At 43.0% G+C, this 57,671-nt stretch carries 47 protein-coding genes and 1 tRNA gene (1 of these 48 running past the window's edge); 21 read left to right on the top strand and 27 right to left on the bottom strand.

The features are described 5' to 3' along the window. From QL886_RS07200 to QL886_RS07165, 8 genes are all read left to right on the top strand, one after another. Nucleotides 1–1,369, top strand: partial view of a transcription antitermination factor NusB gene (locus QL886_RS07200; protein WP_290178168.1) — the 3' portion only. Its footprint begins 203 nt before the window's first position; only the last 1,369 of its 1,572 coding nucleotides appear in the window; its start codon lies off the left edge, out of view; it ends in the stop codon at nt 1,367–1,369. Nucleotides 1,370–1,373: 4 nt separating this feature from the next. Beyond that, complete coding sequence (locus tag QL886_RS07195) at nt 1,374–1,859, top strand: hypothetical protein (RefSeq protein ID WP_290178166.1); 486 nt, start codon at nt 1,374–1,376, stop codon at nt 1,857–1,859. A gap of 41 nt (nt 1,860–1,900) precedes the next feature. Further along, nucleotides 1,901–3,322, top strand: coding sequence for a threonine synthase (gene thrC / locus QL886_RS07190; RefSeq protein ID WP_290178165.1), 1,422 nt, complete (start codon nt 1,901–1,903; stop codon nt 3,320–3,322). 325 nt (nt 3,323–3,647) lie between these two features. After that, on the top strand, nt 3,648–4,745 hold the full coding sequence (locus tag QL886_RS07185) for a LysM peptidoglycan-binding domain-containing protein (protein ID WP_290178164.1): 1,098 nt from the start codon (nt 3,648–3,650) through the stop codon (nt 4,743–4,745). Between the two features lie 75 nt (nt 4,746–4,820). Further along, nucleotides 4,821–6,086: a DNA-processing protein DprA gene (dprA, locus tag QL886_RS07180; RefSeq protein WP_290178163.1), complete on the top strand. Its 1,266-nt coding sequence runs from the start codon at nt 4,821–4,823 to the stop codon at nt 6,084–6,086. A gap of 117 nt (nt 6,087–6,203) precedes the next feature. Then, nucleotides 6,204–6,833: an L-threonylcarbamoyladenylate synthase gene (locus QL886_RS07175; protein WP_290178162.1), complete on the top strand. Its 630-nt coding sequence runs from the start codon at nt 6,204–6,206 to the stop codon at nt 6,831–6,833. A 290-nt stretch (nt 6,834–7,123) separates the two neighbouring features. After that, on the top strand, nt 7,124–8,134 hold the full coding sequence (locus tag QL886_RS07170) for a TIGR01777 family oxidoreductase (RefSeq protein ID WP_290178161.1): 1,011 nt from the start codon (nt 7,124–7,126) through the stop codon (nt 8,132–8,134). An 86-nt stretch (nt 8,135–8,220) separates the two neighbouring features. Further along, nucleotides 8,221–9,354, top strand: a complete 1,134-nt coding sequence (locus QL886_RS07165) for a metallophosphoesterase (protein ID WP_290178160.1) — start codon at nt 8,221–8,223, stop codon at nt 9,352–9,354. 44 nt (nt 9,355–9,398) lie between these two features. Here the strand turns inward: QL886_RS07165 and QL886_RS07160 are convergent, their stop codons facing one another. After that, nucleotides 9,399–10,811 carry an alpha/beta hydrolase gene (locus QL886_RS07160; RefSeq protein ID WP_290178159.1) on the bottom strand — a complete coding sequence of 471 codons (1,413 nt, stop codon included), beginning with the start codon at nt 10,809–10,811 and terminating at the stop codon, nt 9,399–9,401. 433 nt (nt 10,812–11,244) lie between these two features. On the opposite strand from QL886_RS07160, the gene grpE reads away from it, so the two are divergent. Both grpE and dnaK read left to right on the top strand, forming a co-directional pair. Further along, entirely contained in the window at nt 11,245–11,844 is a 600-nt protein-coding gene (gene grpE / locus QL886_RS07155; protein ID WP_057762215.1) for a nucleotide exchange factor GrpE, read from the top strand. 183 nt (nt 11,845–12,027) lie between these two features. Then, nucleotides 12,028–13,968 (top strand): molecular chaperone DnaK, encoded by a 1,941-nt coding sequence (gene dnaK, locus QL886_RS07150; RefSeq protein ID WP_290178157.1) that lies wholly within the window; start codon nt 12,028–12,030, stop codon nt 13,966–13,968. 118 nt (nt 13,969–14,086) lie between these two features. Here dnaK and QL886_RS07145 read toward each other — a convergent pair whose 3' ends face one another. Next, the gene (locus QL886_RS07145) at nt 14,087–14,896 is read right to left on the bottom strand and encodes a methyltransferase domain-containing protein (RefSeq protein ID WP_290178156.1); all 810 of its coding nucleotides are present in this window, start codon (nt 14,894–14,896) and stop codon (nt 14,087–14,089) included. 71 nt (nt 14,897–14,967) lie between these two features. Beyond that, complete coding sequence (locus QL886_RS07140) at nt 14,968–16,200, bottom strand: 8-amino-7-oxononanoate synthase (protein ID WP_290178155.1); 1,233 nt, start codon at nt 16,198–16,200, stop codon at nt 14,968–14,970. A gap of 304 nt (nt 16,201–16,504) precedes the next feature. On the opposite strand from QL886_RS07140, the gene QL886_RS07135 reads away from it, so the two are divergent. The 3 genes from QL886_RS07135 to QL886_RS07125 all read left to right on the top strand — a co-directional run bounded on the left by QL886_RS07135 (nt 16,505) and on the right by QL886_RS07125 (nt 18,631). Then, a complete protein-coding gene (locus QL886_RS07135) occupies nt 16,505–17,044 on the top strand; it encodes a porin family protein (RefSeq protein WP_201547565.1) in 540 nt (179 codons plus the stop codon). A 215-nt stretch (nt 17,045–17,259) separates the two neighbouring features. Then, a complete protein-coding gene (locus QL886_RS07130) occupies nt 17,260–17,754 on the top strand; it encodes an NfeD family protein (protein WP_227511172.1) in 495 nt (164 codons plus the stop codon). Between the two features lie 16 nt (nt 17,755–17,770). Next, a complete protein-coding gene (locus tag QL886_RS07125; protein WP_057762202.1) occupies nt 17,771–18,631 on the top strand; it encodes an SPFH domain-containing protein in 861 nt (286 codons plus the stop codon). A 78-nt stretch (nt 18,632–18,709) separates the two neighbouring features. On the opposite strand, the gene hemN is transcribed toward QL886_RS07125, so the two are convergent. After that, nucleotides 18,710–20,266 (bottom strand): oxygen-independent coproporphyrinogen III oxidase, encoded by a 1,557-nt coding sequence (gene hemN, locus QL886_RS07120; protein WP_290178153.1) that lies wholly within the window; start codon nt 20,264–20,266, stop codon nt 18,710–18,712. A 353-nt stretch (nt 20,267–20,619) separates the two neighbouring features. Here hemN and QL886_RS07115 point away from each other — a divergent pair, with 353 nt between their 5' ends. Further along, a complete protein-coding gene (locus QL886_RS07115) occupies nt 20,620–22,200 on the top strand; it encodes a YifB family Mg chelatase-like AAA ATPase (protein ID WP_290178152.1) in 1,581 nt (526 codons plus the stop codon). 49 nt (nt 22,201–22,249) lie between these two features. Here QL886_RS07115 and QL886_RS07110 read toward each other — a convergent pair whose 3' ends face one another. Both QL886_RS07110 and QL886_RS07105 read right to left on the bottom strand, forming a co-directional pair. Further along, complete coding sequence (locus tag QL886_RS07110) at nt 22,250–22,933, bottom strand: phosphoglycolate phosphatase (RefSeq protein ID WP_290178151.1); 684 nt, start codon at nt 22,931–22,933, stop codon at nt 22,250–22,252. Between the two features lie 117 nt (nt 22,934–23,050). Next, entirely contained in the window at nt 23,051–23,551 is a 501-nt protein-coding gene (locus QL886_RS07105; RefSeq protein ID WP_165597783.1) for a DUF4385 domain-containing protein, read from the bottom strand. Between the two features lie 79 nt (nt 23,552–23,630). Between QL886_RS07105 and QL886_RS07100 the strand changes: the two genes are divergently transcribed. Then, on the top strand, nt 23,631–24,113 hold the full coding sequence (locus QL886_RS07100; protein WP_290178150.1) for a hypothetical protein: 483 nt from the start codon (nt 23,631–23,633) through the stop codon (nt 24,111–24,113). Nucleotides 24,114–24,237: 124 nt separating this feature from the next. Here the strand turns inward: QL886_RS07100 and QL886_RS07095 are convergent. After that, nucleotides 24,238–24,313 (bottom strand) — tRNA-Phe (locus QL886_RS07095). Between the two features lie 122 nt (nt 24,314–24,435). After that, on the bottom strand, nt 24,436–24,858 hold the full coding sequence (locus QL886_RS07090; protein WP_102091078.1) for a hypothetical protein: 423 nt from the start codon (nt 24,856–24,858) through the stop codon (nt 24,436–24,438). A gap of 374 nt (nt 24,859–25,232) precedes the next feature. Between QL886_RS07090 and hisB the strand changes: the two genes are divergently transcribed. The 3 genes from hisB to QL886_RS07075 all read left to right on the top strand — a co-directional run bounded on the left by hisB (nt 25,233) and on the right by QL886_RS07075 (nt 27,295). Further along, on the top strand, nt 25,233–25,898 hold the full coding sequence (gene hisB / locus QL886_RS07085) for an imidazoleglycerol-phosphate dehydratase HisB (RefSeq protein ID WP_220455963.1): 666 nt from the start codon (nt 25,233–25,235) through the stop codon (nt 25,896–25,898). A 188-nt stretch (nt 25,899–26,086) separates the two neighbouring features. Further along, nucleotides 26,087–26,722, top strand: a complete 636-nt coding sequence (hisH, locus tag QL886_RS07080) for an imidazole glycerol phosphate synthase subunit HisH (RefSeq protein WP_057762687.1) — start codon at nt 26,087–26,089, stop codon at nt 26,720–26,722. Between the two features lie 204 nt (nt 26,723–26,926). Beyond that, nucleotides 26,927–27,295 (top strand): hypothetical protein, encoded by a 369-nt coding sequence (locus tag QL886_RS07075; protein ID WP_290178149.1) that lies wholly within the window; start codon nt 26,927–26,929, stop codon nt 27,293–27,295. A gap of 51 nt (nt 27,296–27,346) precedes the next feature. Here the strand turns inward: QL886_RS07075 and QL886_RS07070 are convergent, their stop codons facing one another. The 15 genes from QL886_RS07070 to QL886_RS07000 form a co-directional block, all read right to left on the bottom strand. Then, nucleotides 27,347–28,669 carry a valine--pyruvate transaminase gene (locus tag QL886_RS07070; protein WP_290178148.1) on the bottom strand — a complete coding sequence of 441 codons (1,323 nt, stop codon included), beginning with the start codon at nt 28,667–28,669 and terminating at the stop codon, nt 27,347–27,349. Nucleotides 28,670–29,131: 462 nt separating this feature from the next. Continuing rightward, nucleotides 29,132–30,871: a hypothetical protein gene (locus QL886_RS07065; protein WP_290178147.1), complete on the bottom strand. Its 1,740-nt coding sequence runs from the start codon at nt 30,869–30,871 to the stop codon at nt 29,132–29,134. Nucleotides 30,872–31,303: 432 nt separating this feature from the next. Next, nucleotides 31,304–33,946, bottom strand: a complete 2,643-nt coding sequence (locus tag QL886_RS07060) for an FtsX-like permease family protein (protein ID WP_290178146.1) — start codon at nt 33,944–33,946, stop codon at nt 31,304–31,306. Nucleotides 33,947–33,965: 19 nt separating this feature from the next. Further along, nucleotides 33,966–34,685 carry an ABC transporter ATP-binding protein gene (locus tag QL886_RS07055; protein ID WP_290178145.1) on the bottom strand — a complete coding sequence of 240 codons (720 nt, stop codon included), beginning with the start codon at nt 34,683–34,685 and terminating at the stop codon, nt 33,966–33,968. Nucleotides 34,686–34,697: 12 nt separating this feature from the next. After that, on the bottom strand, nt 34,698–35,552 hold the full coding sequence (locus QL886_RS07050; protein ID WP_290178144.1) for an arylesterase: 855 nt from the start codon (nt 35,550–35,552) through the stop codon (nt 34,698–34,700). Between the two features lie 311 nt (nt 35,553–35,863). After that, nucleotides 35,864–37,096 (bottom strand): MFS transporter, encoded by a 1,233-nt coding sequence (locus QL886_RS07045; RefSeq protein ID WP_290178143.1) that lies wholly within the window; start codon nt 37,094–37,096, stop codon nt 35,864–35,866. 395 nt (nt 37,097–37,491) lie between these two features. Then, nucleotides 37,492–37,737, bottom strand: coding sequence for a (Na+)-NQR maturation NqrM (gene nqrM, locus QL886_RS07040; RefSeq protein WP_057762175.1), 246 nt, complete (start codon nt 37,735–37,737; stop codon nt 37,492–37,494). Between the two features lie 200 nt (nt 37,738–37,937). After that, entirely contained in the window at nt 37,938–39,113 is a 1,176-nt protein-coding gene (locus QL886_RS07035; RefSeq protein ID WP_290178142.1) for an FAD:protein FMN transferase, read from the bottom strand. A 123-nt stretch (nt 39,114–39,236) separates the two neighbouring features. Then, on the bottom strand, nt 39,237–40,037 hold the full coding sequence (locus QL886_RS07030; RefSeq protein ID WP_290178141.1) for an SDR family NAD(P)-dependent oxidoreductase: 801 nt from the start codon (nt 40,035–40,037) through the stop codon (nt 39,237–39,239). A 175-nt stretch (nt 40,038–40,212) separates the two neighbouring features. Continuing rightward, the gene (nqrF, locus tag QL886_RS07025; protein ID WP_102078341.1) at nt 40,213–41,448 is read right to left on the bottom strand and encodes an NADH:ubiquinone reductase (Na(+)-transporting) subunit F; all 1,236 of its coding nucleotides are present in this window, start codon (nt 41,446–41,448) and stop codon (nt 40,213–40,215) included. A 121-nt stretch (nt 41,449–41,569) separates the two neighbouring features. Continuing rightward, nucleotides 41,570–42,178 carry an NADH:ubiquinone reductase (Na(+)-transporting) subunit E gene (nqrE, locus tag QL886_RS07020; RefSeq protein ID WP_011281361.1) on the bottom strand — a complete coding sequence of 203 codons (609 nt, stop codon included), beginning with the start codon at nt 42,176–42,178 and terminating at the stop codon, nt 41,570–41,572. Beyond that, nucleotides 42,178–42,849 carry an NADH:ubiquinone reductase (Na(+)-transporting) subunit D gene (locus tag QL886_RS07015; protein WP_057762168.1) on the bottom strand — a complete coding sequence of 224 codons (672 nt, stop codon included), beginning with the start codon at nt 42,847–42,849 and terminating at the stop codon, nt 42,178–42,180. The genes nqrE and QL886_RS07015 overlap by 1 nt, the downstream gene beginning before the upstream one ends. A gap of 1 nt (nt 42,850) precedes the next feature. Beyond that, complete coding sequence (locus QL886_RS07010; protein WP_057762167.1) at nt 42,851–43,753, bottom strand: Na(+)-translocating NADH-quinone reductase subunit C; 903 nt, start codon at nt 43,751–43,753, stop codon at nt 42,851–42,853. Continuing rightward, nucleotides 43,734–44,969: an NADH:ubiquinone reductase (Na(+)-transporting) subunit B gene (locus tag QL886_RS07005; RefSeq protein ID WP_057762164.1), complete on the bottom strand. Its 1,236-nt coding sequence runs from the start codon at nt 44,967–44,969 to the stop codon at nt 43,734–43,736. The genes QL886_RS07010 and QL886_RS07005 overlap by 20 nt, the downstream gene beginning before the upstream one ends. Before the next feature lie 5 nt (nt 44,970–44,974). Continuing rightward, nucleotides 44,975–46,327 carry a Na(+)-translocating NADH-quinone reductase subunit A gene (locus QL886_RS07000; protein ID WP_238069994.1) on the bottom strand — a complete coding sequence of 451 codons (1,353 nt, stop codon included), beginning with the start codon at nt 46,325–46,327 and terminating at the stop codon, nt 44,975–44,977. A 1,095-nt stretch (nt 46,328–47,422) separates the two neighbouring features. Here QL886_RS07000 and hisA point away from each other — a divergent pair. The 3 genes from hisA (at nt 47,423) to QL886_RS06985 (ending at nt 50,282) form a co-directional block, all read left to right on the top strand. Next, nucleotides 47,423–48,160 carry a 1-(5-phosphoribosyl)-5-[(5-phosphoribosylamino)methylideneamino]imidazole-4-carboxamide isomerase gene (gene hisA / locus QL886_RS06995; RefSeq protein WP_201568059.1) on the top strand — a complete coding sequence of 246 codons (738 nt, stop codon included), beginning with the start codon at nt 47,423–47,425 and terminating at the stop codon, nt 48,158–48,160. Between the two features lie 85 nt (nt 48,161–48,245). Next, nucleotides 48,246–49,919 (top strand): mechanosensitive ion channel family protein, encoded by a 1,674-nt coding sequence (locus QL886_RS06990; protein ID WP_290178140.1) that lies wholly within the window; start codon nt 48,246–48,248, stop codon nt 49,917–49,919. A gap of 81 nt (nt 49,920–50,000) precedes the next feature. Continuing rightward, nucleotides 50,001–50,282: a hypothetical protein gene (locus QL886_RS06985; protein WP_191114411.1), complete on the top strand. Its 282-nt coding sequence runs from the start codon at nt 50,001–50,003 to the stop codon at nt 50,280–50,282. A 117-nt stretch (nt 50,283–50,399) separates the two neighbouring features. On the opposite strand, the gene rnr is transcribed toward QL886_RS06985, so the two are convergent. The 4 genes from rnr to thrS form a co-directional block, all read right to left on the bottom strand. Next, nucleotides 50,400–52,676, bottom strand: a complete 2,277-nt coding sequence (rnr, locus tag QL886_RS06980; RefSeq protein WP_238069996.1) for a ribonuclease R — start codon at nt 52,674–52,676, stop codon at nt 50,400–50,402. A gap of 139 nt (nt 52,677–52,815) precedes the next feature. Beyond that, nucleotides 52,816–54,060 (bottom strand): toxic anion resistance protein, encoded by a 1,245-nt coding sequence (locus tag QL886_RS06975; RefSeq protein ID WP_290178139.1) that lies wholly within the window; start codon nt 54,058–54,060, stop codon nt 52,816–52,818. Nucleotides 54,061–54,466: 406 nt separating this feature from the next. After that, on the bottom strand, nt 54,467–54,970 hold the full coding sequence (gene infC, locus QL886_RS06970) for a translation initiation factor IF-3 (protein ID WP_057762155.1): 504 nt from the start codon (nt 54,968–54,970) through the stop codon (nt 54,467–54,469). Between the two features lie 23 nt (nt 54,971–54,993). Next, on the bottom strand, nt 54,994–56,928 hold the full coding sequence (gene thrS, locus QL886_RS06965; RefSeq protein WP_102091060.1) for a threonine--tRNA ligase: 1,935 nt from the start codon (nt 56,926–56,928) through the stop codon (nt 54,994–54,996). Between the last annotated feature and the right edge of the window lie 743 nt (nt 56,929–57,671).

Below are 57,671 nucleotides of genomic sequence, written 5' to 3'. Positions count from 1 at the left end.
ATTGCGCCAGTGGCATGCGCTGGCACGTTTGCTCGATAGCTTAGCAGACAACCCTATCGACGAAGTTGAAGTGCGTACCACTATTCAAGTCGGCTTAGTACAGTTGCTATATTTAGAAGTGGCTGACCATGCTGCAATTCATGAAACCGTTGAAGCTGCCAAAGAAATTGAGTTCGCTCATTCGACTGGTTTAGTAAATGCTATTTTGCGTAAAGTCGCCAAGAATCCAAGCAAATTCCGTAAGAAATGCGATAAAAAGCATAGTCTACCGAATTGGCTCGCTTATCAGCTTAAACAAGATTGGAGCGAACAGTATGATGAGCTGACACAAGGTTTGCGTCAGCCAGCACCGATGTTTTTACGAGTGAACTCTTCGGTTACTTCGGTAGAGGGTTATCAGCATGCATTGGATGGCGCAGAAATTGATGCAGATATCGTTGAGCTAACGACTGGTTTTAAGGTAGCAAACTCATCAGGGTCTGCCACTTCTACCACGCTATCAACCAAAGGTCTTAGACTACATCAAAGCACTGCCGTTAACGCTTTGCCTGATTTCGCTTTAGGAACGGCTAGCGTTCAAGATATGCATGCCCAGCTCGCTGCACCGATTATTAATCAAGCGTTGATGGCTAAGCTTAGTAATGAAAAATCTGATACGAATAATAAGATACATATTCTAGATGCTTGTGCGGCACCTGGTGGCAAGCTTGCTCATTGGTTAGAGCTCATAAGCGCTAACGACGAATCATCGTTGTTTCACGTGAAACAAGACAATAATGAGATGTCATCTGAAACGTCACCTGCGATTACTGATATCAAGGTAACAGCTATTGATAATGAAGCACCCCGTATAGAGCGTATTCGTGAGAATTTACAGCGTTTAAACCTAAGTCAGCATGATTTGCAGCAAGCAAATAACAGCATCGCACTGAATATCGTCTGTGCAGATGCGACCAGATGGCAGCATGGCAAGAATAAAAAAGCAGCGACAAATGAGCCGGTATTTGATGCGATATTATTGGACTCTCCTTGTACCGCGACAGGTGTGATTCGTCGTCATCCTGATATCAGTATCTTGCGTACCGAAGAAGACATCGAGCAAACGGCGCTGCTACAAGCAGACATCTTGCATAATCTATGGCCACAACTCAAAGCTGGTGGTTATCTGCTGTACGTGACATGTTCTATCTTAAAGCAAGAGAACGTCGAGCAAATGCAGGACTTCATCACTCATCATAATGATGCGGTAGCGATTGAGTTTACCGAAGATTGTAGTTGGGGTATCGAACAAGCGATTGGTCGTCAGTGCTTACCGATTGATAGCGTGAATGGTGATGGCTTCTATTATGCGCTGTTGATGAAGAGTTAAAGTAATGACTACTCAAGCTAAAAAAGTATTGGGTGATTTGCGGCAGTCATACTTAATGTTAGAAAATGAAACGAATTATGAGAGTTTTAGAGTACTATGGGTTGCTGCTATTACTCTAGCGAGAGCAATTGGACATATATTAGATAAAGTTGACTCTCTACAATCTGAACTAATGAAAATAACTGTCAGTAATAAATGGAAAAGTCTTAAAGAAAACAAAGAAGCAGCAGCTAATAAAATATTCTTTGAGTTCATTGAAGATGAAAGGAATAAAATTCTAAAAGAATATGAGTTTGGACTACTGTCTTCCCCTATTGATTTATTTGTTGTAGATACTGACTCTATTCCTAGTAAATTTACGTTGGGTGATGGGATTTATATACCTTTACAAAATGGATTTTATGTTGGGACTGATTGTAGAGACGTTCTAGCTGAAGCTATTCAGTGGTGGGAAGAGTACATAAACGAGATAGATGTAGAAATAAAATAAATTTACTATTCAGTAGCTAGAAAAATTGACAGGACAATCTAATGAAATATATCAGTACCCGTGGTCAGACAGCGCCGATGGATTTTAGTGATGTGCTTTTGATGGGTCTTGCCCCAGACGGTGGTTTGATGTTGCCTGAGCATTATCCAAATATCGATAGTGCAACCCTTGATGAATGGCGTACGCTCAGCTATCCGCAGCTTGCGATGGCGATTATGCAGTGTTTTGCCACTGATATTCCTACGGCTGATTTGCAAGATCTTATCGAGCGCACTTATACCGCTGAGGTGTTTGGTTCTGAAGAGATTGTTCCTGTCCGCAAGCTCGAAGACAATTTATATATTCTAGGATTATCAAACGGTCCGACATTGGCATTTAAAGACGTTGCCATGCAGTTTTTGGGCAATGCCTTTGAGTATGTGCTTAAGAAAAAAGACGCGCGTATTACGATCATTGGTGCAACCAGTGGTGACACGGGTAGTGCAGCAGAGTATGCATTGCGCGGCAAAGAAAATATCGAAGTCTTTATGCTGTCACCTCATGGCAAAATGAGTGAATTCCAGCGTGCGCAGATGTATAGCTTGACCGATGATAATATTCATAATATTGCTATCGATGGTATGTTTGATGATTGCCAAGACATCGTTAAAGCGCTACAGCAAGATGCTGAGTTTAAAGCCGCTTATAATCTAGGCACGGTAAACTCTATCAACTGGGGTCGTATCCTAGCGCAGATTGTTTATTACTTTAAAGCTTACTTTGCGGTCACGACGAGCAACGATGAAAAAGTCAGCTTTAGCGTACCATCAGGTAATTTCGGTAATATTTGTGCCGGTCATATCGCTCGTGAAATGGGACTGCCAATTGACCGTCTGATTGTTGCAACCAATGAAAACGACGTTTTAAATGACTTCTTCAATCAAGGCGCTTATCAGCCACGTCCGACTGAAAAAACTTATGTCACTTCAAGCCCGTCAATGGATATTTCAAAAGCGTCTAACTTTGAGCGTTTTGTTTATCTGCTATTAGAGAAAGACAGCGCACGCGTTCATGAACTATTCGATGGCGTAAAATCAGGTCGAGGCTTTGACTTGTCTGACTTGATGGAAGCAGTTAATACGCGTTACGGTTTTGCTGCTGGTAAATCTACTCATAGCGACCGCTTGCAGACTATCAAAGCGCTTTATGAACAGCATAGTGAATTGGTTGATCCACATACCGCTGACGGCATTAAAGTCGCCAAAGAGCTACAGCTAGATGGCGAAATCATCGTTTGTGCAGAGACGGCATTACCCGTTAAATTTGCGGATACTATTGTGGAAGCAGTAGGTCAAATAGATATCGCTCGTCCAGCGCATACCAAAGGGTTAGAAGATTTACCACAGCACATAGTGGTACTGGAAAACAAGGCTGAACTGGTTGCTGAACAAATCCGCCAACATGTCGCACCGAATCCTGCTTAGGTAATTACGGTCTTTAGTCTTATCCTTAATTAGGAAAAGTATCCGCGTAAAAGTTACACCATTGTAATAAAGTGTTTATGATTGTGTTATGGTAGATATAATTGTAATATTAGAAACAGCGTCAGCAAGTCATCATCGTGCTAGGCGCTTTTTTAGGAATTATTCTAGCCAATTACACTGAACAGTTACCCTATAATTACCATGAGAATTTTACTTATAAGTTTCTGATATTATTAAACTTTTGTTAATTTAAGAGATTTTTACAGTAATGAATTAAGTACAGTTCTTTGCGTCGAACATAGTGGTACATATTGTGGATATAACGATGAAGATGAGCTTAAAAAAGATAGCAAAAGCACTGTTAATGACGACGTTTAGTAGTGCCATGTTGATGAGCACGGCTCAAGCTAACAATCCGCCGCCAACTATCAAAGCTGATGCGCCCAATCGTTATATCGTTAAAAAAGGCGATACCTTATGGGATATCTCAGGTCGCTATCTAGACAGTCCTTGGCGCTGGAAAGAAATTTGGGCCACCAATAAGCAAATCAAAAATCCAAACCTTATCTATCCCAATGACGTTCTCATTCTTTGTGTAATTCAAGGAAAAACACTGATTGGCGTTGATACTGGTGAAGGCTGTGCTGGCGTTGAAAAGCAGCTTACTGGAAGTGTCAGTACGAGTACGGTCGCGATTACCTCGACGGCCAATAGCATTCCTCCTATTCCGTGGTCAGCTATTCAGCATTGGCTTGATAAAACGCTTATCGTGAATCCTCAAGACTTTAATACCACACCTTATATTTTAGCTTCTAAAAACCGTAACTTAATTACTGCGCGCGGTGATAAAGTCTATGCTAAAGGCGTACCGCTTATCGTAGGCCAGCGTTACGGTGTATACCGTGAAGGTGAGCTATATGTAGATCCCAAAACTCAAGAAGTGATCGGTTTAGAAGTTACGCAGGTAGCGACTGGTCTTGTTACTTCTACAGAAAGTAATGGTGTGACTAGCTTGCAGCTTATCGATAGCTATGGCAAAGAAGTGCGTGAAGGGGATCGCGTCTTTGTAGAGTTAGACAACGCTATTCCTCCTGTCTTTTATCCAACGCCTGCAAGTGTCAGTCGCGGTGGTATGATCGTACGTGTGATGGACTCTATCAGCTCGGCTGCGAAGGGTAGTGTGGTCGCCATCAATTTAGGTAGCTTACAAGGTGCTAAGCCGGGTGATGTGCTGACGGTTTATCAAAAAGGGCCTTTGGTACGTGATACTAAAGATAATGATACACCAGTCCGTCTACCAAACGAGCCTAGCGGTATGGTGATGGTTTTTAGTACCTTTGATCACATCAGTTATGCTTATGTACTAGACTCTGAGCTACCACTTAATATTGGCGATCAGTTGTTACCACCCCCTTATTTATAAATAGCTATAAGGCTTTATTAAGCAATATATTAAACTAAATACTAATCTAAGCTTGCCTATACGAGACAGATGACAATGACGGCAGTCACCTCTTCTTTATCCGACGATCAGCGCGCTATCCTAGCGCTGTGGTACGAGGTGAATGCGTCGTTATCTGCTTATCACAAATTGATCACTTCTTTCGGTTATCCGCAGCTTGCTTGGCAAGCCAAAGTAGAGGCATGGAAGCAGCTCGGTATTCACCACACCCATCTCAAACGTCATGAACAGCCAGAGCAAACACTCGCCAATATCGATAAGATTCAGCAAGCATTGATAGATGGGCGTTATGGTTTACTATTCGCTGATGACGCCGATTATCCTGCCCAACTCTCACAAATCTACGACCCGCCGCCATTATTATTTTATCGTGGGAATAGCGCACGCCTGCATCAAGCACAAATCGCTATAGTAGGTAGCCGAAAACCCACCGCGCATGCGCAAAAAATCACGTTTGATATGGCGCAGTATTTAGCGCAAGCAGGGTATATCGTTACTAGCGGCCTAGCTATAGGCGTAGATAAACGCGCACATTTAGGCGCGCTAGCACAGACAGACTCCGACTACCAGGGACGGACGGTTGGTGTAATGGGTACGGGGATCGATGTGAACTATCCCAATCATCGAGATCAGTTATTTACTCAAATTATTGAGCAAGGTGGCTGCATTATTAGTGAGCTATTACCACACACTCAGCCGCATAAACATACTTTTCCGCGTCGCAATCGTTTGGTAGCTGGGCTGAGTCTCGCGACCATCGTAACGGAAGCGACAATCAAAAGCGGCTCGCTTATCACAGCACGTCTCACGTCTGAACAAGGTAAACAGGTCTTTGCTATTCCTAGTCATATTGATAATAGTAACGCAGAGGGTTGCCATCATTTGATACGTGAAGGAGCGACCTTGATTTATCATCCTCAGCAAGTACTAGAAGACGTCAACGGTCAGCTTGATTATGATAAAGACGCTTATAGAACAGCGAACGCTACCAATTCTAATAGCAATCGCTCTAATAGCAATCACTCGAATATCACTCAGACTTCTGACGCGTTTGAGATAAAGAAAAACTCAATCAAATCTACTAGCCAGCAACCATCCTCTGAGATAAAGCCTGCGCGCAGCACAGTCGTTGTGCCTGAGCATTTAGCTGCAATTTATGAGCAGCTTGACTGGCATGGGCAGGATTTAGATGCGCTTATTAGTGCAACCAAGCTTGCACCGCCGCAGTTGATTGGTCAGCTAATGGAGCTTGAACTAATGGGTCTTATCAGCGAACAAGGTGGACGATATTTACGCGTTTAAAGTATCGTAAATATCCCTTATTGGACACTGGTATAGATAGCCCTTAGTTATAGACTCTCCTAGACAATATCCCTCTTGTGGTATTATTAGAATTTACTTCTACGAACCATTTAAGTCATGAGCCAACCTATACCTCTTATTACTAATTCTGCTATCCAAGCTGCTAAGTGGCTAAAAGAAGGGCAACTGCTCGCGTATCCTACAGAAAGCGTTTGGGGTATTGGTTGCGACCCTTATGACCAAGCAGCTGTTCAGCGTATTTTGGATATCAAACAACGTCCACAAGCCAAAGGCATGATAGTCGTTACTGATAGTGTGTCTCGCTTAGCTCCTTTGCTAGCCTCTTTAGATGATGTTCAGCGCAAGCAGGTTATTGATAGTTGGCAGACAGACGATAGCGGAGACGAACAGCATAATCGTCAAGCACACACTTGGTTATTACCGATTCCTCAGCCGCTTGCGAACACTGTACCTACTTGGATTACCGGTCAGCATCAGACTATTGCAGTTCGAGTTATCTCGCATCCTACAGTTCGTCAGCTTTGCCAGCAGATGGTCAGTGAAGAGAACCCATTTGGGCTATTGGTTTCTACAAGCTGCAACCCATCAGGTCAAATACCTGCTAGCACTTTTGAGGCCGCCTATGCTTATTTTGATGAGCAAATTGGTTATTTGCAGGGCGATACGTTGGGTTATACCTTACCTAGCAAGATTCGTGATGCAACGACAGGTTTCGTCGTTCGATAGCGCTCTCTATAAAAACTCTTAAATTTCTCAGATGCGATTGCTTGCAATGCAAAGTGATAGGTGTCGCTATGCCTTGTTTATGTGAGCGTTTATAAATTAACCATCTGCTAGCTTGCCTATTTTTCTACCTTCCTTTACCAAAAGCATGTAAAAGTCGTTTTGATAAAAACCACAAAAAAGTAGACGATGGTTATGACAGTCTAGTTTTTATTGAACGATAAGTACTTCAGCAATAAGTAACTCAACGATAAGTCATAGTGATGATATTTGAGGCATATAGGGAGTAGGGTATGAATGTTTTGATTAGTGGCGGTTCAGGGTTTTTGGGAAGTGCTTTTAGTCGAGAGCTAGTGGCACGGTCTCGCGCGCAAAATAACGACGTAACGATTACTTGGCTAACTCGTAATAGTGGTCAACCACATCCCGATGATATCAATATGATGACTTATGACGAGCTTGCGATGTCTGATATGAGCTTTGATGTCATACTGAATTTAGCAGGTGCTGGGATTGCTGACTCTCGTTGGAGCGATGAGCGCAAAGAAGAGTTGATGGCGAGCCGTATCAAACCTACTCAGTCGATACTGGATTTTATCGCACGAGTTAGCACAAAACCCAAGTTACTGGTGAGCGGCTCAGCAATCGGCTGGTATGGTACACAAGGCGATAAGCCACTGACTGAAAACAGCGATTATGAGACGGATTTTGCTCATACATTATGTGATGAATGGGAACAACTAGCGCTTAAAGCGACCGATCATGATGTTCCTGTAGCTATTGTCAGAACAGGTGTGGTCATTCACCCTGAGGGCGGTATGGTGGCTAAATTGTTGCTACCATTTAAATTTGGTGTCGGAGGGCAATTGGGTGATGGACAGCAAGTCATGAGCTGGATCAGCCGTGAAGATTGGGTCAATGCGGTCATCTTTATTATCGAGCAGCAGCTTAAATTTACTAACGAATCAGATGTCAATTACCCCAATAGCTTAGCCCAAGATAATACACCTATTAGTGACAGCACTATCAAATCTGCAAGCGGTACCGAAAATAATAGAAATGCAGTCGTATATAACCTTACCGCTCCGAATCCTGTGACCAATCATACTTTTACCAAAGCACTTGGCTCATGGCTGCATCGCCCTACGTTTTTTACTTTACCAGAGTTTTTGCTTAAGCTGATGTTTGGAGAAATGTCGACCTTACTTATTGATGGTCAAAAGGTGCTGCCACAAGCGCTATTGGATGCAGGTTATTCGTTCAAACACTCGACACTCCAGCAAGCATTAGAAAATCAGAAATAGTTATATAGCAGTTGTTTCATGTGAAACATCACAAACTATCTTCTGATAATCAATTACTGAACCGTAGTTATGTCTAAGGGTAGTCCATGCGTTACGCATTTTTCTTCACCATCTTTCTGTTATTGCAGTTATTTAGCTTAGGTACAGTATTGAGCATACAGTGGTGGCTCCAGCCTTGGATAATGCCAACATTACAGACAATGATATGGGCCAGTGTATTCATTATTACTAATGGCCTATTAGTATTGAGCGTAAAAAGAGCATTTGCTAACAGTTATCGTTGGATTAGTGGGTGGATGCTAGTCATGCATTTTATGATACTGACGGCGTTGGCAATTAGTCTACTCTATGGAGGGTATCTGCTGGTCATTGCTTTGTCAGGCAGTACGTTGCACCAATCGAATGAGATGACTATAGGGCTAAGAATACTAGCGCTATTCCTATTTATAGGACTATTTATTTATTCGTTATATAGTGCCTATGCGCCTGTCATACGCAAGTTGTCTATTAAGATAGATAAGCCTTTAACCAAGCCGCTACGCATTGCAGTCGCTAGTGACTTGCATATAGGGCGATTATTTGGTGTAAAAGCCATAGATAGATTGCATGAACTTATGATTCGCTCTGGCGCAGATATGCTGCTGGTGCCAGGGGATATTATGGATGACAATACAGATGCCTTTAATGAATATCATATGGAGCAAAACCTAGCAGAATTGTGCCGTAGTCTGCCACGTGGTGTCTATGCGACATTGGGTAATCATGACTTATATGGTCATGAGCGACCTATTAGCGAAGCGCTGCAAAATGCAGGTATACAATTGTTAAACGATGAGGTGCTCTGTATCGAGCACGAGGGTCAACCAGTATGGTTAGTTGGACGTTTTGATAATCATAAACGTCAGCGTGTAGCAACTACCGATCTGCTTGCGCAAGTAGATACGTCGCAACCAGTGATATTGTTAGACCATAGACCAAGTGATATAGATAATCACAGTCAATTACCTATAGATTTACAAGTCTCAGGACATACTCATAACGGTCAAGTATTTCCCGCTAATTTCATCGTCAATGCTATTAATAGATTAGGCTATGGCTATGAGCAGATTGGTAAAGGACACTTCTTCGTGTCCTCTGGTTATGGTTTTTGGGGCATTCCCTTTCGATTGGGATCGCGCTCAGAGATTTGGTTGATTACGCTATCTGGCGATACAAATTAGTTAGTTATACAAATCAATAATTGGCTAACTAAATAACTAACGGTCTATGCAGCTAACTGGGATTGTGTACTGATGATTTCACGTACAAAGCTGCTAAACCCACGAATGATATTGTTTGTCTCTTGTCCAAGACCTTGATGAACACTCATAAAATGAATAAAGCCATGCGGTGCACCAAGCACAGTATAGGTCTCTACAGCAACGCCGTAACCTTTCAACTGCTTTGCATAAGCAAATGCCTCGTCACGTAATACATCGAGCTCAGAAGCTACAATATAAGTTGGGCAAACTTTACTATTATCACCCAGCATAGGCGAGTTCAGTATATGTAGGCGAGGCAGTGGACTATTCTCCAAACAAGCAGCATCAAATACTGCTACATCAGCATGATCTAATAGTAGACCCTCACCATATAACTCCCAACTAGGATAATCTGTTTCAATATCAGTGACTGGATACAAAGGCATTTGCGCTAGAGGTTCGGGTAGTTTTTCTAATAGATTAAACATTTTATGACCATCTATCCCTAGGTCTGCCCATGCGCTTTTGCTCGGTGCGGTCAGCTGCTGCGCAATCAAAGTTGATAGACCACCACCTGCGCTATCACCTGCCAAGACGATACGAGAAGGTAACGCGCCCAATGTGTGACAATGTTCAACTAACCAAGCATACGCGGCGATACAGTCTTTCAATGCTGCTGGAGCAGGGCATTCAGGTGCTAAGCGATAATCTACACTAACCACAGACCAGCCAGTCTGCTCACATACCGCATGACAGAACTCATGATGTGTATCGACATCACCAATGCAGAACCCGCCACCATGAAAGAACAGCATGACTGTTTCATCAGGATTATGGATACGTTTTCTTCTAAAACCAGATTTTTTGCCGCCTGCTTTATAACAACGGACAGTCATGTCGCCATCATCTGCATTGGCAATCGTTTCATCTTTCCAACTAACGGGTGAATCATTTTTTTTAGTGAAAGGTTTAATGGTACTTAGCATAGTAGTACTGGCTTGTTGCCATACTCTAGGTGATTGCATGGCTACCGCATCAGCAGTAAACCTCTCACGCAATTCCGACATTGGAGTTAGTTCTAACGGTGTTTTGAGGTAGCTATTTACTGCAAGGATAAGGCGCAGGTGAGCGTTTGCATGCAGGTATTGTTTTGAATTAGGGCCTTTAAGGTAACCAATCACCCCTTCTAAAATAGGGTCTGGTAAGTAGCCCAGACTTTTCATTGCGTAATGCAAAGTGTGCGGCTGGTAGTTTGCCACAGGATTATAAGCGAGTAGTTTCTCTTTAACGCTCAGACGTTTTTCTAATGAGGCATACGTTTGTGCATCTTGGTTCGATGGCTCTTTTGACGCTAGGTGTTCTTTTGACGCTAAGTGCAATGTCATCAATGCTTTATTAAGCAAAGTATTGATAGATAAATTTTTTGAATTAGACATAACAGCTCTCATAAATGATTTTTAGCGTGCATTTGAGTGTAGGCGATAATATTTATAGTAATGATAAAATAGCTAGCAGAGTAATAGGGTATCGTTTGGTAATAGCTTGATTAATAAGCGTAAAGCAATTGGAATAAATAGCGGTTTTTTGTTCTTTTTGTGAGTAAATATTGAGATTTATTGACATGGAACAAAAACGTTCAACGTATCTCTTTAATCAGACTTCATGAATATTTGTCATAAATGGTAAAAATTCCTTTGCTCTAGGCTTGAAATTTGTCCTCATCACCTTTATCAAGCAGCTATTGAAGCGTATTAAAAAAACAATGAGTTAGAAACATCGAGCATTTAATAATGGCATAGTAGGACCAACAATTATTTGGTCTACTGTGCCGTCTCTTAATCTTCATTATTGAAATTCCAAGGAGCTATCATGAGCGAGCAAAACCCGAACCACGAAAATCTTGACCAAAATGTGGCACATGAGAATATTGATCACAATGACAGTATTTTAGAAGAAACCATGAAAGAGTTTGATCCACAGAATAATTCAGGTGAAGAAACGACTATCGAAAACGAAATCAATCTTGATACTTTCAAAGCGCGTATTGCTGAGCTAGAAGGCGAAGTAAAGCAAGCCAAAGAAGGTACTGCACGCGCTAATGCTGAAGCTTACAATGCGCAAAAACGCATGGAGCAAGAAGCGGATAAAAGCAAAAAATTCGCACTACAGAAATTTGCTAAAGAATTGTTAGACATCGTTGACAACTTAGAGCGAGCTATCGAAAATGCCGATGCCAATGATCCAGTCGCTGAAGGTGTGCAATTAACGCACAAAGCATTGGTTGCGGTATTGACCAAAAATGGCGTAGAAGTGGTCGATCCACAAGGCGAAAAATTCAACGCTGACTTTCATGAAGCAGTGGGTATTGACCCAGAAGCAGCGGCAGATACAGTTGGTACGGTCTTACAAAAAGGCTATAGCCTAAACGGTCGTCTATTGCGTCCGGCCATGGTTCGTGTTGGTCAGTAATATTTTTAGGGCTAAACCCTACTAATATGAAGGTTTTTCACAAAAAATGACATGAAACACAGTTTTTGCGTGATTATCACCTTGAAAAATACGACGGGTAAACCGATATATAGCAACAAGTGACCGACTACGGTCTGGATAAATAAGTATTTATAGTTAAAAACAAATTAGGAGCAATTGATTATGGGTAAAGTAATTGGTATTGATTTAGGTACTACTAACTCGTGTGTAGCAGTAATGGAAGGTGACAAAGTTAAAGTCATCGAAAATGCTGAAGGTACTCGTACAACACCATCGATCGTCGCTTATAAAGATGACGAAACGCTTGTTGGTCAGTCAGCTAAGCGTCAAGCAGTAACCAACCCAAGCAACACTTTGTTTGCGATTAAGCGTTTGATCGGTCGTCGTTTTGATGACAAAGTCGTGCAAAAAGATATCGGCATGGTTCCTTACAAAATCGCTAAAGCAGATAACGGCGATGCATGGGTAGAAATCAACGGTAAAAAGCTTGCGCCGCCACAGGTTTCTGCTGAAATCTTGAAAAAAATGAAAAAAACAGCAGAAGACTATCTTGGTGAGAGTGTGACTGAAGCGGTTGTAACTGTACCTGCTTACTTCAATGACTCACAGCGTCAAGCAACTAAAGATGCGGGTAAAATCGCTGGTCTTGATGTAAAACGTATCATCAATGAGCCAACTGCTGCGGCACTTGCTTATGGTATGGACAAGAAGCAAGGCGATAGCACTGTTGCTGTATATGACTTAGGTGGTGGTACTTTCGATATCTCAATCATCGAAATCGCAGACGTAGACGGCGAGCAACAGTTCGAAGTACTAGCGACCAACGGTGATACTTTCCTAGGTGGTGAAGACTTTGACTCAGCATTGATTGATTTCTTAGTTGCTGAATTCAAAAAAGAGCAAGATGTTAACCTAAAAGGTGACTCTCTTGCGATGCAGCGTCTAAAAGAAGCAGCTGAAAAAGCGAAGATTGAGCTATCAAGTGCACAAAGTACTGAAGTAAACTTGCCATATATTACTGCTGATAGCAGTGGTCCTAAGCATTTGGTTGTAACTATCAGCCGCTCGAAACTAGAGAGCCTAACTGAAGAATTAGTACAACGTACAATGGGTCCTTGTAAGACTGCACTTGAAGATGCTGGCCTAAAAATTGGCGATATTGATGACGTTATCCTAGTTGGTGGTCAGACTCGTATGCCACTAGTACAGCAAAAAGTACAAGACTTCTTCGGTCAAGAGCCACGTAAAGATGTGAACCCTGATGAAGCAGTTGCAGCTGGTGCAGCGATTCAAGGTGCCGTATTGTCTGGTGACAAAACTGACGTATTGCTACTTGATGTAACGCCATTGACCCTAGGTATCGAAACGATGGGCGGTGTCATGACACCGGTTATCGAGAAAAACACCATGATTCCTACTAAGAAATCACAGGTATTCTCAACGGCTGAAGACAACCAGCCAGCTGTAACGATTCAGGTATATCAAGGTGAGCGTAAAATAGCTAACCAAAACAAAATGCTTGGTCGTTTTGACTTGACGGATATTCCACCAGCACCACGTGGCCTACCGCAAATCGAAGTGTCTTTTGACATCAATGCTGATGGCATCATGAACATCTCTGCAACCGATAAAGGTACTGGTAAAGCACAAAGTATCCAAATCAAGGCGGATTCTGGTTTGTCGGACGAAGAAGTCGAACAAATGGTTCGCGATGCAGAAGCCAATGCTGCTGAAGATGAGAAGTTCGCTAACCTAGCGCAAGTTCGTAACGAAGCAGATGGTCGTATTCATGCCGTACAAAAAGCGCTAAAAGAAGCAGAAGATAAAGTCACTGATGAAGAAAAATCAACAGTAGAATCTGCTATCACTGAGCTTGAGGCAGCAGCGAAAGAAGATGACCATGAGGAAATCAAAGCTAAGCTTGAAGCTTTAGACAATGCATTCTTGCCAATCAGCCAAAAAATCTACGCTGATAGCGGCGCTGGTGCAGAAGGTATGGATCCAAGCCAGTTCCAACAAGGTGCTGACGATGCTGGTAGCAACAAAGCTGATGACGACGTCGTTGATGCTGAGTTCACTGAAGTAGACGAAGACAAAAAATAATACGGCTACTAACTAGTTAAATTAAAAAAACGCATCCTTTGGGGTGCGTTTTTTTATGGCTGTTTTTCTATCAGCTACTATTCCTGCTAGCTATTATTTTTCTTAATAAGATGCGTGCTTATGGTTTAAACGCGCTCACTATAAGAACTTCATAGGTTAAATTAACCACGAGCTGTCCTATGCCATTCTTTTCTGAGAATTGCTGCCAATAGTCTGACTCAAATTGCTGTAGACGCGATTTTGTCCATACAAAGGTTTGGCTATCTTCTGATTGTATTTGCGTTTGATTGGTCGATACGCCGGTGAGTTTCATATGCTTCAAGATAGCGTAGGGAGTAGGAAATGGTAAATCGAAGCGCTGAATTGATAGTTCGATATTCTCAAAGCCAGCACTATCTAATGCCAATTGCCATTCATTAATATCTGGGTAGTAAAGTCCTTGGCCAGTGAGAGTCTTAATTTGCAAAAAGTTATTTGGCGTAAAAGTACTAAAGACCAGTTGTCCTCCAGATTGTAGACGCTGCGCTGATTTCGTGACAAAACTCAACGGATTATCAAACCATTGCACGGCATTGGCACTGATTATCAAGCTATGATTTTTTGCTAAATCTATCGTTTCAGCATCACCAATCATTACGTCAGCAGTTGGCAGTATTGATTGCAATGTAGCAGTCTGCTCACTACATAACTCATTGATAAGCCAGTGCTGGCTTTGAATATGCTCAGCGAGTAGGCGCGTCATTTGACCTGTACCTGCCCCCACTTCTAGCACACTACTTTGATTGGTATGAGCAATACTGTCTAATAAATACTGACAAACGATCTGCTGAATACTGGCATGCTGGTCATAGTCGCTTGCATTAGCAAAGTGGCGAGCGATGGTTTGTTTTCTAACACTGAGGTCGTCAGCTGTGTCGAATGTTGTCATAGGCTTCATTATATCCAAGTGCGCCAGTTATCTATCAATATTAGGAGTAAATTCTGTGTCAAACGATAAGGTTACAACTGCTGTATCAATCGCTCGCAGTCTTCGTTAGTCAGTTTGGCATTCATAACTAAGCGAATGCGAGCAGTGTTTGCAGGCACAGTAGGTGGCCTGATAGGCAGCGCGTAAAATCCAGCGGTTTGTAGCTGTTGTGCTTTGGCAAGGGTGCTTGCGTTATCGCCTAATATATAAGGAACGATAGGAGATTGATAATCCATATCTTCTACAGTTGGCGATACACGGTGCCGTGGGTCAATGGCTTGGCTAAGCGTGGTAGACAACTGTGCTAGATGCGCACGTTGGTCAGTTAAAGCCGGCATCTTTGCTAAAATAAATCGTGTCCATGCGTGATTGATAGGAGGGAGTGCAGTGCTAAAAATCAGTGGACGCATGACATTGATCAGCCATTGTTTGACGACCTCATCACACATGATATAAGCACCCATTGAAGCAAATGCTTTACCAAAGGTACCCACCAAGTAGTCAATATCCGCTAAGGTATGCGTTTCTTCCGCCAATCCTAGACCTGTATCGCCAAGCACTCCAACAGCATGTGCTTCATCGATATATAGTTCAATGCGAGCATCTTTGGATTTTATTTGTACTAGTTGAGCCAAGTCAGCACGGTCACCATCCATACTAAATATACTCTCGGTGACAATAATGATGCGTTCAACCGTCTCGTCTGCTTGTTCAATAAACTTGGCCAAATGTTCGTAATCGTTATGACGGTAACGACGATAGGTGACAAGTTTACTTTGGCTCAAGCGCATCCCATCGATAATGCTGGCATGTACTAGCTTGTCAGCCAAAACGAGCGTCTTGACTGGCAAAGCTGTCAATGCTGGCAAGATACCTAGATTAGCATGATAGCCACTGTTTAAGACCAGCACCGACTTTGAATCGGCTAAACTCTGTTTTTCTATGGCGCTTCGATACCAATTTTGCAGTTCTTCTTCTAGAGCTTCTAACTGTATATCGTTACCTGTCAGTAGGCGTGAGGAGGTTGCACTCATTTTAGGAGTGTGCGGAGTAGATAGCTGTCCCACTTGAGAAAGAAACTCAGCTTGCAGCTCAGTATCACCGCCTAAACCCAGATAATCATTACTCGCAATATTGAGTAAAGCCTTACTTGTACTAACAACGTATCGTCCATCATGCTTTAGGTTTGGTAATTGACGATACTGCTGCTTTGCTTTTAAGTCTGCAAGTGCGCTTTGCAAACGCTCAGTGATAGAATTTTGCATTTTTTCTCTCTAATTATTGTTATATCAGCCATGTTTAGCCGATTTGTCTAGCAAGAAAACTATGAAATGAGTACGGATTATTGCATAAACCGGGTAGATGTAACAAAAGGTTTCATATCTAAGCCTTTGTAACCCACACACTGATAAACGCTTTCAAATCTTAACTCTCATACCATTAAACACTGACAGAGTGTCTGAAATAGTTTGTTACTATGTACTCATCGTTAGCAGACAAGGCGATAGGGCCACAAGGCCAATATAAACAAATAACTTGTTTGTCCAAATTTCTTTTAAGGAGCTAATAATGAAAACTCTACAAAAAACAATACTTGCACTAGCAACTGGTTCTTTACTTTCTGTAGGTGCACAAGCTGCTGTTAACTATGGCAACGGCTACACAGGTCAGCCATATGTTGCTGCTAAAGTTGGTCAGTTCGATCTAGATGTTGATGGTGCTGATGACCCAACTGCATATGGTGTAACTGCTGGTTATAACTTTGATCCTAACTTCGGTATCGAAGCAGAATACGTAGGTTCAGATGATGCCGATTATAGAGGTGGCGACATCGATGCTAAGACATACGGCGCTTATGGTACTTACCGTTATGCATTCCCAAACAGCGGCTTATACGCAAAAGGTAAGCTAGGTGTTGCGAAAACTGAAGTAGAAGCTAACAACACTAACTTTGCTGGTGCTTCTGACTTCTCAGACGACGACACTAACATCGCTGGTGGTGTAGGTCTTGGTTACGCAGTAAACTCTGACTTCAGTGTCGAAGCTGAATACGACATGCTAGGTAGCGATGCAGACCTTATGACTGTTGGTGCACAGCTAAAGTTCTAATTATTTAGAAAATAAGCTTTGAGCTAAACAGCTATAATAAAGAAACGATCACTTTAAGTGGTCGTTTTTTTTTGCTTAAAATTTACGTATAAGTTTTTAGGACAGTAATTTATAAGCATCCAATAAGTAATATATCATTATCGTTAAAGCGTTGTTATCCGTAAAAATGTGCTACATTAAAAACTGGAATGATAAAGATAGGAATGGTGGCAAGGATGGAGATACTTTGGATGATTGAACCTTGGCATTGGTTAGTACTGGGCTTCTTATTACTAATTGTTGAGATGTTTGTACCGACGTTTGCCAGTCTGTGGTTTGGTGCCGCTGCCATCATCGTAGCAGCGCTATCATGGCTGTTGCCTATTTCTGTCTCTGTTCAGATTATTGTCTGGTTAGTGCTCTCAGCTGTGTTTTTGCTGGCTTGGTTCAAGTTTATCAAACCGTTGTCAGTAGATCGTACCAAAGCTGGGCTAGGCGGTAGTGTCATAGTCGGTGAGGTGGGGATGATTATCGTGTCACCGCAGCTAGATAAAGCTGGCACAGTTAGATTTAGTGTTCCTATCGTTGGTGCGGCTGAATGGATGTGCCGTACGAGAGGGGAGCAGGTGGCAATCGGTGATAGAGTGGTCGTGACGGATATCGTTGGCAATGAGCTAATTGTGAGCAGTACAAAAGCGCAGGCAGCGATGCATAAAAGTATGCAGGTATAATAATAAGGGATGAGTTATGGAAAGCTTTAGTATTGTCATGGTGGTATTGATTGCACTGGTGGTATTCACCGTGTTCAAAGGCGTACGTATTGTACCGCAAGGTTATAAATGGGTAGTGCAGAGACTGGGCAAATATAGCCAAACGCTAGAGCCTGGACTCAACCTCATCATCCCTTATGTAGATGATGTGGCTTATAAAGTAACGACCAAAGACATCGTACTCGATATCCCGTCACAAGAAGTCATTACTCGTGACAACGTCGTTATCATTGCAAACGCTGTCGCTTATATTAATATCGTGCGTCCTGACAAGGCGGTCTACGGTATCGAAGATTATGAGTACGGTATCCGTAATCTGGTACAGACGTCATTGCGTTCGATTATTGGTGAGATGGATCTTGATAGTGCATTGTCCAGTCGTGATGAGATCAAAACCAAGCTAAAACATGCAATTTCAGAAGACATCGCAGATTGGGGTATTACGCTTAAGACAGTAGAGATTCAAGATATTAATCCTTCGCAGACCATGCAAGCGTCTATGGAAGAGCAAGCAGCGGCAGAGCGTTTACGCCGTGCAACCGTGACCCGTGCTGATGGTCAAAAGCAAGCTGCTATCTTAGAAGCGGATGGTCGCTTGGAAGCCTCACGCCGTGATGCTGAAGCGCAGGTGGTACTAGCCAGAGGTTCTGAAGAGTCAATTCGTTTGATTACTAGCGCGATGGGTGAGGAAGAGATGCCGATTGTATACTTGCTGGGTGAGCAATACATCAAAGCGATACGAGAGTTGGCTGAATCTGACAACTCTAAAATGGTGGTACTACCAGCAGATATTTTAAGTACTGTAAAAGGTATGGTCGGTGATAAATTAAAAGTGTAAAAAGCCACAGCAATAATAAAAAAAGACCTCGTTTGAGGTCTTTTTTATATTTAATAATTGGATGAATGGCTCGCTAACTTAGATAACTTTCGAAAAGCGGTTTTGGTGTTTCTTTTCTAAGTATTCATCAAATACCATGGCGACGTTACGACCAAGCAAGCGACCTCTAGGTAAGACGCGAATACCTGCTGCGTCCATATCAATGAGTCTGTCGTCTTGCATAGTGCCCAACTGCTGAATCTCATTAATAAAGTAGGTGATGGCATCGATACCAAACTTTTGATTCACATCTTTAAAATCGAGATAGTCATGACACAGTAGGTTCATGATGACATATTCACGCAAGCGGTCTTTGATAGAGGTTTTAATGTACTTTACTGCAGGCATGACTGTCGGATTGATTTTCGCCATATCAATCTTGGCTTGATAGCTCTGTAGATCAGTATCGTTTTGCAAAATATAGCGCGTATTGGCATTAGAAATCTGACTGATTGATGAGACACCAAAACCTAATAAGTCACAATCACCCATGATAGTGTAACCCTGAAAATTACGATGTAATTTACCTTCGCGCTGGGCGATAGCCAACTCGTCATCAGGTTTAGCAAAATGATCGATACCGATATATTGATAGCCAGCTTCGGTCAATGTGTTAACAGTACTGCCGAGCATCGTCAGTTTGGCAGCTGGGCTAGGCAAGTCTTCATCTTTTATCTGACGTTGGGCTTTAAATCGCTCAGGCAAATGCGCATAGTTAAAGACTGACAGGCGATCTGGCGACATCTCGATGATACGATTTACAGTTTTGTCCAAAGTATCAGGCGTTTGGTGCGGCAAACCATAAATCAAATCAATATTGATAGAGCGAAAACCAAGCTCACGTGCTTCTATTAGTACACTTTCAATAAGCTCTGCTGAGTGCACACGATTAACGGCGATTTGCACTGTTTCATCCAAGTCCTGCACGCCTAAGCTAATACGGTTGAAACCGAGATTACGCAGTATCTTTAGAGTGTTTTCACTCAGCTCACGAGGGTCAATCTCAATAGAGTAGTCACCTTCATCTTCTGGCAAAAACTTAAACTGAGTCTGTAAAAACTCCCATAATTGCACCATCTCTTCGTCACGCAAAAAAGTTGGTGTACCACCGCCCAAATGTAGCTGTTTGACCAATGGTTTGTCGCTGCCTTCTGGCGCAGATAACAAGCGGCGTTTATGAGTAATTTCAGCGATTAAATACTGCAAGTAATCGCCAGAGTCGCTATTTTTTTTGGTAATAATCTTATTGCAAGCACAGTAGTAGCAAAGGTGGCGACAGAATGGAATATGAAAATATAGCGATAAGGGAGCACGCGCTTCACGATTTTGCAGGATTTTTGTCTCAAGACCGATAGCCTCAAAGCTATCTGGTATGGGCGCGAACTCTAGAGCTGTCGGATAAGAGGTATAACGTGGCCCTGAGCGATTGTATTTATTGATGATTGCTTCATCAAATGCTGGTAGCTGCTTGCTAGTAATGCTGCCGCGTGTACTGGCATAAGGGTTGTCAGGTTGCATAACAGGGCGCACAGTCGTGGGCGGCTCGTCCGCACGGTTGTAGGGTTGCTGAGTGTTCTGTTCTGAATAGTCCGTCATGCGATATTCCTCGTTTTTACTCTAGATACTGCTAGTTTCTGGATTAAAAATGATTTCGGATGTGGTGTTTATTTTTTTGCTCTTAAGATTGGTTGATAACACGGCTTGAATACATCATTGGCAGCAGTATGTATCGCTAAATGTATAATAGATAGTATAACAAATCCTTGTTAGCAGTGGGGTGGTCGGAGAGTATTCTTAAATATTAAAATAGAGCTATCATTTACACATAAAAACCTCAGAACGACGCTGAGGTTGTGGTGATTCTCTCTACACCAGCAATAAAACACGACGTTTGCGCGTTGATAAATAATACTTTATTATCAATGACACTCTGTATTAGGAAGATGCTGATGTCGTTTGCCCAAGTCTATACCCGTTCGGTGGTTGGTCTGCATGCTCCCAAGGTCATCATTGAAGTGCATCTATCGCAAGGATTACCTGCATTGACCATCGTTGGCCTACCTGAGGCCGCCGTGCGTGAGAGTAAAGACAGGGTGCGCTCTGCCATTCTCAATTCAGGTTTCCAGTTTCCTAACCGCCGCCTAACGATTAATTTAGCCCCTGCTGATCTACCTAAAGATGGCGCGCGTTTAGACTTACCAATTGCTATCGGTATACTGGCAGCAAGCGGACAGCTTGAGCCAGAGGTGCTATCAGGATTTGAATTTATTGGAGAGTTAGCGCTCAATGGTCAATTGCGACAAGTAACTGGTAGTTTGGCAGTCGCAAGAGCAATCAAAGCTGAGAAGTTGGCATTAGCATTGTCGCAGTTAGCAGCGAGTGACCAAGGACAAAATAATTCAGATACCCCGTTACAGAGAACTCCGCAATTGATCGTACCGATTGATAATGATCGTGAGGCCAGCCGCGTTGATGGCGTAACGATACTAGCTGCACAGAGTCTAAAAGCGGTTTGCGACCATCTACAGTCGCTCGTTGACCCAACTGCAAGCTATGAGAGTTTGTCAGTGGTGCAGCCAAGTCCTGCACAGCAGCATGTCGGCTATCAAGTAGATTTAGCTGATGTCAAAGGACAGCAACATGCTCGGCGCGCGTTAGAGATTGCCGCCGCTGGTGGTCATTCATTGTTATTTACAGGGCCACCAGGTTCTGGCAAGACGCTCATGGCATCACGATTGCCAACGATATTGCCAGACTTAAGCGATGAGGATGCACTAGAGGTTGCCAGTACCTATTCGGTGGCAGACAGCGACTACGATTATGGGACGCGGCCATTTAGACAAGTACATCATACGATATCAGCTGTGGCACTAGTCGGTGGTGGCTCACGGCCAAAACCAGGTGAGATTACGCTAGCTAATAAAGGCGTTTTATTCCTAGATGAGTTACCAGAGTTTGATCGGAGTGTGCTGGAAGTATTGCGTCAGCCGCTAGAAGCCAAACAAATTACCATTAGTCGCGCTAACTCTCAAATGACTTTTCCGGCGAATTTTCAACTGGTCGCTGCGATGAACCCTTGCCCATGTGGCTATGATGGCGATACATCAGGACGTTGTCGCTGTCGACCTGAGCAGATCAAACGCTATCAAGACAAACTATCTGGGCCTCTCTTAGATCGTATTGATTTGCATATCACCGTGCCTGCGTTACCGATTGCTGATTTGCAAAATAGTCAGGTAGGTGAAACCTCTAAGCAAGTACGGGCTCGTGTAGTGGTCGCGCATCAGCATCAAATGCAGCGCCAGCAAAAGGTTAATAATGAGCTTAGCCCTAGCGAAATCGATGAATATATCCAGCTAGGCGACAATGAAAAGCAGTTATTGCAACTTGCTCAGCAGCGTCTGAATTTATCAGCACGTGGCTACCACCGAGTATTACGAGTAGCACGTACAATCGCCGATTTGGCTAACAGTACAGATATCAACAGCGCCCACGTATCTGAAGCGCTGAGCTATCGCAGCAAAGCGTAATCTATGTTTGAGAAAGTTACACCGTGATGATTGATAGACTTTATATAGACTAAGCCCTACCTTTCATAATCCAAGCAACCAAGTCAGCAAAGTGATCAAATGCTTCGGTCGGATTTAGTTCGCGAATATCTTGCCCATAGTTATAACCATAAGACAGGCCGAGCGTGTCCATATTGGCATTCTGTCCAGCCAACATATCGTTTCTAGAGTCCCCAATCATCACTGACTGATCGACACTAAAATTGAGAGTCTCACAGACGTGTAGTAGGGGCATTGGGTCTGGTTTTTTGACCGGCAAACTGTCACCGCCCATCACCTCACTAAACAAATCTTGCCAGCCAAACGACTGCAATATCTTCGGTACAAATCGAATGGGTTTATTAGTGACTAAAGCAAGCGTATAGCCAGCAGCGTGCAGTTTTTTGAGTCCGTCATCGACATCTGGATAGGCAACGGTTTTGCTACCACTAAGATTCTTATAAGCCTCAAAAAATATTTGCTCTGCATGATCGGCTTCCTCAACCGTTAGCTCACCATCTGCTACTTCTACCTTGCCAACCAAAGCGCGCTCTACGAGCAGGCGTGAGCCATTTCCTATCCAGTTACGTATTGTCTCGATAGGGTAGGTATCTTTACCCAATGTGGTTAGCATGGCGTTGGTGGCGTCGGCCAAATCGGGCACGCTATCAATGAGTGTTCCATCAAAATCAAAAATTAAAAGCTGCTTATTCATTTTTCCTCACTATTGAAAATCGTTATATTTATTATATTGGCTATACCTTAGCACAGTAGTATTTCGAGACCAGTCAATTTAGTTACCTGTTGTGCTTAATGTCTTGAGCATTAGCAACTATTCGACATCTTTATAGCGTTCACGATGCTCTTTTTTCATTCTTAAATAATCTTCGTTCTCACGGCATTCATCCCATTTAACTTTAAAGATCCGTGCGGACTCCGCCTTGACTGGGTCTTCCTCTTGTCGTGGCAATTCTTCGCGACCATGAGCGCCGCTTTGACCTTTTTTATCATCAGGTACTGCGCCTTTATATTTTTTGCCGCCTTTATGATTGGCATAGCGACGAGCTCGGGTATAGCCCATTTGTATAAACTTGCGTGCCATATCTGCGCCGACGAAGTCATCGTCAGCCAAGTAATCTAAAAACATCTGATAGATAGCTTCACTACTCTCGCGGGCGATGTCAGGAGTCGCAAAACGCCAATGGGGTAAAATCTCAGACTTATAAGGTTCTACCAGTAACACGCCTTGCTCACCGCGACCGACACGGTACAACTCAGGCTGAGCGCGCAAATCCAAACTCTTATAATCCAAGTCGTAATCAAACTCTCTCATATGTATGACCTGTTATTTTTATCTAGCGTATATGTTTATTGAGTATACTTAGCCAAGCTGTTTAGAAAAAAGCACAAAAATGTTATGCAACCGTGACAGTAGGTATTTAGCATCAAAAGCGTTAAGTAGAAATGGTTATGGTAAAGTCAGCTGTGAGACGTATGAGGGCTATGAGTATGATGAATGCAATACTACGAGAGATGTGATGTTGAGAAATGAGATAAGTGTAAATGATCTGAGCCGTTTGCGATTACCCAAAAATATACTGGTAGCGTGGCTATTGCTAACAACAAGCATACTAGCTACTACGGCTGCCCGCAGCGCGTGGTTTGAACGTTTGATTCCGCAAGGTGAAACGTATACGGTACGCGAGATAGATCGCGATTTGGCATTTGTGATAGATGGCTTTATCTATGATGCGCGTACGTCTTGTTTTTTGGCAGTAGGCGACCGAGTGATATTCTTTGAGGGGCGTCACGGTATTGATTACCGCGCAACTATATACGACTTGGATTCGCGTGAGCGCTGTAATTTACTCTTACGTGGTCGGTTGTACGAATAGTTGTCGGCTATACGAATAAGAACAACACATAAATAAAATGAACGCTAAAGAGTACAGTGAATTTTAAACATAAAAAAAGCCCCGAACATTGCTGTTCAGGGCTTTTTAGAATTCTATTAACGAATGGTGGCTCGAGGCAGGATCGAACTGCCGACACACGGATTTTCAATCCGTTGCTCTACCTACTGAGCTATCGAGCCGTCTTCGTTGAGGCGCTATTAAACTAAATATAGGCTCAGCTGTCAAGCAATTTTTGCACTTTATCGAATAAAAGGCGATAAATAATCAGATATTAGTAAAATTAACCGTTTTAGCGCTCAGTTTAGTCTTTTACACGCAACAGTTCGTACTCGCTCATGATACGGTGAATATCAGCGTCAGCAGGGACGAATTCACGTACGCCTTTTCTAACTTCGCAATCATAGACCAGTTTAATAAACTTGGCATCGATAGCACGTTTACGATTCTCCGGATGGACAGTGAGATATTGCAGGCGCTTAGCATTGGTCTGCCCGTCATCAAAGCAGGCGACAGCGGCGATAGGCTTATCATTGAACATCCCGACATAGAGGTACTGTCCACGTTTAAACCCTTGCTCAACGATATTTAATACCTCGAGACCGTCAGGCTGTGCATCATCACTATCGTACAACGCTTGCAAACGCTCTGCTAGCTCATTGTCGCGAGCAGGTTTTTTGATAAGTGGCGCATCCAAACTATTAATGGCGATCGCTTCTAAAGGCATAGCAGTTCCTATAAATAGAGGGTTTCTATAGTATAAATTAGCAATATGAGACAGCACGATGTCATAGTGTGTAGTGCCGTAAGTAAGGGTCTTCAAAGTCAGCGCAAGTCATGATTGATAATACTAAACACACTATTTTAGCAGAATGACGTGATTTTGTGCGTGGTTTACCGCTTGGTCGTGGCAGTAAATGTTAGGGTTTGCTATGATGAGGCTATATAATATTTAGTATGTATAAACCCTAATATGTTGATATCTTTTGTATATATCATTTTCTGCTAAGGTCTGACCCAGACAATAGTAAAATATTTTGGGCAGGTTTTTGCCTTATTTATTGACCGCTTTTCACTGATAAAAACTGATAGAGAGTAGCCATGACAGCCAATGCAACGACGACTGCTGCCACACCTGAGCAAACTGAGTCAAAAAACGTAAATCTATATGGTCGCCCTGAACGTATCGCGACCGTTGAGCGTATCACTGCCGAAACGCAAATCACCTGTACCGTTAATTTAGATGGTACGGGTAAAGGTACGGTAGACACTGGTGTGCCATTTTTGGATCATATGATTGATCAAATCAAGCGTCACGGTTTGTTTGACTTAGACATCAAATGTACCGGTGATACGTTTATTGATGACCATCATAGCGTCGAAGATACTGGTATTACCCTTGGCCAAGCATTTAACAAAGCATTGGGTGACAAAAAAGGTATTCGTCGTTATGGGCACTTTTATGCGCCGCTAGATGAGTCATTGACCCGTGCTGTCGTCGATCTGTCAGGACGTCCTGGTCTACACATGGATATCCCATTTACGCGCTCGCACGTCGGCCGTTTCGATGTTGATTTGTTCAGTGAGTTCTTTTACGGGTTCGTCAATCACTCATGGATGACTGTGCACTTAGATAATCTAAAAGGCAAAAACAGTCATCATCAGATCGAATCAACCTTTAAAGCCTTTGCTCGTGCGTTACGTATGGCCTGTGAGTACGATGAGCGTGCGTTGAACACCTTGCCATCGACCAAAGAGGCTTTCTAAGGCGTATTTAAGGCTGTTCTACAAGGTTACTCAAAAGGGCCCATCAAGCTTGGCGTACTAGTTGTACAGCCTGCGCTTGACTTCCTTGTAGCAAAACCTTATCTACACCTTAGTAATAGCCAACAATATAAATGGTCAATAATATAAATAGTACAGTAGTCAAAATATTTAAAAATGAGAACCAATCGATGACTAAAGTAGCACTATTAGATTATGGTATGGGCAACCTGCACTCTGCTAGCAAGGCCTTATCGGTAGTCGGGGCAGAAGTCTCTATCACCAATGATCCAAAAGTCGTTGCGGCGGCTGATAAAATCGTTTTCCCTGGTGTGGGTGCGATGCGTGATTGTATCGCTGGCATGCATGAAGCAGGCATTGATGAGGTCATACGCCATGCAGTGTTTAACAAGCCCGTTATGGCCATCTGTGTGGGCATGCAGGCGTTGTTTGAGCAGTCAGCTGAAAATGGTGGCACGGACTGCCTAGGTATCTTAAACGGCACTGTAGAAGCATTTGACCCTACGTGGAAAGACAAGCAGGGCGCAACAATAAAAGTACCGCATATGGGCTGGAATACCATCAGCGGTATGGATTTTGACCATCCGCTTTGGCACGGTATCGAAGACAACGCGCATTTTTACTTTGTGCATAGTTACTACTGTGAACCTGCCGATAGCTCACAAGTGGCGGCGGTATGTGACTATGGTCAACCGTTCTGCGCCAGTGTGATCCAAGACAATCTATTTGCCACCCAGTTCCATCCAGAAAAGAGCCATACTGCTGGCTTGCAACTGCTCAAGAACTTTGTAGAGTGGAATGTGTAAACTGGTGATAAACGTGAAGTGAATATTTAATTTAGTAGAAGGTAGATTATCAATTGTATAATCTGCCTTTTTTATGCTCAGCCATCACTTTGTAGCTGCTGTTCTGTAGCTATTGTAGTTTAGCCATTATGGTTTAGTGATACGCTCAGTTATTTTCTACTCGCTTATATTTGGAATATTTCAGTGGATTTTACTGCCTTTAAAATGAATGTTGTGGAAACAACTGGCCTTGCCAAAGATGCCTTACATATCTATGTCGGTGTCGGTGTTTATCTGCTGTGTCTGGTTGCGCTGCGTCCTATTATCAAAAGCCAAGGTATTCGATCATTTCTCGCTTTGATCGTCGTGACTTGCATTGCGCTGTTGGGTGAGTATCTGGACAATCGAGATACGATTGAATCGCTTGGCTTGGCAGGCTTGAGCCGTGATCAAATACTCGCAAGTATTCGTGATTTGATTAATACCTGTATGCTGCCGTATGTGCTCTTTGCGCTGAATAAGTGGACGACCATATTTCGACCAACCAATAAATCGACTTCATTGACCAAGCGCCATAAAAAAACGGACTATTAGTTAGTCCGTTTTTTCGTTTTGCTATTTAAATTTATAGTTTTAGTAGCTCATTTATTTTTTGGCTTCATCATACAGCTCACGCACCACTTCACCAATCGCTTTGATACCATCAGTCAGTGTCTGCTCATCCGCGGCGATACTCATGCGGATACACTCGTGCGCATGCTGATAATCGCTAACATCGACACCAGGGAAGAAGTACTCGCTTGGTACAATAAGCGTGCCTTTTTCTTTTAGGCGCTCGTATAGATCCAGCGTGCTAATCGGCAAGTCTTTAAACCATAACCATAAGAATATCGCACCCTCAGGCTTATGAATGACCAAAGGATAATCGCCCAATGCTTCTTTCAACAGCTTCACCGCGAGTGTCGCCTGCTTTTGATAAAACGGCTTGATATCGTTATCAGATAATTGCTTGATACGATCGTTCTCTACCAGTGGCGTGGCAATCGCTGCACCAAAGCGTGTCGGCGCTAGATTGACCACGGCATTCATCGCGCTGACCGCTTCGATTACTTTGGCGTCGGCCACGATAATGCCTGTACGCATACCAGGCAAACCAATCTTCGATAGACTAAAGCACAGGATCGTATTGTTATCCCAATTCAGATGCGCGTCAGAGTAGATGATATTGGGGAAAGGCATACCGTAGGCGTTATCGATAATCAGCGGTATGTCATAGCGTTTGGCAATCTCGGCCAAATGCGCCATTTCGTCATCAGTTAGCACGTTACCAGTTGGATTGGTCGGACGTGAGCAGCAAATCGCGCCGATACGACCTTCCCTTAATGCTGGCAAGTTCTCTAACGCGTCAAAATCCACACGATATTTAAAGAAGCCTTCCTCACCATCATGCGTCACTTCATCGATATGTGGCAATACCGCTGTGAAATGCTGACCTTCGACATGCACATCGCTATAGCCAATATATTCAGGGGTCAATGGTAGTAGAATGGACTTGTCGATAGATTGGTTCTTTTCATCAGCGAACGCACCGCCAAATAAGTTAAATAGATAGAAAAATGCATTCTGTGAGCCATTGGTCAGGGCGATATTTTCTGAAGTGAGGTTCCAATCATAATGACGGTTAAAGAAACCAACCAAGGCGTCGATAAAGCCTGCATCCCCTTGCGGATTAGAGTAGTTCGCCATGCTGATAATCGCGCTACTATTGGGTACGCCTGCATCGTTATCAACACCTAGTGCCTTATATGTCTCCAAAAATAACTCATTAACGGCATCAATTTTGGCAGGGTTACCACCGCCCAGCATGTTGACTGGCTGATCGCTTTTTAGCGCATCGCCCAGATCATCCATCAATTGTGAGATGCCAGTGGGCTGGGTAAATTTTTGACCGAACTTTGAGAATTTCATAAGGCTACCATGCTGTTTGGGAGGGTGTTATAAGTGGGTATTTAACCGATAAAGTTGGGCTAGTATAGCAAATGAGGGCTGGGTAATCCCCCCAATAAATAAGCAAACTGCATGGCTGATATTGGTTTATATGTCTGTATAAACATAAAGAAGAAGTTGTTTACCATAGGAAATAGCTACAAGCTAATTTAACATTGGTAATGCTCAAAAAAACACCTTCAGTAAATGAAGGTGTTTTTTATTTATTAAAAGATATTAAACGCTCTCTATTCTTCGTAAGTTATGTACAAAATTCTGGAATGCACATCGACAACTCGGTGAAGAGGGGATAGCAACTCTACGATTATTAGGAGCTATGAGGATATGATGTTTTTTGCCCTTGCGATAGCACCAACCTAATTTAAGTTTACCATTAACAAGCTTGTCGATTTTAGAGTTATTACTAAATTTCATAGCTATCTCCTATGCTTCAAATTCATAACATAGGCGAAAGCCAATTTTTATATACTTATACCTACCCGTACTTGCAAAAGGAGGTTTGTCTCTAAAATATTGATCACCACTGAATGATGTTAAGGAGTTTGAACGTATACAGCTAAAATCCTGTAACCATTCTGCGAAAAAGTGAGAGTCCATAAACCTTAGGTTGTTTTTAACTACGAATTCTGGACTGCTAAAATACATATTTAATGATTGAAAATCTTTTTCATCCATATATGGTGGCTTATTTGTCTTCTTGCCATCAGCATCAATAAAAATGCAACATTTTTCAGAAGAGTATACGGAACCACAATTCCCACTATCTATCGTTAAAGTAGAATATGGCGTAATTGCTCGGTATTCATCTAAACTCAACAAACGTACTTCCACGTCATTTTCAGAATTAAACCAGTCAATATACTTAAGAACATCATAGCCAGTTAGTGCAACAGGAAGCGTTTTATCTACCTCATCATTAGCTGTTTCTAGTGTATCAAGATTTGTTTTACTCAAATTTGGATTGGAACGCCTTGTAAAATATTCAGTATTCTCGCGTTTGAATTTCTCAAAATCTTCAATAGAAATTAAATCAGAAACCATTAGAGTGCTTTGGTCAGGAATCTCAACTCTTTGAAAATTTGATAGTTTCTTATTCGAGTTTAAAGACTTTAAAGTTTTTGAATAGTCAGTATGGTGGTAAGATTTTAATAGCTCTAAAATACCTGGATAGTTACCAATATTCCCTCCGCTCTCATAAAAACTATCTTCTGCTTTATGTAAATCTTCAGCTCTGAAACCCTCATATTCAAAATAATACCAGCGCTTGAAATGGTAGTCATCGACAAAACAAGGAATTTCGGAAAGTCTCAAATAAGGTTTAAATTGTGAGTCGTGTTGAAATAATTTATCGCGCTGATTACGAAAAACAAAACTATACTCTCCATTTTTGCCTTTGAGAAAAATAAGATTGTCGTTGTAAGGAATGACGTCAACCCAACCACCTTCAAGACTCTCCACTCTTTTGACAAACATATTGAATAACTCATTTTCTGCGTCGATATTTTCAGGTGAACGTTGATAAAGACACAGTTCAGGAATGTTTGTACCCTTCGGGATAGTAAGTTGATCACCAATAATATTAAAGCCAGGCTGAATGATAAATAACATCTCAGAACCTATGATGATATCAAGAAGACTGCGCATATTGCAGTACTTGTTTCCTCGAACTGATATCTCTTTGTCTGGATTATCGTTAGCCCCCTGAATTTTCTTAGAAATGTCTTGTGTAATTCCTAAATCTACATGAGCAATATAGTTACCATCATCAAAATGTCTATCATGATGAAAGTCATAACCTGTAAATATTGCCTTAGGGATAGGTTTACCGCTATAGAAAAAGCGTTCAGAAATATCTTGATAGGTTAAGCGTAAGCGAGGACTATCGTAACCTGAAAACCTAGGCGAAACTAAGTCAGTAAGGGTGGTGAGGTGATGTTCTCGCATAAAAGGTTTGAGCTTTGTCTCATACTCAGTCTTGTAGCCTGCAATACCACCTTTGATACCTAAGGCATTAGCGCATGCGTTGAGTAAAGTGTTATAACTGACCTTTTCTCTATCACGAGAAGCATTTTTTACAGACGACTTGATAGACTCTGGAGATAAGTCATTAATGGGAATAATATGGAATTTTTTTAACGGGAGGTAAGACGTAGGCTGTTTCATAAATTAATCCTATTTATTTATTACATACTCTTATGAGTATGAGTACCCCACTTGTTAGACAAGGCATACTATGGATAAATAAAAGATTAATTTTTTTGGAACAGTATATAAAGAAGTTTATACTTGATATCTTTTTGTCTAAGTACAGTATGAATACTTGGCCACAGGATTAGAAATCAACCTCAGCTTTAGCGCTTAGAAAGAATATATCTTACAGAAGTTGAAAAGTAAAGGGGCTGTTCGATAAAAAATAAAGTTTATAAAAGTGACAATCATACAACTTGAGCCAAAAATCAATAGAGACGAGGTTTAGCTTCAATAGGAAATGTCTTCTCAATGACCTAGCTACCAATGCATTCAAACTGAAAGAAAATAGCGATCAAAAAACCCCTATTAAGGGGTTTTTCTATGGAAAACTAAAATTGAATACCCCTAAATCATCGCCCTGACCCGTGCCATAATCCCGCGCCCAATCACCAACCTCACATAAATAATAGCAATAGCAAACAGCAACACGACTAACGCCGCACCGCCAATCGCCAAGCTCGTCCACGGCACACTAAACTGTAGATTAAACCACTGAGTGATGGCAGCCCATGCGCCAACGCTGGCGATGACAACGGCAAAGGTCGCCGCGCTAATACCGAGCACACCCAACTCTAATATATTGAGCATATACAGGTCACGCTTTTGCATACCGAGCAGTCTAAATGACGCACTATCCTTCATACGATCTTGCGAAGTAGACAGTAGCGAGCTGATCAGCACCATGACCCCAGTGAGTAGAGCAAGCAAGGTGAACACATAGACCAAGCGGCTCATTTGTACCACTAGCTCTTGAATTTGCTTCGCAATGGCAGTGCCATCGATCGTAGTGACAGCAGGGAACTCGCGTACCAGTTTGCCTTGTAGTTCTGGAATGGCATCTTCTGATACGTGGGCAGTAGCAAACTGAATCTGCGGGGCAGCGGACAGCACGGACGGCTCAAACAAGAAGTAGAAATACGGGCTTGGGCCACGTTCATAGCGCGTGCGAATACTGGTAATTTGCCCGATGATTTCAATCCCTTGAATGTTAAAGCGTACCTGATCGCCCATACCGACATTGAGCATACCTGCGGCAGTGTCTAAGATAGACAAGGGTTTGATTTGCTCATTTGTCGCATCGATAGGCGTATACAGCGCATCATCCGTGAGTGAGTCAACGATGTATTCAGTATCCATGACCGTATCTGCGTAGCTCAAATTAAAGACACGCGTGGGATCATCAAACCCATCAGCAGGCTCGATATCTTTTGCCGCCACATCATTAGCCGTCTCTACACGCGCACGAATGACGGGATAATAAGTGACGGGCGCCTCAATGATGGTATCAATATCGTCATGTTGATCGCTCTGCACATCAAGCAAGAATAAGTTAGGCGCGTCTTCAGGATAGGCATTGATAAACTGCGCATTGATACTGTGATTGAGGGTAGTAATGAGTGTTAGCACCGCCACCGATAGCGATAAGGTGACAAAGAACAACGCTGATTGGTTGCCTTTACGTGCAAGGTTATGGATGGCGATACGCTGCATCCAACTGACCTTGGCATTGCTCGCTAACTTATTAAGCAGCCACAACCATCCACGTGCCAATAACCAAAATATCGCCACAAAGCCAATCAAGCCGCCCAATAACTGCGCCCCTAATGACAGTGAGCCAACTTCATAAGCAAAGAAAGCATACAACCCTGCCAGCACGATGCCATACCACAGTAATGGCGTGCGTCGATACCACGGCAGGTTTTGCGACTGCGTGCTTGCTCCTTGATTGAGTAGGGTAGCGGGTTTAGTCGTGTTAAGTGCGCTTAGACCACGCTGCGCAATCAGTAGCGTCAGGGCTAAGGCAATCACAATGGTTTTGAACGCACTGATTGGATTGATGGCTAGACCAACGTCGGCGGGCAAGATAGCCACCAGATACGGCTGACCGATTTTGAGTAAGCCCAGACTAAGGGCAACCGCTGCGATACAAGCAATGGCAGTCGTGATGATAAGCAGCTGATAGTAGCTACATTTGAGTGAGCTAAGTGGCTCGCCGAGCGCCAATCGAATGGCATTATTGGACTGCTGCTTACTGACAAACGCACTAATGACGCCGTACATAGCAACCGCAGATAGTAGCAACACCGCGATGACCAACAGTTTTAAGAACATCAGCACATTGTCAGAGATACGCGAGACCGAAGTATCTGCGGACTCTGCGTCAGAGAGCTCGATATCAGGATAATTGGTCAGGATATCTGTAAGCTGCTCACGCTGCGTGGTTATCAGCTCTGGATCGCCTGCCATCTCGATACGATAGTTTATGCGGCTACGTTGACCCAATAGGTTGGTTGACGGAAGTGCATCTTGTTTCATCAACACACGCCCACCGAAACCAAAGGTGGTCAGCGGACGGTCAGGCTCTTTAGTCAGTACATCACTGATCGTGAACTGCGCATCGCCAATGGTAATACGGTCGCCGACATCGGCCTGTAGACTACTGAGAACTTCTGGTGCGACGATCACACTGTCAGATGTTAGCTGATCCCACAGCGGCTGCCCCGAGGCAAGCTCCGCTGTGCCGTATAAGGGATACGACGGCGAGACGGCTTTGACGCTGGCAAGCAAGGTTTGCTCATCATTGACCAGCATGGCGCTAAACTGATAGTCATATACCGTCTGTGTATTAGGGATAGTTTCTACCTGTGACAATACTTCGCTTGGCCAGTCTTGCTTACTGTTTAGGATTAGATCCCCACCAACGAGCGCGCGCTGATTGTCATTGATGTAGCTATCGACAGACTGCTGCACAGAGTCGAGGGTCAGATAGGTTGCAAGCGACAAGGTCAACGTCAGTAGGAACAACACGGGATATACCCAACGCTGCCACCAGCTACGGCTGAGTGCTTGTGAGCCTAGAGTTTGAAAACCTAGGGTACGGGTAAATAGTTGACTAAGGATGCCGCTAGGATAACTGGACTCTTGATGCATACTGGTATCAGTATTTTTTGTATCAGTCGATTTATTGTCTGTGGGCTTACTATTCATTAAGATACAATCCAGTTATTCATGTAGGTACAATACGGCCGTCATGCATGGTGATGACGCGATCTGCCATCTCGGCAAGCGCAGGGTCATGAGTCACGACCACCAGTGCCGAGCCAACCTGTTGGCGTAAGTCCAATAGCAGCTGCATGACTTGATCGGCGTTTTGCTCATCTAAGTTGCCCGTTGGCTCATCCGCAAACACAATCTTTGGGTGCGATACCAGTGCTCGTGCTACTGCTGTACGCTGCTGCTCACCACCTGACAACTGATTGGGTAAGCTGTTACGTCTATGATCTAAGTCCACCGCATCTATCAACTCGTCTACGCGTGCTGGGTTTGAACGTCTGGCAATATCAAGTGGAAAAGCAATATTTTCAGCGACGGTCAGTGTGGGCAGTAGATGAAACGACTGAAAAACAAAGCCCATATCCTGCTGACGAATGACGGCTAGCGCATCTTCATCAAGACTACTGAGCATCTGACCTGCTAGCGATACCGTACCACTATCGGGATAGTCTAATGCTGCGAGTAACCCTAACAAAGTAGATTTACCCGATCCTGATTTACCCATGATGACTACAAACTCGCCAGCGTTGACATAAATATCCACATCTTTGATGATGGACAGCTTTTGCTCACCGACTTGCACGGTTTTATTTAATTTTGAAGCGGTCAGTAGAGCTTGTGTCTTAGCGTCTGCGGGTAGCGTTACTGTGGCAGTCGAAGATGATGATGTCATTACAGTATCTCTTTAAGTAGTCTCGTTTGTCTTATTTTTTGTCGTATTGTCTTGAGCAGTTGCAGCTGTTTTATCTGTACCGGTTGTTTTTAGCTCTTCTAGTTCATTTAATTTTGGCTCTAGAATAGGCAAGATATTGTTGTTAACGATAATCTCGTAGCCTTCTTTAGTCGGATGAATCGCATCTGCTTGGTTAAGCTCTCGGTCACCGCCGACACCCTCTAAGAAAAACGGAATAAGCGTCAGATTCATGTCTTTCGCAACACGAGGATAAATGTCTGAGAATGCCGCAACGTATTCACTTCCTAGATTGTCATAGATCGACATACCGCCCAAGATGACGACACTACCATTGTCTTGCAGGTGCTTAACCGCAGTACGAATATTGGCTTCAATGGTTGCCACATCGATACCACGTATGGCATCGTTAGCACCAATAGTCAATATGGTGATGTCGGGTTTGGTTTGTGACACCCAGTCCAATCGATTGACCAACCCCGTACTGGTTTCACCGCTTAGACCTGAGTTGATAACTTTGGCGTTAGCATAGCCCATCTCTTGCAGACGATCTTCTAACTGAGCAGGATAGTTGTCGTCTTTGTCCACTCCCAGACCTTCTGTCAGTGAGTCACCAAGCGCTAGAATAGTAAGTGATGAGGATTTGACCTGTTGATCAGTTGAGGCTGCGGTTTCAGTGGCTACTGGAGCAGTGCTGGCTTGACTGTTAGTCGCTTCGGTACTGGTACTCTGCGTGTCAGTAGCAGATGTCGTTTCAGCATCTTTTTGACAGCCACTGATAGCCATTACAGCTGCGAGCATGGCAATAGCAGGCAAGCGCTGAGCAAAACGAGAGGGAAATTTCATCATGGGTGTTATGTCCTATATGCAATCAAACCAGGGTCTAGTCAAATCCTATCTAAACCAGATACAGTATCAGTCGGATAAATCGTCAGGCGCGCTCAGTCTACTATTGGTAGTACTTTCACACGCCGTCTTTTTATCCAGCTTACATTGAGTATCCAGCTTATATTAAGTATCTAAGTTATATTGAATTGACTATAGCAAAATAAGACAGTGACCTATATTGCCCTAAGGTTAATTTAAGGCTGCTTTATTGCGCGTTAGCAATCATAGCCTTGTAGACCACAAAAACTGATAGAAATGAAAGCTGATAGCAATCAAATATATTTGCCATCGACCATCACTGGACGACTAACAAGCCAAGCAATCACGACGTTGACAATCATCAGTATCAGCATAATAAAAAGTGGCATACTCCAACTACCAGTCATTTCATGCAACCAACCTGTACCCAATGGTCCAAAAAACGCAATGACATAACCAACTGCTTGAGCCATACCAGACAGCTCACTTGCCTGATTGGTCGTATAAGTACGCATAGAGAACAGCATCATGCTCAAGGTAAAAATTGCCGAACAGCCCATGCCCATCATGCCTGACCATAGCCATGCCAAGTCAGTCGATAAATAACTGACGCCCAATATACCAATGACATTTAGCACAGCGGCGAACACTGCTAGCGCTTGAATAGGGCGGCCGCGATTGACCAGCCAAGTTAGGCTTAAGATAGAAACCGGTGCCATAAACTGAAATACAGAACCCATTTGTCCAGCACTGACGGCAGATAACCCTTTACTGACCCAAATCGACGGTAAAAAACTGGCAACGGTATAAAATAATAATGACTGTAATCCCATAAAAATAGCAATCTGCCACGCAAAGGTCGTGCGCCACATAGAGATATCAGAAGAACCTAACGCCGCAGGGATGATCGCTTGATGGTTAGATGAACCCAACCGTACACGTAAGAACAACCAGATAACAAAGGCAAAAACACCTAGTATTGTCCAACCGCCTAATGCCCACTGCCAACCAACTTGCTCCGATAACGGTAGCACCACGCCTGCGACGATACCTGCTGCTGTGGTCATCGTCAGACTAAACAGACCAGTAATCAGCGGAATATGTTGCGGGGTACGCTGTTTAATAACAGGTGCTGCCAAAGTATTAGCAAAGCCGATGGCAAGGGTAAGCAATAAAGTACCAGTTAAAAACCCACTCCATGTCGGGATGGCAGTACGGATAATCATCCCTACCGTTAACAGCCCAATCATGGCAATCAGTGTGTTTTCTAGCCCGAATCGCTTGCCAATCGTTGGGGAAATCAGCGCACCAACGGCAAAGCTCAGCATAGGTACTGCTCCTAGCCAGCCTATCTGAAACTCAGAGATATCAAGCGCGTCTTTTACCACTGGGGCGATAGAACCTAGCGCGACGATAGGCGCACGCATATTGGTGGCTAGCAGAATCATGGCACACAGAACCAACCAAAAGGTAAAGCGTGAAGAGGGCAGGCTAGATGAAGCAGATAGATTGGGCGAGGTAGACATAGCAGCACAACGATGACAGCGAAAAAGAACACGTTATTAAACAGCGCCAAGACATTGCCGCTTATAAAATAACACCAGAAAGCATTTACCCAGACACGTACCTAGACGGTAAGCGATATCGTAGATCAGACTGAAAAATATATGTAGCGCGTAAGACATACATTCGCTGAACTGACTTTACTAAATGGGCAGGCAGGTTGGTCGAAATGTATGTGTGGTTACTTCGAGTTACGGCTTTAGAACAGTGATAATAAGAGATGGCGATAATAATGAATCTTAAATAAGCAGTCTTATCGCACAATAAAAATAGCGCCAAGTCACTTTTGAATGACTTGACGCTATTATAAGAACATATGTTAGGTAAATACTACCAGCGTATGGTAACCAATAGGCTATTAAACCGATTTACCCAATTGAGCAGCTCTTAATGCATTCTCTTGTTGTTCGGCGATTAGTGAATCGCACTTATTGGGATCATTACCACAAAACGAGCAATTTTCGTCGCCCATCAATTTAGCAACACCGCCACAAGATCCTCTAAGCGGCTTTTTTTTGACCATATAACCGACGCCCATAAAAATGAAGAATAGGACAAATACGGTGAAAGTAATGGCAAGCATAGGAAGCAGTTGGCTAAGCATAGAGGAAACCTCATTTTAAAAAATAGGGTAGTTATTAGTAGTGTTGTCTAAGTTCATGACAGCTAAGCACCGTTAATAACAACTGTATAATAGTATAACAAATTTTAGTGCGGCTCGTTGTGCGTTAACGTATTCTCTTGTTTCACATCTATCACTTACCAGTGGCCTTTAGAGTGTGCCATCTAGAGTTTGAAGTATGTTTAGAGCTTTTTATCAGCACGTAATGCTTTCATCGCTGGTGTCTGTACCACTTGCCAATCGTCAATGTTATCATCAGTAGCTTCGTCAGCAGCTTCGTTGAACATATCGTCAGAACTCTTTGCTTTTACATCGTCAGCTAGTACCACGAACATGGCCGCCAGATTTTGTGTTTTAGCGACATCTAGTGCCTTGTGATAAGGCATCGCGGTAAGGGCAGTTGCCCAAGCATCCGCCAATGCAACCGAATCAGCTGCGACAGTAACTGAAGGTGCACCGCCTGCAATAGGGTTGCCCGTTGTCGGATCGATAGTATGGCTATAGCGTTTGCCATCGAATATGACAGAGTTGCGATAGTTACCAGAGGTCGCTAGATGCATTTGGCTAGCCGTGTTTTTCGGTTGACGAATAGCAGATATGGTTTGACGTTCGCTGACAGTGCTGCCTTCGATAGGAGCATCAATCGCAATTTGCCATGGCTGCTGCTGGTTATTCACACCAGAGGTGGCAATTTCACCACCGATCTCAACCATATAATTACGAATTTGATAATCATCTCTCAGCACATCAGCGATGACATCGACGCCATAACCTTTGGCAACGGCAGAGAAGTCTAAACCAACGCCGTCTTTGGTCTTATAGATGGTGTCATCTTTCTTTATGATACTCTCAAAATCGACCAATGCTTTGGCTTGCGCAATCTCAACGGCGGTCGGTGGACTTTGTAGGCGCTCGACCGTCATGGTGCTCCCAAAGCCCCACGTGTTTACGAGTGGCATAACGGTAGGGTCAAAAGCACCGCCTGATTGCTGATAGACAATTTGTGATACATCGAGCACACGACTAAAATCCGCATCGATAGTGATAGGTTTGTCTTTGCCCAAACGATTGAATGTAGATATCGTTGAGTCGTTTTGATAAGTAGACATGCTATCGTTAATTTGTTTTAGGCGCTCGTCTACCGCAGCTTGTATGGCAGCTTCGTCCGCATCATCAGGCAACTGATAGCTAATATGATAGCTCGTCCCCATCGTCTCACCGATCAGATAATTATAGTCTGGGGTTTGTTGGCAAGCGCTGAGTCCTAAAGTACTAGCAAGGCTGACGACGCCTACTAAGGTAAGGTGCAGAGATTTCTTGGAAGATAAGCTGGATATAGTGGATATAGTGTTTTTCATAATATTTTCGGTATGGCGTAGAAATGAGTAGGGTGTAAAACAAGCCACGCTTATTTTACACCCCTTGAACCCAAAAATACTAATGTAGGCACCATTCAGCGACAATTCGTTCGGTTGAGTAGCTTACTTCACTTGTGACTCACGTATGAGTTTATAGAGTTTTGGCGGAGAGACGCGGTTGACCCGTGTGGCCAGTTTTTCTTTACGACCAGCGACGATAATATATTCCTCTCCCTTGGTGAGCGCCTTCACGACTTGTTTGGCAAACTCAGTCGCAGTTAGACCATTATTGGTTGCCTCATCCATCGTACCTTGTGCGCTACCATCGCCAGTCAACGCATTGATAGATATATTGGTCTGAATAAACCCGGGGAATATCGTGGCTACTTCGATCCCTTGGTCATGTAGCTCTGCACGCAAGCTGTTTGCCCACATATGCAGCGCTGCTTTGGCTGCCCCATAAGCGCCTCGATATTGTGTACCCAATAGGCCGGCCACACTCGAGACCATCACGACTTTGCCGCCGCCTTGTGCGATCATATCAGGCAACGCAAGTCTGGTAAGACGCGTCTGAGCAAAGTAATCTATTTCCATGATTTGGCGTTCAACTTCTTCAGCCGTGTCCATGATGAGCGAACGCTGACTGATACCAGCGTTATTGATGAGCCAGTCGATTTTCCCCGCCTGAGCTTTAGCAGTAGCATAAGCTTCTTTGGCTTGATTGGCATCGCTAATATCAAAGGGAACAACAATATGCTTGTTAGCACGTTTGCAGCTGTTTTTGACCACCTCTAACTTATCGATGTCACGTCCACTTAGAATAATCCTAGCTCCGCGTTTGGCGAAGGCAACGGCTAATGCTTGTCCAATACCACTAGAAGCACCTGTAATCCAAATGGTCAAATCTTTGTATTTCGTTTTCATAAGAGTCCTTTCTCAATGTTTAGATAGTTCATAATATAGGATAATAAGGCTACTCTACTAGCTAGATTTGTAGCCTACAAAGCCACGACTATGTGTAAAAATCGCACAAAAAAAGAGCCTCAATTGAGACCCTTTTTTTATTCTTACATTTCTGCTGTCAGGTTAATTATCTAACTTAACCACCGAAATCATCAAGCATGATATTTTCGTCTTCCACGCCCATGCTGTGTAGCATGTCGATTACGGCAGCGTTCATCATCGGTGGCCCACACATGTAGTATTCACAGTCTTCTGGGTTTGGATGATCTTTCAGATAGTTTTCGAGCAATACGTTATGGATAAAGCCTGTTGGACCTTCCCAGTTATCTTCTGGTAATGGGTCAGACAGTGCAACATGCCACTCAAAGTTATCGAATTCTTCTTCTAGCTGATCATAGTCTTCAACGTAGAACATCTCACGAATAGAACGAGCACCATACCAGAAGCTAATCTTACGATCAGTGTTCAGGCGTTTGAGCTGATCAAAGATATGCGAGCGCATTGGGGCCATACCAGCACCACCACCAACAAAGATCATTTCAGCTTCGGTCTTCTTGGCAAAGAACTCACCATAAGGACCTGAAACCGTCACTTTGTCACCAGGTACTAAGCTAAATACCCATGAAGACATTTTGCCTGGTGGAATACCGTCAGGACCACGTGGCGGTGGACTTGCGATACGGATGTTAAATTTGATGAGGCCTTTCTCTTCAGGATAGTTGGCCATTGAGTAAGCACGGATGACAGGCTCATCAACTTTTGAGACATAGTTGAAAATACCGAATTTTTCCCAATCTTCTCTATACTCTTCATCAACCACAAAGTCTTTGTAATGCACTTCATGCGGTGGCGCTTCCAACTGTACATAACCACCAGCGCGGAAGTTTACTTCTTCGCCTTCTGGAATTTTTAGTACCAGCTCTTTAATGAAAGTGGCAACGTTATCGTTAGAGATAACTTCACATTCCCATTTCTGTACATCAAAGAACTCAGGGTCAATCTCAATTTTCATGTCTTGCTTAACAGCTACCTGACAAGCCAAGCGCATGTGATTGCGGATTTCACCTTGAGTAAAATAGCCTTCTTCGGTGGGCAAAATAGAACCACCACCTTCAATAACGCGGCAACGACACTGCGCACAAGTACCACCACCACCACAAGCTGAAGATAAAAATATACCTTCGCCCGCTAGCGTTTGTAGTAGTTTGCCGCCAGCTGGTGTCACCACATCATTATCGGGATTATCATTAATATGGATAGTGACATCGCCTGAACTGACCAGTCTTGAGCGCGCCGCCAAAATAATAGCGACAAGGCCCATGATGATCAAGGTAAACATAGCAACGCCACCAATCGCCGTAGCGTAATCCATGGTAGGTATCCTTAATCTATGGGGTAGGGGTAGGGGGCATAATCTATGCTGTACCCAAACCTCTACCGAATAAATGAATTAAATAAGTCAAATAGCTAATGAAAGCTTTGAGCTTAGCGGTTTAGATGGACATACCACCGAACGACATAAAGCCGAGCGACATAAGACCAACCGTGATAAAAGTAATACCAAGACCACGCAGCGGTGCTGGAATATCTGAGTATTTTAGCTTTTCACGGATACCCGCCAATGCTGTAATAGCAAGTGCCCAACCGAAGCCTGCACCCACACCATAGACAACAGATTCACCAAAGTTATAGTCACGCTCAACCATAAACAGTACACCACCTAAGATGGCACAGTTTACGGTGATTAGTGGTAAGAATACCCCAAGCGCGTTATATAGACTCGGTACAAACTTGTCCAAGAACATCTCTAGGATCTGTACGGTGGCTGCAATCAAACCGATATAACTTAGCAATCCTAAGAAGCTCAAGTCGATATCAGGGAAACCTGCCCATGCCAGCGCACCATCTTTTAGGATGAACTGGAATAGTAAATTGTTTAGTGGAACGGTAATTGCCATTACGACAACGACCGCAACACCTAGACCAATCGCTGTAGAGACTTTTTTGGATACGGCCAAAAAAGTACACATGCCTAAGAAGTAGGCAAGCGCCATGTTCTCAATAAAGACTGAGGTTATAAATAAACTAACATAATGTCCCATTAGTGACCGCCTCCATGTGCCATGCCTTTAGACTGCGGCTTCATTACAAACTCAGCTTCTTCGACTTGTTCTGGTTTCCAGATACGGACAACAGCGATAAACAAACCAATGATAAAGAACGCTGATGGTGGTAACAGTAATAGACCGTTTGGTATGTACCAACCGCCATCAGTGACTGGTTGTAGAATCGTAATACCGAACCAAGTACCAGCACCCAATAGCTCACGGATAGTTGCAACGAATAGTAATACTGCTGAGTAACCAAGACCGTTACCAATACCATCTAAAAAGCTTGGGATTGGTGGGTTGCTCATAGCAAATGCTTCGGCACGGCCCATAACGATACAGTTTGTGATAATTAGACCAACGAAAACTGACAAACCTTTACTGACGTCATAAGCCACTGCTTTTAGTACCTGATCAACCAAGATAACCAACGAAGCAATAATCGTCATCTGTACGATGATACGAATGCTTGATGGAATCTGTTTACGGATAATCGAGATAAAAAAGCTTGAAAATGCCGTTACCAAGGTCAATGCCACACACATGACCATAGCGTTAGCCATGCTGGTGGTGACAGCCAATGCCGAACAGATACCAAGGATCTGTAGGGCAATCGGGTTATTATCAAAGATAGGCGTGGTTAAAATGCTTTTAGTGTCAGCCATGTTATGCCTCCTTGCCGTTTGCTACTGGTAGCTTGGCTGCCAATTCGGTTTTAGGTTGAGCTGCCGGCTTTGATTGATTTGCTTGCGTGTCTGCACCTTCAACCGTTTGGCCGCTCTTTTCGCGTAGCGTATCTAGATAAGGCTTATAACCTTGCTCGCCTAACCAAAACTGAATCATGTTGCTAACGCCGCGGCTAGTCAATGTTGCACCGCTAATGCCATCAACCCAGTTCTCTTTTGGGTTACCAGCTTTGGTGACACCAGTGGCAACGTTACCATTCTCGTCATAAGACTCGATACCGCTCCACTTTGCACGCCATTCTGGCTCTTCGATACGAGCGCCAAGACCTGGGGTTTCTTTATGCTCATAGAAACTGATACCTTTGATGGTATTCATATCACTTTCGAGCGTTAAGAAACCATAGATAGTGCCCCATAGACCGTAGCCCTGAATTGGCAATACAACCGTTTCTGGCTGACCTGCGTCATCATTTTTGACATAGACTTTGGCATATTTTGGCTTACGACCAATACCAGCAGGATCGTTGTCACCCAAGTCTTCACTTAGAGCTTGGTTTTTTGTCGCTTGACTGGCGTCATAAGCATTACGATCAGGGATGCCAGCAGTTTTTAGCGCATCGTCATCGAGATAAGTACCTTCGTTTAGATCAATGATTTTTACTTCAAAATCTTTAAAACGTTCGGCGACATCATCTGCTGTATCAGACTCAGCGTCATACATATCAGCCGCAACTAAGATGTTTTTGTTGCGGTCTAAACGAGCATTTTCAACTTGCGCAGGCTTTAGACCAACAGCCACTGCTGAGACCAACACTGAACACACCAAGCATAGCGTCAAAGCCACACTGATGGTTTTCGCGTTATTACTTTTGGGCTTGGACATAGCGAACCCTCCGAGCGGTTTGGCGTTTGATATTTGCTTGAGTCACAAAGTAATCAAACAATGGAGCAAATAAGTTGGCGAATAGAATGGCCAGCATGATGCCTTCTGGGAAAGCAGGGTTAATGACGCGAATCAATACGGTCATAAAACCAATCAAGATACCGTAAGCCCAGCGGCCTTTGTTTGTATGCGCAGCTGATACTGGATCGGTTGCCATAAATACAGCACCGAAAGCAAAGCCACCGATAACTAAGTGCCAGTAGAACGGTAAGCTCATCATCATGTTGTCTTCAGAACCAATCATGTTGAACACAAGAGACGTAGCAATTAGACCGACCACACAACCTGCCATAATGCGCCAAGAAGCAATACGCGTCCATAGCAACACTGCCGCACCCATTAGGATAGCTAGCGTCGATACTTCACCGATACTACCTTGCATATTACCTAAGAATGCATCACTCCACGTGATGGCATTACCATAGACGTCGACGAAGTCCTGAGGAACCACACCAAGGGCTGCAAGGCCAAGAGGGGTTGCACCTGAGAAACCATCTACTGCTGTCCATACTGAGTCACCAGACATATAGGCTGGATAAGCAAAGTATAGGAATGCACGACCTGATAGGGCAGGGTTCAGGAAGTTTTTACCAGTACCACCGAACACTTCTTTTGCGACGACTACACCAAAGATAATACCTAGGGCAACTTGCCATAAAGGAATATCAGGTGGTAGACATAATGCAAATAGAACTGAAGTCACAAAGAAACCTTCGTTAACTTCGTGTCCACGGACGACAGCAAAGATAATCTCACAGAGAATACCTACCGCAAACGTCACGATATAAATAGGCAAAAACTGCATCGCACCATAGACGAAGCTTGCCCAGATACTGTCAGGGTTATAGCCTGCCATGCTAGTGATCACAGTACGCCAGCCTTCAGGCTGCAAGCCAAGCTGAGCGATAGCGGTTAGTGCTTGATGACCAATATTGTACATACCCCAAAACATCGCTGGGAAGGTACATAGCCATACGGTAATCATAATACGCTTTAGGTCAATCCCGTCACGTACATGCGATGATGCATAAGTGGTTGAGCTTGGTTGACGTAAGAACGTATCAAACATCTCAAAAATAGCGTAGTACTTTTCGTGTTTGCCGCCTTTGGTGAAAGATGGCTCCATACGATCGAACATATTGTGTAAAAATTTCATCGTGGTTAGCCCTCCAGCTCAATGCGCGTTAAGTTATCACGCAAAATATCACCGAATTCATATTTGCCAGGAGATACAAAGGTGCATAGTGCCAAATCTTCTTCGTCCAGTTCAAGCACACCCAAATCTACGGCGCTAATGATGTCTTCGACGATCAATGCACGTAGTAACTGAGTTGGTAGGTAATCTTGTGGCATGACTTCTTCATAGACACCGATTGGTACCATCGCTCGTGGTGAGCCGTTACTGGTCGTAGTAAAGTCGTATTTTTTGCCACCAAAGAACTGCGAAATATAGATAGGCAGTTTTGAGAAGCGGTTTTTACCTGGAGTAAAGAAGTGGAACGCAGGACGCTCACGGCCTTCAGTCAATACACTGATCTGATTGTGAAAACGACCCAGATAGGCGATGTTTTCAAACACTTTGCGACCAGACAATACTGAACCTGAAATGATACGGTTCTCGCCAGCAGCCAGTTTACCTTTGGTCAATGCAGTAATATCAGCACCGCGTTCAGTCATAACCAAGTGCGGGTTGGTGACAGCAGGACCTGCTAAGCTCACCATGCGGCGAGTATATAGACGACCTGTCGTAAACAATTTACCGATGGCAATCACATCTTGATAACCAATCGTCCATACGGTTACACCGCGGCTAATAGGATGCAAGAAATGAATGTGCGTACCAGCAAGACCAGCTGGATGCTTACCAGCAAAACCATGATACTCAGTGACGTTATTCGCTGCAGTTTTTGCAACTGGCGTCAGTTGGGTATCGCCGTGATGGCAGACAAAGGTCTTTGGACTAAGCGTAGATAATACAGCAAGTCCATCATTGAACGCTTGTAGCTGCTCATTGATCACAAGCATTGGGTCAAAGGCAAGTGGATTGGTATCCATTGCTGTGACAAAGATGGCATGTGGACGAGCGCCGATTTCGGGTGCGCGGCTATAAGGACGCGTACGGAACGCTGTCCATTCGCCAGAGGCAATCAGTTGGGTTTCAACGACTTCAGAGTCTAGGTCAGCAAGCTGCTGTGAGTCATAGCGCTCAAAGTCTACTTCTTCACCATTTGGGTCGACCGCAATCACAAGACTCTCAAACACTCGACGTTCGCCACGTTTAACAGCGACGACCTTACCGGCAGCAGGGGCAGTGTAGATCACGCCAACACGTTTTTTGTCTTCAAAAACGGGCTGACCTTTGGCTACAATGTCACCTTCTTTGACATTCATAGTGGGCTTCATACCCACATAATCATAGCCAACAAGTGCTACATGTGTCGGTTGGTGCTCAGATATCTCGCGGGAGGGTTCACCAGTGATGGGCAAATCCAAACCTTTTTTGATGGTAATCATAAGCGAAAACTTAGTCCATAGTCTAAAACGATACCAGACGTCCTGTTTGGTATATCGGTAGCATGAACATTTGTATCACTCAATAAAGCTTTCAATCGTCTATTTCCTTTATAGTGAAATAGGGATGAAAGCTCTGTGAAGACAATACATGATCATAACTACTAGTAAGAGTATTAACGCTGACCTTAGACTCCTTAACAACACGTTAATGTCTTATTCGAATTACCAAAGTGGCGACTGGCTACCAAGGTGTATGCTAAAACCGCTTCATCGAAACCAATCGCTACAGCACATGGCTAAAAGAGACTGGTTTAAATACAAATGGCTTTATCACACGTTTCATTGAAATTTAAAACTTGTAACACCAGCATGTTTGACCATCTCTCGTTTACGAATACCGTTTAAAGATATTCGATAGAATAAGAGTGTGGCCAAATAACGATCTATTAAGGTAGATGATATACTGGTTGAAAGACAAACTAGCTAAGCAACTGATAAGCAAACCTCACTTATTATAAGCTGCTATAGTTTTAATCGTAACGGTTTTAATATAGTTAGCTAGTGATAGGGACTTGCAAGACATCTAATTAAGGTTAAATACCGCAGAATCGATGGTTTAGAGACTATTGGTTGAGATTTTTCAGATAGTCCTTTTTAGCAATTTCTTGGCCAATATTTTATTGGCGTATTGAGCGATTGCTCGATCCATCCTGATCACCATGCTGTATTAGTGAGTCGTAACAACTCAACAAAAAGCGTAACACATGGTTACTATCACATAGAAACAAATAAAAATTTACCTAGGATTATACGCTAAATTGACCTAAAATTGCCAGTCAGTAATAGAATTTAACGATTGTTGGTAGTGATTCTACGTACTAAAACTTATGGTTATGATTGTCTAGTTTCTGTCTTTCTTATTTATATTCAAACAGATTGTTAACTTAGCGATGTCTTGGTTTTCGATCTGTTCATAATTTATGCTACTTTTAAGCAGCGTTTTCTCTCGTTATTTGACGCTTCAATAACGTTTCATTCTCAAAATTTTAATTTACTAAATTTATTGCCAATCTTGTGCTTTATAAGGAATGCTATATGTGTGCTGTGCCTGTCATTATCCCGGCTATTGATTTAAAAGATGGTAAGTGTGTACGTTTAAAACAAGGCCGTATGGAAGATGATACGGTGTTCTCTGATGACCCAGTTGCTATGGCAGCGCGTTGGGTAGATGAAGGCGCGCGTCGCTTACATTTGGTCGATTTGAATGGTGCTTTTGATGGCGTGCCAGTACATAGACAAGTAGTCAATGATATTACCAAAGCCTACCCGAACCTGCCTATTCAATTGGGCGGCGGTGTACGTAACATGAACACCATCGAGCAGTATATTACCGCAGGTTTGACGTATATCATTATCGGTACAAAAGCTGTTGAAGATCCTGGGTTTGTCGCGGAAGCTTGCCGCGAATTTGCAGGGCATATCATCGTCGGTATCGACGCCAAAGACGGTATGGTAGCCACTCATGGCTGGGCAAACGTGACAGATACCAAAGCGACCGAACTTGCTAAGCGCTTTGCAGATGTAGGCGTGTCATCAATCGTTTATACCGATATCGCCCGCGATGGCATGATGCAAGGCGTTAACGTTGAACAAACCGTTAATTTGGCGCGTGAAGGCGGACTACCTGTGATTGCATCAGGTGGCGTTACCGATATGAAAGATATTGAGCTGTTGAAGCCGTATGGTGATTGTATCGAAGGCATTATTACTGGTCGCGCTATCTACGAAGGCACGCTGAACTTGAGCGAAGCACAGCTTTATTTAGATAGCTAAATAAAGCCGAAGTTAGTCAGCTAAAATCAGGCAGCTAATTACAATCAGCTAAGCGAGAAAAATCCGTAAAAAATAAAGGATGCTTATGGCCACTTACATTGACCGTCCGATAGTACGCAGTTCTATAAAAGCGTGGGGTCAAATGGTGTTGCTACTAAGCATCCTTTTTGCGTTCTCAGCGCATGCTGCCAGTGAAGAGATTTCTGGTATCGCAGCAGCGTTAGGTATAGAGACGACTGAAGGTGTAGAAACGAAAGAGGAAAGCGTATCTAACGATAATTCTGCCACATCAGAAAATGAAACATTAACAGGTGATACCACGGAACTTGACAGCTCATTGCCAACGCCTGCTCCACCGCCAGTCATCAGTGGCGAAAGCACTAATAATGCTCAAATCGAGACCACACCCACACCGCAAAAAGACAACGACATTCGTCAACGTATCAGCGGTATCTTCTCTGAAATCGAAGGCTTACAAGCCGTCAATGTTAGTGTCACCCAAGGGGTCGTTACCCTAACGGGAGAAACAGCCAACGAAAAAAAAGCACAGCAAGCGATTAATTTAACCAATCGTCTAACAGATGTCGTCACTGTAGAAGACAGAATTAACCGCACGCTAGATGTTCAAGAGAATGTCTCAACAGTCTATCAAGGTTTAAAAGCACAGGTGACTAATCTTGTGAAGGCGCTACCGCTACTATTGGTCGGCATTGTTATATTTGCCTTGGTAGCATGGTTTGGCAGTTGGTTATCTAATCGAAAAAAGATGTGGCAACGTCTAACACCCAATCCATTTGTCGCTGAGCTACTGTCACAAACGGTCAAAGTTATCTTTATTATCTTTGGTCTGATTCTAGGACTAAGTCTGATAGGTGCAGAGACTATTTTAGGTACATTGCTTGGTGGGGCAGGTGTCATTGGTATTGCGGTTGGTTTCGCAGTCAAAGATACCATTGAGAATTATATCGCTTCATTAATGCTGAGCATTCGCCAACCTTTTCGTGCTCGTGACCATATCGTGATTAATGGACAAGAGGGCATCGTGGTTCGTTTGACTTCACGTGCGACAATACTGATGACACTGGATGGTAATCAGCTGCGCATTCCTAATGCTGAAGTTTTTAAAGGTACGATCTTAAATTACACCAAGAACCCTGAGCGCCGATTTACTTTTGAATTGGGCGTTGATGCCAATGATGATCCTTTAGCAGCAATTAAAGTCGGATTGGATGCGATACATACGCTGGCGTTTGTGTTGGATGAGCCCAAAGCAATTGCTGTCATTACCAACGTGGGTGATTCTAATATTGTTTTGGAATTTCAGGTTTGGGTAGATCAATCAGAGACTGACTTTGCCAAAGCACGCAGTATTGCCATTCGTGAGACCAAGCACGCACTAGAAGACAAAGGCTTTAGCTTACCTGAGCCTATCTATCGTCTGCGCTTCAACAACAAGTTAGAAAAAGCCTTTGAACACATGCAGAACAGTGTCAGCAATACTAATAATATTCAATCTGATATGGCGATTACTCCGACTATCCCTAAACCTGCTGAAACAAATCAGGTCAACGAGAGTCATACGGATGACCAAGATAAAAAACAAGCCAAGGCTCGAGCCAAAACCATTCTGCAAGGTCGCAGTGCTAATGAGGTTCTCGACGCCCGTCCTGACGATAAGCTGATGGAAAAGGTTGAGCAAGAGATTGCTCAAAGCTCAGATGAGACGGATTTATTGAATAATAATAGCCCTCAAGAATAGGTACTAGACATTAAATAAGGTTTAGGCATAAAAAGTGCAACAGAATCTATATTTGGTGGTTATTCAAATACGGGGCTTTTTATGGAAATGAAACACGTTATTATCTTTGCAATAATTGGTATTGTGGCATTGCTTGGCTTTAACATTATCAATGGCAATAGTCGCGAACAAAATAGAGAGATTGCAACCAGTAGTGTAGCGGCTGAACAGCCTGATTCTACAGTAGCTACCTCTGATACAGATATTACTAGCCAGCCACTTAGCCAACAGCCGAAAGCGATCGTAGATAGTGCTACTAGCAAAATTGATCAAGCACAGCAAGCCGAGCAAGACCGTGTAGAGCAATTAGACGATGCGCAATAGGCACAATAAATAGCTATATCATCTATAACTCAAAAGTACACAGCATAAAAAAGGCTAACGATTACGTTAGCCTTTTTTATTGTATTACAACACCAGTATCTAAATATCAGTCTAAGCTTAACTTTTTTTGGCAGCACCTCTGCGGTTACTGCTTCTTTTCGCTGGAGTTTTCTTAGGTTGCTCTTTCTTCGGTTGACCTTTTTTGCTTTGGTTCATTGCACTAGATTGCAACTTAGCCTTCAAATCAAAGTCAATTTGTAGCAGGTCCATGTTGACACCCGCAACCTTCACTTTAACCGAATCGCCCAGTCCAAATAGCGTGCCTTTATCTTTACCGATAAGCTGCTGTTGCTGCTCATCGTAGACAAAGAAGTCATCACCAACGTTTGAGATATGAACCAAACCATCGATATATAAGTCAGTTAATGTGACGAATAAACCAAAGCTAGTAACCGTAGTCACAACGCCTTCGAACTCTTCACCGACATGATCAGTCATATAATGACACTTGAGCCAAGACTCTACATAACGTGATGCTTTTTCTGCACGGCGTTCTGTATCTGATGTTTGTGTACCAGCACCTTCAAGAGAAAAGTCCATCACAGGTTGTTGGCTATTGGTGACTTTTGCCTTAATCGCGCGATGCAGCATCAAATCTGGATAACGGCGAATCGGCGAGGTAAAGTGGCTATATTCGTCATATGCCAAGCCAAAGTGACCAATATTGTCAGGTGCGTAGTTTGCTTGCATCATTGAACGCAGCAGCATGCTATGAATACTGATGGCATCTGGCCTATCTTTAGTCGCTTCGATAATGCGCTGATAATCCGCTTGCGTTGGATTCTCTTCTGGGAATGGTAAGCCAAAGTTTTTCGCATACTCATGAATACGCATCGACTTCTCATTATCAGGCTTATCATGGTTACGATACAAAACTGGTAACTCATGTTTAAGCGCGAAGTTTGCAGCACAAGTATTGGCAAGCAACATACACTCTTCGATTAGCTTCTGAGAGTCGCCACGAGTGCGCGGTAAAATCGCTTCGATTCCGCCTTTTTCGTTGAACTTGATATACGTTTCAACCGTTTCAAATTCCATTGCATGACGTTCTTCACGCTTTTTAAGCAGTAGCTCATACAGCTGATGTAACGTATCAACAGATTTTTTAACGTCTTTATTACCTGTTAGTGATTTAGGTAATCTCTTATCATTTGGGTTCACAAGATAATCGTTTACTTGATTATAAGTTAGACGGGCTTGTGAGTGCATCACTGATGGATAGAACTCATATCCAGTCACTTTACCGGCGCGCGATATCTTGATATCAGCAACCATACATAAGCGATCTAGATTAGGGTTCAATGAGCATAGACCGTTAGATAACACTTCAGGCAACATCGGAATCACGCGATGCGGGAAGTATACTGAAGTACCACGCTCATAGGCATCTTGGTCAAGTGGTGAATTCGGTGTCACATAATAGCTGACATCCGCAATCGCAACCACGACACGGTAGTTACCACCAGAACGCTTTTCAGCAAATACAGCATCATCAAAGTCACGAGCATCTTCGCCATCGATAGTGACAAGCGGTAGATGACGTATATCTGTACGGCCTTTTATGTCTTTTTCTGTTGGCTCTTGATAGTCATCGGCTTGCTTAAGCGCAGCTTCGCTAAAATCTGATGGAATATCATAGTTGAGCAGGGTAGTCTCAATAATCAATTCACGGTCATTATCATCAGACAGCACTTCAGTGATTTTGCCAGTGGCAAATTCATGCTGGTTTGGCCAGTCAATGATATCGACTTTAACAGGAGCGCCTTGCTTAATATTTAGCGCCTGAACATTGTCATCAGTAACTGTAATCGGCTGATGATTGTTCGGGCTACCAAGCTCAACACAATAGCCGTCTTCATCACGAGCAAGTGTACCGATAAAGTTGTTTTGACGACGTTCGACAACATCAACAATACGTCCTTCGGTACGTCCACGATTGTCTGTTGAAGTGCCGACAGCTGCTACCGTATCGCCATTGAATACCCAACGCATTTGTTTTTCATGTAAAAACAAATCTGGCATATCACTTAGTACCACAAAACCAAAACCTTTTGGATGGGCAGACACTGTACCTGAGACGATATCTTGCTTGGTCACTGTGCGATAGCGATAAGGACGACCATCACGATTTACTTGGCCATCACGCGCCATTGCTTTTAGGCGATTGCCCAAAGCATCAAACTGATCAGGATCATCAATGTTAAAGGCTTTTGCCAATTGTTGATGCGTAACTTCCCCATGCTCGTTAATCGTGCTGAGTATCAGCTCACGACTAGGAATCGGGTTGTCATATTTTTTTGCCTCACTTGAGGCGTTTGGATCATTCCAACTCATAAATTACCGTATCTATTTTTAAAATTATTAATAGTGGCTATCTTAACACGAACGACGTTGCAATATCTTGCGTCAATTGTCTTATGTGTATTCGGTAGCAGGAAGCGGTCAGTTTTCTGACGACCGCTATAGGGATAAATCAAATATCGATATCGACACTGCTAGATTGGTTAGTGATTTTTTTACTATCCAACTCTTTTGAGACTTCTAATACCGTAGTCTGATTCGACTTATCCAAGTATTTTTGTGCTTTATCTACTTCAGTGGTCAGTGTATTGACCGTTTGCTTCATATTCTCTAGCGCTTCAATTTTGTAATTACTAATCATATCCATAGTGTCATAGACATTATTGAAGGCATTTTGCAGTTTATCAAGCTCAATACTACTGCTAGTCGCCTGTTCGTGAATCTCACCTGACTGACGTTTGAGCATGGCTGAGGTTGATTCAATCAAACTACTGGTGGTTTTATTCAAGGCAGTGATTTGATCAAGTACCAGTTTTTGATTGGTCATTGCTTGGGCAACAACAACAGCCGTGCGTAAAGCTGACACTGTGGTCGTGGTTGCGCGATCGACACCTTTGATCAGCTCTAGGTTATTACGGCGAATAGTATCAAGCGCCAAGTAACCTTGTACATTCACGGCTAACTGAGTTAGAAAGTCAGTGTTTTTTTGACGGACATAGAACAACATCTCTTCTTTAATAATGCGCGCTTTTTCAGGATCTGTTGCTTCTATCGCATAGACCTTTTGCTCAAGTTGCTCATCAATCTTTTTGCCAACGTAGACATATTGACGAATAGACTGCATCAGCTCCCACATATTTATTTTTTCTTGCTCAATCATCGCATTGTCTTTAAGCAATTCGTCTTTACCATTGTAGAGACTAGTCACAACGGCATTGATGTGCGACTGCGCTGACTCATACTGACGGAAATAATCCTGTACCTTGTTGCCAAATGGAATGAGACCGAACAACTTGCGCGAGCTGGTCAGCTCTTTTTTGCTCGGATCTAAGTCTTCGACAATCCCGCGTAGTTCCGTTAGCGATTTAGCAATAGGAGAGTTGTCGAATAAACTGTCATTAAGACTTTTTGCGGGCAAATCTAACATTCGGTTAGATACTTGTGCAGACTCGCGAATCTCTTTTGTACCTAGATTATGAATAGACTGCACGTTCTGTCGAAACTCATCGCTATGCACAGAGTTGGTAATCACATGATCAACAAAAGCATCAACCTTGGCATCGAGCTCAGGAATTTGGCTTTCATCCAATTTGACCATCTGATCTGCTTCACTTTTTTGTATTTCTTTGACAGGTTCAGGTGCTGTTAGAGAGATACTGGGAGTTGTAGCGTTTTCTGGTGGCGTCAATTCTTGCATGAAATATCCTCTGATATCGGAGAAGGGAAGTGTTTTTTGCCAACGACTCTGACAGTCGTGATGTACATTGTTTTTATTTATACACTTAGCTTTTTTACACTTATAAATTATCTTTAGCTCATACTAACTTCTATCAAATAATCACTAGTTACTGCTAAATACTGACTAGTAAATATAACTAGATCTTTAGATTACCGTGTAATCAGAAAGTTGAGAAGGTAGATTTTGTAAAATAGCGTCAGTCAATGATGCTAGGCTATTTATGTTCAGCATAGCTATGTTCATTACAGCAGTTTTTGAGTCCAAATAATAAAAAACCATCAATATCCCGCAGCATATTGATGGTTAGAGTTATAAATAGCTATATAGACTAACAGCCACCACTCAAAGCAATCCAATAGACAGATTACTTTTTCTTAGTGGGTCCAAGCAGCATACCCATCTGACGACCTTCCATCTTAGGGTACTGTTCGACGTTTGAGATATCAGCAGTATCTTCAATGATACGATCAAGTTGTTTGCGACCGATATCTTGGTGCGCCATTTCACGTCCGCGGAAACGGATGCTAATTTTAACTTTGTCTTGATCTTCCAAGAAGCTCACGATTTTTCTCAGTTTAACCTGATAATCGGCCTCTTCGGTACTAGGACGTAGCTTCATCTCTTTAAGCTGAGTCTGCTTTTGGTTTTTCTTAGCTTCTTTAGCCTTTTGCTTTTGATCATAGAGGAAGTGCTTATAATCCATGATCTTACATACTGGCGGCTTAGCTTCAGGAACTAATTCAACCAAATCTAGATTTTCATCACGTGCCGCTTTCATCGCGGTTGCGATATCAACCACGCCCATTTGCTCGCCATCTTCTTTAACGAGACGGACTTCTTTGACATTGATATCTTCGTTGATGTTCAAACGGTTGGACTGTTTAATAGGTATTACTCCTCATCTGTTTTTGGGGTCTGTCGGCCTTTTTTACTGACAGCGGTCTGTACTAATGTAATAAATTCGGAAACACTCATCACGCCAAGGTTCTCACCTTCGCGAGTTCGGACGTTAACACTGCCCGATTCGACTTCTTTATCCCCTAATACTAGCATATAGGGAATACGTTCTAATGTTTTCTCTCGTATCTTAAATCCAATCTTTTCGTTACGCAAGTCGCTAATAGCGCGCAAACCTGCATTTTTAAGCTCGCTAACCACGTTTTCACATGCATCAGCTTGTTTATCAGTGATGTTCATGACCACAACTTGCTGCGGTGCTAGCCATACTGGCATCCAACCTGCGTAGTTTTCGATCAAAATACCAATGAAACGCTCAAACGAACCTAAGATTGCACGGTGCAACATAATAGGTACTTCACGATCGTTCTGCTCATTGACGAACTCAGCATCGAGACGTTCAGGCATGTTTGGATCAACCTGAATGGTACCGCACTGCCAAATACGTCCTAATGAATCCTTCAGACTGAACTCAATCTTTGGACCATAGAATGCACCTTCGCCAGGTAAGTAATCCCAGTCTAGCCCTGAGCTATCAAGCGCATCTGCTAGCGCTTTTTCTGCAAAGTCCCAAGACTCATCACTACCAACGCGTTTTTCAGGGCGGGTAGAAAGCTTCATAATAATATTGTCAAAACCAAAATCTTCATAGACCGCAAGTGTTAGCTTAATAAAATCAGCAACTTCTTGTTGAATTTGTGCTTGTGTACAGAAGATATGGGCATCATCTTGAGTAAAACCACGTACGCGCATCAAACCATGCAATGAACCTGATGGCTCGTTACGATGACAAGAACCAAATTCAGCCATACGTAGTGGCAAGTCACGGTAAGATTTTAGACCTTGATTAAACACTTGCACGTGACAAGGACAGTTCATCGGTTTTACCGCATAATCACGGTTTTCACTAGAAGTCGTGAACATATTGGTTGCATAGTTGCCCCAATGTCCTGAACGCTCCCACAAACTGCGATCAACAATTTGAGGTGTTTTAATCTCTTCATAGCCATTGTCGTATTGTACTTTACGCATATACTGCTCAAGTACTTGATAAATCGTCCAACCATTAGCATGCCAGAACACCATACCTGGCGCTTGCTCTTGCATATGAAATAGGTTCAGCGCTTTACCAATTTTGCGATGGTCACGTTTTTCTGCTTCTTCAATACGCTGGATATAAGCTTTCAACTGTTTCTTATCAGCCCACGCAGTACCATAGATACGCTGCAACTGCTCGTTTTTGGCATCACCGCGCCAATAAGCACCTGACATTTTGGTCAGTTTAAATACTTTCAAAAAGCGCGTGTTTGGCACATGCGGGCCACGGCACATATCGACGTATTCTTGATGATGATACAAGCCAAAGGCTTCTTCACCTGGCATATCATTAATAAGCTTTAGCTTATAGTCTTCGTTACGTGATTCAAATATCTCGATCGCTTCGGCACGTGGCGTCATTTTTTTGATAACGTCATAATCTTGCTTGATCAGCTCCATCATGCGTTTTTCAATGGCTTCCATATGCTCAGGCGTAAATGGCGTTTCACTAAAGATATCGTAATAAAAACCATCATCAATAACAGGACCAATGACCATCTTCACATCAGGATATAATTGTTTAACTGCATGACCTAATAGGTGAGCGCATGAGTGACGGATAATATCGACACCATCGTCGTCTTTTGGCGTTACGATTTCAACATTGGCATCAGCGACGATAGGATCATGTGCATCTACTAAATGACCATTTACACGTCCAGCAACTGTCGCTTTAGCGAGTCCTGTCCCAATACTTTGCGCCACTTCCATGACTGTTGTATGACCTTCAAAGTCTTTTACACTACCATCGGGTAAAGTAATCGCTACCATAATCTATTCGCCTATTATTGGGTCCGTTGGCAGTGATGATTGCAACCATCAATCATATAACCGTGAGACCACATCAATTATATCTAATCATTGTGATATGTTGTGAAAGGAACGCATTACCTAAAGACTTATTATGACTATATATGCTAGAGCTGATGCAAGGCTCAAAGCCAGTTAATCAATAGCATTGCAGCAAAACGCATTTCACTATAGAAGTAACATAACAGCCAAAATATATAAGTAATGCAGCAAAATACCTATTATAGCAAAAACCGTCTCTCAACACTAGATATCAAGGGATTGCGCGACGACTAATATAAGAGCCATATCTTATGATAAAGGTAGTATCAAATACTGCACTATGTAAGACAATATACTGAAAGCGTCATATAAGCCTGAATAACTTAGCTTGTATATAGTGCTAATTGTATGAATATCAACATTCAAAAATATAAGAGGTAATTTGTTTAAGGAAAATACTCAAGAATGACAGGACAAATAAGTCGAGTTATGAAGATCAAACAAGCTTATCTTTATTGAAAATTGGTGAATTAAATCGCATTGCGCACTAGTATTAAAGAAAGTAGAGAACCTCAATTTTATAACCCATTGAAAAAAGTACAGATTTACTCATCTCCTAAAATAAGATTAAAAACATTAATAAAACGGGTTGACACAGAAGTTAAACCGTCTATAATACGCACCTCATCAAGACGAGCTGGAAGTAGCTAGTGTGATTACAC

The sequence above is a fragment of the Psychrobacter sp. APC 3281 genome, from assembly GCF_030407815.1.
Classification (GTDB): Bacteria; Pseudomonadota; Gammaproteobacteria; order Pseudomonadales; family Moraxellaceae; genus Psychrobacter.
The sequence above is the reverse complement of the archived record's forward strand: the minus strand, read 5'-3'. Positions and strand labels throughout refer to the sequence as shown.

Excerpts from the sequence above, each read along its gene's own strand:
- hisH (WP_057762687.1), top strand. The coding sequence starts at position 26,087 with ATGACTAAAGTAGCACTATTAGATTATGGTATGGGCAACCTGCACTCT.
- QL886_RS07165 (WP_290178160.1), top strand. The coding sequence starts at position 8,221 with ATGCGTTACGCATTTTTCTTCACCATCTTTCTGTTATTGCAGTTATTT.
- nqrM (WP_057762175.1), bottom strand. The coding sequence starts at position 37,737 with ATGCTTAGCCAACTGCTTCCTATGCTTGCCATTACTTTCACCGTATTT.
- nqrE (WP_011281361.1), bottom strand. The coding sequence starts at position 42,178 with ATGGGACATTATGTTAGTTTATTTATAACCTCAGTCTTTATTGAGAAC.
- QL886_RS07195 (WP_290178166.1), top strand. The coding sequence starts at position 1,374 with ATGACTACTCAAGCTAAAAAAGTATTGGGTGATTTGCGGCAGTCATAC.
- thrC (WP_290178165.1), top strand. The coding sequence starts at position 1,901 with ATGAAATATATCAGTACCCGTGGTCAGACAGCGCCGATGGATTTTAGT.
- thrS (WP_102091060.1), bottom strand. The coding sequence starts at position 56,928 with ATGGTAGCGATTACTTTACCCGATGGTAGTGTAAAAGACTTTGAAGGT.
- QL886_RS07075 (WP_290178149.1), top strand. The coding sequence starts at position 26,927 with ATGAATGTTGTGGAAACAACTGGCCTTGCCAAAGATGCCTTACATATC.
- hisA (WP_201568059.1), top strand. The coding sequence starts at position 47,423 with ATGTGTGCTGTGCCTGTCATTATCCCGGCTATTGATTTAAAAGATGGT.
- QL886_RS07090 (WP_102091078.1), bottom strand. The coding sequence starts at position 24,858 with ATGCCTTTAGAAGCGATCGCCATTAATAGTTTGGATGCGCCACTTATC.
- QL886_RS07015 (WP_057762168.1), bottom strand. The coding sequence starts at position 42,849 with ATGGCTGACACTAAAAGCATTTTAACCACGCCTATCTTTGATAATAAC.
- grpE (WP_057762215.1), top strand. The coding sequence starts at position 11,245 with ATGAGCGAGCAAAACCCGAACCACGAAAATCTTGACCAAAATGTGGCA.
- hisB (WP_220455963.1), top strand. The coding sequence starts at position 25,233 with ATGACAGCCAATGCAACGACGACTGCTGCCACACCTGAGCAAACTGAG.
- QL886_RS07000 (WP_238069994.1), bottom strand. The coding sequence starts at position 46,327 with ATGATTACCATCAAAAAAGGTTTGGATTTGCCCATCACTGGTGAACCC.
- QL886_RS07070 (WP_290178148.1), bottom strand. The coding sequence starts at position 28,669 with ATGAAATTCTCAAAGTTCGGTCAAAAATTTACCCAGCCCACTGGCATC.
- QL886_RS07010 (WP_057762167.1), bottom strand. The coding sequence starts at position 43,753 with ATGTCCAAGCCCAAAAGTAATAACGCGAAAACCATCAGTGTGGCTTTG.
- QL886_RS06985 (WP_191114411.1), top strand. The coding sequence starts at position 50,001 with ATGGAAATGAAACACGTTATTATCTTTGCAATAATTGGTATTGTGGCA.
- QL886_RS07100 (WP_290178150.1), top strand. The coding sequence starts at position 23,631 with ATGTTATGCAACCGTGACAGTAGGTATTTAGCATCAAAAGCGTTAAGT.
- QL886_RS07125 (WP_057762202.1), top strand. The coding sequence starts at position 17,771 with ATGGAAAGCTTTAGTATTGTCATGGTGGTATTGATTGCACTGGTGGTA.
- dnaK (WP_290178157.1), top strand. The coding sequence starts at position 12,028 with ATGGGTAAAGTAATTGGTATTGATTTAGGTACTACTAACTCGTGTGTA.
- QL886_RS07115 (WP_290178152.1), top strand. The coding sequence starts at position 20,620 with ATGTCGTTTGCCCAAGTCTATACCCGTTCGGTGGTTGGTCTGCATGCT.
- QL886_RS07140 (WP_290178155.1), bottom strand. The coding sequence starts at position 16,200 with ATGCAAAATTCTATCACTGAGCGTTTGCAAAGCGCACTTGCAGACTTA.
- dprA (WP_290178163.1), top strand. The coding sequence starts at position 4,821 with ATGACGGCAGTCACCTCTTCTTTATCCGACGATCAGCGCGCTATCCTA.
- QL886_RS07065 (WP_290178147.1), bottom strand. The coding sequence starts at position 30,871 with ATGAAACAGCCTACGTCTTACCTCCCGTTAAAAAAATTCCATATTATT.
- QL886_RS07005 (WP_057762164.1), bottom strand. The coding sequence starts at position 44,969 with ATGAAATTTTTACACAATATGTTCGATCGTATGGAGCCATCTTTCACC.
- QL886_RS07130 (WP_227511172.1), top strand. The coding sequence starts at position 17,260 with ATGGAGATACTTTGGATGATTGAACCTTGGCATTGGTTAGTACTGGGC.
- QL886_RS07175 (WP_290178162.1), top strand. The coding sequence starts at position 6,204 with ATGAGCCAACCTATACCTCTTATTACTAATTCTGCTATCCAAGCTGCT.
- QL886_RS07050 (WP_290178144.1), bottom strand. The coding sequence starts at position 35,552 with ATGATGAAATTTCCCTCTCGTTTTGCTCAGCGCTTGCCTGCTATTGCC.
- QL886_RS07185 (WP_290178164.1), top strand. The coding sequence starts at position 3,648 with ATGAAGATGAGCTTAAAAAAGATAGCAAAAGCACTGTTAATGACGACG.
- QL886_RS07110 (WP_290178151.1), bottom strand. The coding sequence starts at position 22,933 with ATGAATAAGCAGCTTTTAATTTTTGATTTTGATGGAACACTCATTGAT.
- QL886_RS06975 (WP_290178139.1), bottom strand. The coding sequence starts at position 54,060 with ATGCAAGAATTGACGCCACCAGAAAACGCTACAACTCCCAGTATCTCT.
- QL886_RS07055 (WP_290178145.1), bottom strand. The coding sequence starts at position 34,685 with ATGACATCATCATCTTCGACTGCCACAGTAACGCTACCCGCAGACGCT.
- QL886_RS07060 (WP_290178146.1), bottom strand. The coding sequence starts at position 33,946 with ATGAATAGTAAGCCCACAGACAATAAATCGACTGATACAAAAAATACT.
- QL886_RS07170 (WP_290178161.1), top strand. The coding sequence starts at position 7,124 with ATGAATGTTTTGATTAGTGGCGGTTCAGGGTTTTTGGGAAGTGCTTTT.
- QL886_RS06990 (WP_290178140.1), top strand. The coding sequence starts at position 48,246 with ATGGCCACTTACATTGACCGTCCGATAGTACGCAGTTCTATAAAAGCG.
- nqrF (WP_102078341.1), bottom strand. The coding sequence starts at position 41,448 with ATGGATTACGCTACGGCGATTGGTGGCGTTGCTATGTTTACCTTGATC.
- QL886_RS07030 (WP_290178141.1), bottom strand. The coding sequence starts at position 40,037 with ATGAAAACGAAATACAAAGATTTGACCATTTGGATTACAGGTGCTTCT.
- QL886_RS07160 (WP_290178159.1), bottom strand. The coding sequence starts at position 10,811 with ATGTCTAATTCAAAAAATTTATCTATCAATACTTTGCTTAATAAAGCA.
- QL886_RS07135 (WP_201547565.1), top strand. The coding sequence starts at position 16,505 with ATGAAAACTCTACAAAAAACAATACTTGCACTAGCAACTGGTTCTTTA.
- QL886_RS07145 (WP_290178156.1), bottom strand. The coding sequence starts at position 14,896 with ATGACAACATTCGACACAGCTGACGACCTCAGTGTTAGAAAACAAACC.
- QL886_RS07035 (WP_290178142.1), bottom strand. The coding sequence starts at position 39,113 with ATGAAAAACACTATATCCACTATATCCAGCTTATCTTCCAAGAAATCT.
- QL886_RS07105 (WP_165597783.1), bottom strand. The coding sequence starts at position 23,551 with ATGAGAGAGTTTGATTACGACTTGGATTATAAGAGTTTGGATTTGCGC.
- hemN (WP_290178153.1), bottom strand. The coding sequence starts at position 20,266 with ATGACGGACTATTCAGAACAGAACACTCAGCAACCCTACAACCGTGCG.
- QL886_RS07045 (WP_290178143.1), bottom strand. The coding sequence starts at position 37,096 with ATGTCTACCTCGCCCAATCTATCTGCTTCATCTAGCCTGCCCTCTTCA.
- rnr (WP_238069996.1), bottom strand. The coding sequence starts at position 52,676 with ATGAGTTGGAATGATCCAAACGCCTCAAGTGAGGCAAAAAAATATGAC.